At 27.7% G+C, this 57,671-nt stretch carries 43 protein-coding genes and 1 riboswitch (1 of these 44 running past the window's edge); of the genes, 25 read left to right on the forward strand and 18 right to left on the reverse strand.

Annotation, left to right across the window (positions count from 1 at the left end; genetic code table 11):
- Positions 1-117: 117 nt before the first annotated feature.
- The 3 genes from X274_RS07990 to X274_RS08000 are packed head-to-tail and all read right to left on the reverse strand — an operon-like array spanning position 118 to position 3,112.
- A complete protein-coding gene (locus X274_RS07990) occupies positions 118-1,248 on the reverse strand; it encodes a membrane protein (RefSeq protein ID WP_047266310.1) in 1,131 nt (376 codons plus the stop codon).
- A 9-nt stretch (positions 1,249-1,257) separates the two neighbouring features.
- Entirely contained in the window at positions 1,258-2,094 is an 837-nt protein-coding gene (locus X274_RS07995; protein ID WP_047266311.1) for a succinate--CoA ligase subunit alpha, read from the reverse strand.
- Positions 2,087-3,112 (reverse strand): ATP-grasp domain-containing protein, encoded by a 1,026-nt coding sequence (locus X274_RS08000; RefSeq protein ID WP_047266312.1) that lies wholly within the window; start codon positions 3,110-3,112, stop codon positions 2,087-2,089. Before X274_RS08000 ends, X274_RS07995 begins: the two co-directional genes overlap by 8 nt.
- A 54-nt stretch (positions 3,113-3,166) precedes the next feature.
- A riboswitch (cobalamin riboswitch) is annotated at positions 3,167-3,341 on the reverse strand.
- A gap of 256 nt (positions 3,342-3,597) precedes the next feature.
- Between X274_RS08000 and cobU the strand changes: the two genes are divergently transcribed.
- From cobU to lepA, 5 genes are all read left to right on the forward strand, one after another.
- Positions 3,598-4,158 (forward strand): bifunctional adenosylcobinamide kinase/adenosylcobinamide-phosphate guanylyltransferase, encoded by a 561-nt coding sequence (gene cobU, locus X274_RS08005; protein WP_047266313.1) that lies wholly within the window; start codon positions 3,598-3,600, stop codon positions 4,156-4,158.
- 11 nt (positions 4,159-4,169) lie between these two features.
- Positions 4,170-4,904, forward strand: a complete 735-nt coding sequence (cobS, locus tag X274_RS08010; protein WP_047266314.1) for an adenosylcobinamide-GDP ribazoletransferase — start codon at positions 4,170-4,172, stop codon at positions 4,902-4,904.
- The gene (gene cobC, locus X274_RS08015) at positions 4,901-5,479 is read left to right on the forward strand and encodes an alpha-ribazole phosphatase (protein ID WP_047266315.1); all 579 of its coding nucleotides are present in this window, start codon (positions 4,901-4,903) and stop codon (positions 5,477-5,479) included. Before cobS ends, cobC begins: the two co-directional genes overlap by 4 nt.
- 22 nt (positions 5,480-5,501) lie before the next feature.
- Complete coding sequence (locus X274_RS08020; protein ID WP_047266316.1) at positions 5,502-6,236, forward strand: AIR synthase related protein; 735 nt, start codon at positions 5,502-5,504, stop codon at positions 6,234-6,236.
- A gap of 95 nt (positions 6,237-6,331) precedes the next feature.
- Positions 6,332-8,152: a translation elongation factor 4 gene (gene lepA, locus X274_RS08025; RefSeq protein ID WP_047266317.1), complete on the forward strand. Its 1,821-nt coding sequence runs from the start codon at positions 6,332-6,334 to the stop codon at positions 8,150-8,152.
- Between the two features lie 35 nt (positions 8,153-8,187).
- Here the strand turns inward: lepA and X274_RS08030 are convergent, their stop codons facing one another.
- Entirely contained in the window at positions 8,188-8,445 is a 258-nt protein-coding gene (locus tag X274_RS08030) for a hypothetical protein (protein ID WP_047266318.1), read from the reverse strand.
- 4 nt (positions 8,446-8,449) lie between these two features.
- The gene (locus X274_RS08035; protein ID WP_047266319.1) at positions 8,450-10,093 is read right to left on the reverse strand and encodes a radical SAM protein; all 1,644 of its coding nucleotides are present in this window, start codon (positions 10,091-10,093) and stop codon (positions 8,450-8,452) included.
- A 69-nt stretch (positions 10,094-10,162) separates the two neighbouring features.
- On the opposite strand from X274_RS08035, the gene X274_RS08040 reads away from it, so the two are divergent.
- Complete coding sequence (locus X274_RS08040; protein ID WP_047266320.1) at positions 10,163-12,547, forward strand: hypothetical protein; 2,385 nt, start codon at positions 10,163-10,165, stop codon at positions 12,545-12,547.
- A 47-nt stretch (positions 12,548-12,594) separates the two neighbouring features.
- On the opposite strand, the gene X274_RS08045 is transcribed toward X274_RS08040, so the two are convergent.
- On the reverse strand, positions 12,595-13,980 hold the full coding sequence (locus tag X274_RS08045) for a pyruvate carboxylase subunit B (protein WP_047266321.1): 1,386 nt from the start codon (positions 13,978-13,980) through the stop codon (positions 12,595-12,597).
- Positions 13,981-14,326: 346 nt separating this feature from the next.
- On the opposite strand from X274_RS08045, the gene X274_RS08050 reads away from it, so the two are divergent.
- The 9 genes from X274_RS08050 to X274_RS08090 all read left to right on the forward strand — a co-directional run bounded on the left by X274_RS08050 (position 14,327) and on the right by X274_RS08090 (position 28,297).
- Positions 14,327-16,795, forward strand: coding sequence for an ATP-dependent Clp protease ATP-binding subunit (locus X274_RS08050; protein ID WP_047266322.1), 2,469 nt, complete (start codon positions 14,327-14,329; stop codon positions 16,793-16,795).
- A gap of 593 nt (positions 16,796-17,388) precedes the next feature.
- Positions 17,389-19,056: an AAA family ATPase gene (locus X274_RS08055; protein WP_047266323.1), complete on the forward strand. Its 1,668-nt coding sequence runs from the start codon at positions 17,389-17,391 to the stop codon at positions 19,054-19,056.
- 42 nt (positions 19,057-19,098) lie between these two features.
- Entirely contained in the window at positions 19,099-20,319 is a 1,221-nt protein-coding gene (locus tag X274_RS08060) for a M20 family metallo-hydrolase (RefSeq protein ID WP_047266324.1), read from the forward strand.
- Between the two features lie 12 nt (positions 20,320-20,331).
- Entirely contained in the window at positions 20,332-20,607 is a 276-nt protein-coding gene (locus X274_RS08065) for a hypothetical protein (RefSeq protein WP_047266325.1), read from the forward strand.
- Positions 20,601-22,259, forward strand: coding sequence for a LytS/YhcK type 5TM receptor domain-containing protein (locus tag X274_RS08070; protein ID WP_047266326.1), 1,659 nt, complete (start codon positions 20,601-20,603; stop codon positions 22,257-22,259). Before X274_RS08065 ends, X274_RS08070 begins: the two co-directional genes overlap by 7 nt.
- Entirely contained in the window at positions 22,256-22,936 is a 681-nt protein-coding gene (locus X274_RS08075) for a LytR/AlgR family response regulator transcription factor (RefSeq protein ID WP_047266327.1), read from the forward strand. The genes X274_RS08070 and X274_RS08075 overlap by 4 nt, the downstream gene beginning before the upstream one ends.
- Before the next feature lie 144 nt (positions 22,937-23,080).
- Positions 23,081-24,766 (forward strand): carbon starvation CstA family protein, encoded by a 1,686-nt coding sequence (locus tag X274_RS08080; RefSeq protein ID WP_047266328.1) that lies wholly within the window; start codon positions 23,081-23,083, stop codon positions 24,764-24,766.
- A gap of 133 nt (positions 24,767-24,899) precedes the next feature.
- On the forward strand, positions 24,900-27,404 hold the full coding sequence (locus X274_RS08085) for an adenosylcobalamin-dependent ribonucleoside-diphosphate reductase (RefSeq protein ID WP_197073341.1): 2,505 nt from the start codon (positions 24,900-24,902) through the stop codon (positions 27,402-27,404).
- 395 nt (positions 27,405-27,799) lie between these two features.
- Positions 27,800-28,297, forward strand: coding sequence for a hypothetical protein (locus X274_RS08090; RefSeq protein WP_047266329.1), 498 nt, complete (start codon positions 27,800-27,802; stop codon positions 28,295-28,297).
- Positions 28,298-28,352: 55 nt separating this feature from the next.
- On the opposite strand, the gene X274_RS08095 is transcribed toward X274_RS08090, so the two are convergent.
- The 8 genes from X274_RS08095 to X274_RS08130 form a co-directional block, all read right to left on the reverse strand.
- Positions 28,353-30,035 carry a Na+/H+ antiporter NhaC family protein gene (locus X274_RS08095; protein ID WP_047266330.1) on the reverse strand — a complete coding sequence of 561 codons (1,683 nt, stop codon included), beginning with the start codon at positions 30,033-30,035 and terminating at the stop codon, positions 28,353-28,355.
- A gap of 519 nt (positions 30,036-30,554) precedes the next feature.
- The gene (trxB, locus tag X274_RS08100) at positions 30,555-31,511 is read right to left on the reverse strand and encodes a thioredoxin-disulfide reductase (protein WP_047266331.1); all 957 of its coding nucleotides are present in this window, start codon (positions 31,509-31,511) and stop codon (positions 30,555-30,557) included.
- A 2-nt stretch (positions 31,512-31,513) separates the two neighbouring features.
- On the reverse strand, positions 31,514-32,191 hold the full coding sequence (gene pdo / locus X274_RS08105; protein WP_052913253.1) for a protein disulfide oxidoreductase: 678 nt from the start codon (positions 32,189-32,191) through the stop codon (positions 31,514-31,516).
- A gap of 16 nt (positions 32,192-32,207) precedes the next feature.
- Positions 32,208-32,567: a PadR family transcriptional regulator gene (locus tag X274_RS08110; protein WP_052913254.1), complete on the reverse strand. Its 360-nt coding sequence runs from the start codon at positions 32,565-32,567 to the stop codon at positions 32,208-32,210.
- Positions 32,568-32,707: 140 nt separating this feature from the next.
- Entirely contained in the window at positions 32,708-35,134 is a 2,427-nt protein-coding gene (locus X274_RS11645; protein WP_052913255.1) for an HD domain-containing phosphohydrolase, read from the reverse strand.
- Between the two features lie 92 nt (positions 35,135-35,226).
- Positions 35,227-36,885, reverse strand: coding sequence for a sensor domain-containing diguanylate cyclase (locus X274_RS08120; protein ID WP_047266332.1), 1,659 nt, complete (start codon positions 36,883-36,885; stop codon positions 35,227-35,229).
- 18 nt (positions 36,886-36,903) lie between these two features.
- Positions 36,904-37,926: an alpha/beta hydrolase gene (locus X274_RS08125; RefSeq protein WP_047266333.1), complete on the reverse strand. Its 1,023-nt coding sequence runs from the start codon at positions 37,924-37,926 to the stop codon at positions 36,904-36,906.
- On the reverse strand, positions 37,916-38,890 hold the full coding sequence (locus X274_RS08130; RefSeq protein WP_197073342.1) for an alpha/beta hydrolase family protein: 975 nt from the start codon (positions 38,888-38,890) through the stop codon (positions 37,916-37,918). The genes X274_RS08125 and X274_RS08130 overlap by 11 nt, the downstream gene beginning before the upstream one ends.
- Before the next feature lie 90 nt (positions 38,891-38,980).
- On the opposite strand from X274_RS08130, the gene X274_RS08135 reads away from it, so the two are divergent.
- From X274_RS08135 to X274_RS11835, 7 genes are all read left to right on the forward strand, one after another.
- Entirely contained in the window at positions 38,981-39,973 is a 993-nt protein-coding gene (locus X274_RS08135; protein WP_047266334.1) for a hypothetical protein, read from the forward strand.
- Positions 39,974-40,234: 261 nt separating this feature from the next.
- On the forward strand, positions 40,235-42,334 hold the full coding sequence (locus tag X274_RS08140; RefSeq protein WP_047266335.1) for a hypothetical protein: 2,100 nt from the start codon (positions 40,235-40,237) through the stop codon (positions 42,332-42,334).
- A 27-nt stretch (positions 42,335-42,361) separates the two neighbouring features.
- A complete protein-coding gene (locus X274_RS08145) occupies positions 42,362-45,016 on the forward strand; it encodes a hypothetical protein (protein WP_047266336.1) in 2,655 nt (884 codons plus the stop codon).
- Complete coding sequence (locus X274_RS08150; RefSeq protein ID WP_047266337.1) at positions 45,013-46,023, forward strand: mannose-1-phosphate guanylyltransferase; 1,011 nt, start codon at positions 45,013-45,015, stop codon at positions 46,021-46,023. Before X274_RS08145 ends, X274_RS08150 begins: the two co-directional genes overlap by 4 nt.
- A 122-nt stretch (positions 46,024-46,145) precedes the next feature.
- Positions 46,146-46,676, forward strand: a complete 531-nt coding sequence (locus tag X274_RS11650; protein WP_052913257.1) for a hypothetical protein — start codon at positions 46,146-46,148, stop codon at positions 46,674-46,676.
- 53 nt (positions 46,677-46,729) lie between these two features.
- Positions 46,730-47,809 carry a methyl-accepting chemotaxis protein gene (locus X274_RS08155; RefSeq protein ID WP_255350153.1) on the forward strand — a complete coding sequence of 360 codons (1,080 nt, stop codon included), beginning with the start codon at positions 46,730-46,732 and terminating at the stop codon, positions 47,807-47,809.
- Between the two features lie 417 nt (positions 47,810-48,226).
- Entirely contained in the window at positions 48,227-50,128 is a 1,902-nt protein-coding gene (locus X274_RS11835; RefSeq protein ID WP_197073343.1) for an HD domain-containing phosphohydrolase, read from the forward strand.
- Positions 50,129-50,156: 28 nt separating this feature from the next.
- Here the strand turns inward: X274_RS11835 and X274_RS08165 are convergent, their stop codons facing one another.
- Positions 50,157-51,524 carry an MATE family efflux transporter gene (locus X274_RS08165; RefSeq protein ID WP_047266338.1) on the reverse strand — a complete coding sequence of 456 codons (1,368 nt, stop codon included), beginning with the start codon at positions 51,522-51,524 and terminating at the stop codon, positions 50,157-50,159.
- Positions 51,525-51,572: 48 nt separating this feature from the next.
- Positions 51,573-52,403, reverse strand: coding sequence for a peptidoglycan editing factor PgeF (pgeF, locus tag X274_RS08170; RefSeq protein ID WP_047266339.1), 831 nt, complete (start codon positions 52,401-52,403; stop codon positions 51,573-51,575).
- Positions 52,404-52,537: 134 nt separating this feature from the next.
- On the opposite strand from pgeF, the gene X274_RS08175 reads away from it, so the two are divergent.
- Positions 52,538-53,722 carry an MFS transporter gene (locus X274_RS08175; protein ID WP_047266340.1) on the forward strand — a complete coding sequence of 395 codons (1,185 nt, stop codon included), beginning with the start codon at positions 52,538-52,540 and terminating at the stop codon, positions 53,720-53,722.
- A 2-nt stretch (positions 53,723-53,724) separates the two neighbouring features.
- Here the strand turns inward: X274_RS08175 and X274_RS11655 are convergent, their stop codons facing one another.
- Positions 53,725-55,071 (reverse strand): HD-GYP domain-containing protein, encoded by a 1,347-nt coding sequence (locus X274_RS11655; RefSeq protein WP_052913259.1) that lies wholly within the window; start codon positions 55,069-55,071, stop codon positions 53,725-53,727.
- A gap of 49 nt (positions 55,072-55,120) precedes the next feature.
- Positions 55,121-55,276 carry a hypothetical protein gene (locus tag X274_RS12030; RefSeq protein WP_156166177.1) on the reverse strand — a complete coding sequence of 52 codons (156 nt, stop codon included), beginning with the start codon at positions 55,274-55,276 and terminating at the stop codon, positions 55,121-55,123.
- 204 nt (positions 55,277-55,480) lie between these two features.
- Between X274_RS12030 and X274_RS08185 the strand changes: the two genes are divergently transcribed.
- Entirely contained in the window at positions 55,481-57,052 is a 1,572-nt protein-coding gene (locus X274_RS08185; RefSeq protein ID WP_047266341.1) for a helix-turn-helix domain-containing protein, read from the forward strand.
- Between the two features lie 118 nt (positions 57,053-57,170).
- Positions 57,171-57,671, forward strand: partial view of a type I phosphomannose isomerase catalytic subunit gene (locus tag X274_RS08190; protein WP_047266342.1) — the 5' portion only. It continues 306 nt past the right edge of the window; the window shows 501 of its 807 coding nt (coding positions 1-501); its start codon is at positions 57,171-57,173; its stop codon lies off the right edge, out of view.

Here is a 57,671-nt window from a genome sequence, read left to right on the forward strand (position 1 = left end):
TATAATTGTTTTTGTTGGTAAAAAAGCGAAATATATTGAGGAAGTAAAATGATTTAGGAAAATTAAAAGAGAAAAGACTTTTGTTATAAAAACATAATAATAAAGTGAGGAGTATCCTCACTTTATTATTATCAATATTTTATTAAAAATGACCATGCAAATAAGAGCAAAGGGGTATGTAGCGCCATAGCCTACTGCAACCTCTTCAGAATCATTGGCGTCTATTGCTGCTCCAAGCCCCGGAGTACTAGTCATTCCACCGCATATTGCTCCTGATAATATTATCCAGTTAATTTTCAATATATATTTTCCCACTATTACTCCTACAATTATAGCAATTGAAGCTATGATAGAGGAAAATAACATTAAATATAGCGTTTCAATATTTAAATTGCTTAAGGTTTTATAGCCAGACCTTAATCCTACAGAAGAAAGAAACATTAATAAACCAAATTCCTGTAAATTTTTCAAAATCATTTTATTCATTTTAAAGTTAAATATCCATATTTTCCCTATTGTTCCTAATATAAGAGAAGATAATAATATTCCACCTGTCATTCCCAATTTAAAAGAAATTACACCAAGATTAATATTAATGTTTCCAAATAATATTCCAATAATTATTACCAGCGAGTAACTTAAAAAATCAAAATTTTTTGCATCTTCTTTTTTTATATTGATTTCTCCAAGTAATTTTTTCTTTTCATCGTTGATATTTATTTTTAATATATAAGGTAATAAATACATAGAAAATATTACAGCCAGCACTCCGGGAATATATCCAAAAGAATATCCGGATATTATATCTTTTTCAAAATTAGGTGCTGTTTCTAACGCTGTTGCCAAACCAGGAGAACTTGTTAATGCACCAGAAAATAGTCCTATAAATGTGTATTTATTATTTGAAGATAAAATAAGTGTTGTTAAGAATCCAGATAAAGTTATAACAAATGCCATAATAATAAATTTAAAGCCATATTTTTTTATTATATGTTTTAAATCTTTAGACGCAATCAATCCAACAGATGATATAAATAAAATTAAAGAGAAAAGGAAAAATTGTTTAAAATCCTTGTTCATGGTGTTTATTATTTCTGGATTATTAGAAAACTGGCTGGTGGTATACCAGCCAATTAATAATCCACTAAACAAGGTTCCAGAACTACCCAATTTAAAGTTTTTTATTCGTATTTTCCCAATGAAAATTCCAGATAATATAGTTAAAAAAAGTAATATATATGTATTCATACATCCTCCTCATACTAATTCCGGTATATTTTTAATTACTTTTACCCCTAATTCTTTTAATTTTTTTTCTTTATATTCAATACTACCTTCATAACCATCTAAAATAGCTCCAGCATGTCCCATTCTCTTTCCTTTTGGTGCTGTTCTGCCTGCAAAAAATACTTTTATATCACCATTATAACCTTTTTTTAATGCATATTCAACACCATTTACTTCCTCATTTCCTCCAATTTCACCAATTACTATAACCTTTTTAATATTTTTATTCATTATATATTCCATTGCCTCAGCTACTGATGTACCTATTATTGGATCACCACCTAAACCTATACCAATTTTAATACCCGTTGAATATTTAGAAAGATAATTTGAAATTTCATACATTAAAGTTCCACTTCTTGATATCACTGCGATATCTCCAGGTTTAAACGCTTTCTCTGGCATTATTCCAATTTTTGAAATTCCAGGTAATATTACACCAGGACAATTAGGCCCTATTATTCTAACATTATTGTCTTTAGCAATATGATATACATCAAGCATATCCTGTTGAGGTATGTGCTCTGTAATAATAATTATTTTCTTTATTCCTGCATTTATTGCTTCAAAAATCGCATTTTTCGCATATAGTGCAGGAACAAATACTACAGAAGTATCTACACGATATTTATTCACTGCATCATACATATTGTTTAAAACTTCCACTCCATGCAATTTTTTTATTATATAATTTTTTGACACTCCACAAACAATATTAGCTCCATAATTTAACATTTTTTCTGTATGTAATCTGCCATATTTTCCTGTTATTCCCTGGACACATATTTTTTCTTTTCCATTAATCATGAATTCTCACCATCCTTACTGCATCTAAAATCATAGAATACATGTCTTCATAATAGCTTAATTCATTTTCTTTCAGTATTTTTTTTGCATTTTCCTCATTTGTTCCAGTTAATCGTATAAACAAATTAATTTCTGGATTTTGTTTTTTAAATTCTACTAAACCATTTGCAATTTCATCACACTTTGTTATACCGCCAAAAATATTTAATATAATTCTTTTTATTCCATTATCCTTTAATAAATTTAAAGCCTGTATTGTAATTTCTTTTTCTGCTCCTCCTCCAAGATCCAGAAAATCTGCTGGTTCTCCACCAGCTAATTTTACAGCATCCATCGTAGCCATAACTATTCCTGCACCACAACCAATTATGCCTATATCTCCATTTAATTTGACAAAATGAAAAGGATATTTTTCTTCTAAAAATTCCTTTACCCATTCTTGTCTAAATATAGCATTATCATCAAGATGCATTACGATATCAAGAGCATATATTACCCCTTCATTATCTTCAACCATTGGATTGATTTCTAATAAAGTTAAATCTTTTTCTCTAAATAATTTTCTTAGATTTGGTATAATTTTTTGTATTTTTTCTGGTAAAAACTCTTCGTAATTTTCAAAATTTAATTTTTTTATGCTATCTTTATTTTCTTCAATATCAATACCGCCATTTTCAGAATATAATATAATAATATCTTTTTTTTCTCTATCTAATACAAGAGAAATATAATATTCTTTTTCAAAAGGTATCATTTCTTCGATGAGAACACCATACGGTTTTTCACCTTTAATTTCCTTTTTTAACAGGACATTTGCTTTAGATATAAATTCATTTTTGTCTTTGGCAAATAATACACCACCAGCCTTCATACGACCTCCAACTAACACCTGTGACTTTAAAACTGCTGGTAAGAACTGAATCCTAATGTCGTTTTCTGATCTTATCAGATATGACGCTGGTACTTTAATTCCATATTCCTTTAGAAATTTTTTTCCTAAAAATTCCTGAATTTTCATACTGCCACCTCCTATAAAAATAAAAATTCTATCCCAATTGCCCTCGCAAATGGGATTGCTCTGGAATTAAAGGCAGGTCTCCCGACTTCTGGATCTTTCTACTTCCAGCGCCTTCCCGGTTTATACCAGTGGCTTTTGCTGGTTTCGTCCCCAGTTACGGTGGCGGGGCCGTGACGGATTTTCACCGTCTTCCCTATTAAGATTACTCACCTTTAATTCCGGAGGTATTTACTTTTCATTGTTATTGTATCATAGATGTACTACATTTTCAATTGTCAAAAATCCAGTATTTTTCATTATAAATTCGTAAATTCTGATGTGAGAATTAAAAGGCTTTCTTAAACTTTTAAATTCTAAAAATTTTAATACATTATAGACAGCCAAAAATTAAAATAAATAAACTATGTACTATTTGTGGTAAAATGAATACGTATTATTTAACAGGAATATTTCCTGTGGTGAATGGAAATTATAGGAGGTGTAATATGGCTAAAATTATTATGGTTACAGGTGGTGCAAGGAGTGGAAAAAGCACGTTTGCGCAAAAAATAGCAAAGAAATTTGGAAATAATATTTTATATATAGCAACAGCAATACCATTTGATGATGGAATGAGGGACAGAATAAAAAAACATAAAAATGCCAGACCAAAAGATTGGAAAACACTAGAACAGTTTAAAAATTTTGATAATTTATTAAATAATGAAGAATTTTTAATTTCAGACACAATTATTTTTGAGTGCATGACGTTAATGGTTTCAAATTTACTTTTGAAACACAATGTTGATTTTGATAAAATTGATTATAATAAAATAGATGAAATTGAAAAAGAGATTTTTGTTGAAGTAGAAAAGTTGATTAAAATTATAAAAATAAAAGAAAAAAATATGATTATAGTTACAAATGAAGTTGGAATGGGGATAGTTCCTTCATATAAATTAGGAAATATATTCAGAGATATTGCAGGAAGAATAAATCAATATTTAGCTAAGAATTCTGATGAAGTATATATAACAATATCTGGAATACCTTTAAAATTAAAGTAGTGGGGTGGATTATGAAAAGTATTATTTTAATAATAACTTTTTTTACAAGAATACCTATAAAATATAATTTTGAATTTAATGAAAAAGATTTTGCAAAAGGTATATTATTTTTACCACTATTAGGTCTCTTTATTGGTTTTTTTATGTATGTATTTTCAATATTTGAACCATATTTAGATAAGTCAATAATAATTTTAATGATATGGATATTTTATATATGGATAACAGGCGGTTTGCATATTGATGGTGTTGCAGATTCATTTGATGGAATTTTTAGTAACCGAAGTAAAGAACGAATTCTTGAAATTATGAGAGATAGTAGGATAGGAACATTTGGTGTGTTAGGGCTTTTTATGGTATTTGCCCCAGCTCTTTTGCTGAGTTATTATCTTGATTATAAATTTTTGATATTAACGCCTGCAATTGGTAGGATCTCTGCTATATTAGCAGCTTCTTTTAGTGAATATGCAAGAAAAGAACAGGGTATAGGTAATGTATTTATAGATAATTGTGGATTAAAAGAAGCGTTATTTTCGATGATTTTAATTTTAATAATATCAATTGTAATATTTAATAAATATATATTAATACCGATAATTTTGAGTTTTTTGATGGTTATATTAATAACGAAATATATAAAAAGCAAAATTGGCGGAATGACTGGTGATACAATAGGACTAATAATAGAATCCTCACAAAGTATATTTTTATTTTTATTATATATATTTAGAGGTGTTTTATCTTGAATTTAATATTGATAAGGCATGGTGAAACGGAAGCTAATGTAAAGAAAATATATAGTGGGTGGAGTGATTTTCCGTTAACAAAAAAAGGGAAGATACAAATAGAAATTATAAAAGAGAAAATAAGGGATAAGAAAATTGATAAAATATATTCCAGTCCTTTAAAAAGGTCATATTATACAGCTTTGGAAGTAGCAAAAATTTTTAATATTAAGGTTGAAAAAAGAGAAGAATTAAAAGAAATAAATTTTGGATATTTTGAAGGTAAAAACATAGAAACTATACAAAGAGAATACGAAAATGAGTATATTAAATGGATACGAGATTACAAGAATTTTATATTTCCAGGTGGAGAAAGTTTTATAGAATTTTATAATAGAGTTGTTAATTTTATTGAGAAAAAAAAGAATGAAAATAAAACATATTTAATAGTTTCACATTGTGGAGTAATTCGAATTATTATTGTTTATTTGCTTAGATTGGACATCGATAAAATGTGGAATTTTAGTTGTGATTTTGGCAGTCTAATAGAAATAGAATATAAAAACAATTTTGGAATTTTAAAAAAGATATGTTAAAGGTAAAGAAAAAGGTGGGTGTATGAAAATTAAAAAGTTTAGAGATTTGAGCATTATAGAACTGGATAAGAAAAAAGAAATAGTAATTGCCTGTGATTCTTCTGGAGCAATTGGAAATAAAGAAAAGGATATAGTTAAAGTTCCGCCTGAAATAGTTGGTTATTTTGGAGCTCATGTTGCACTATCTGAAATTATTGCGTATGGAGCACATCCTATTGCAATAGTAAACACTCTTTCAGTTGAAATGAATAATACAGGAAAAAAAATTTTAGAAGGTATAAAAAAAGCTGTAAAACCGTTAAAACTTGATATGGATAAAATAATCACGGGCAGTACAGAAGAAAACTTTCCTGTAATTCAAACAGGAATGGGAATAACAGTAATTGGTATAAAAAAAAGAAACATAAATTTTTTAACAGTTTCGGGAGATATAGCTTTAGTAATTGGAATTCCAAAGGTTGGTAAAGAAGTTGTTGGAAATAAAGATATTTTAACCATTTCTGAATTATTAAAGTTGAGGAATCTTAATTTCATACATGAAATTTTACCAGTTGGCTCAAAAGGATTATTGTATGAAGCGAATGAAATAGCAAAAACAGAAAATTTGAATTTTATTTTATCTAAAAATATTGTTTTAGATGTATATAAAAGTGCAGGACCTGCAACATGTGCAATTGTTACTTTGGAAAGAAATAATTATGAAAAAATAAAAGAGATCATTGATATACCTGTTAATTTAATTGGTGAATACATATAAATTTTTAATATATTAAAAGCTTAAAGCTATTCATTCGTCATATTTTTTAAAGAAAATTTTGATATAATAAGTAAAAAGTGTTTGGAGGTGTTTTTGTGTATAATCCGGAGCTGATTAGAAATATAAGCATAATTGCTCATATAGATCACGGAAAAACCACTCTTGTTGATAGAATACTGGAACTTACAAAAAGCGTTGAAAAAAGAAAGATGCATGACCAATATCTTGATATGATGGATATTGAACAGGAACGAGGTATAACCATAAAATCTCAACCTGTTAAAATTATGTATGATGCTAAAGATGGCAATACTTATGAAATAAATATAATAGATACTCCCGGTCATGTTGACTTTACATATGAAGTTTCAAGAAGTCTTGCGGCTTGTGAAGGAGCTGTATTGCTTGTTGATGCGTCACAAGGCGTAGAGGCTCAAACTGTTGCTAACACGTATCTCGCAATAGAAAACGATTTAGAAATAATTCCTGCAGTAAATAAAATAGATTTACCAAACGCCAACATTGAGGAAACATTAGCAGAAATTGAGGATTTAATAGGAATTTCAGGAGAAGAAGCGTTAAAAATTTCAGGGAAAACAGGAGAAGGTGTTGAAAACTTATTAGAAGAAATTATAAAAAGAATTCCTGCACCAACAACCAAAGGAACACATAATGATAAATTAAAGGCTTTGATATTTGATGCGAAATATGACAAATATAGAGGGGTTATTATTTATACAAGAATATTCAGTGGAACCGTAAAACCAGGAGATAAAATAATGACAATGTCAAATAAAGAAAAATATGAAGTTGTTGAAGTTGGTATATTTCACCCTGAAATGCAAAAAACAGATTCTCTGTCTGCTGGTGAGGTTGGATATATAATAGCTGGTATTAAAGATGTTGAATTAGCTCGTGTTGGAGATACTGTTACAAGTGCCAGTGACCCTGTAGATGAACCTCTTCCGGGGTATAAAGAAGTAAAGCCCATGGTATATGCAGGAATTTATCCCGGAGTACCGGATTACTATGAAGAATTACGAAAAGCTCTTGAAAAACTCAAATTAAATGATGCAGCTTTAACTTTTGTGCCAGAACATTCACCAGCATTGGGTTTTGGATTCAGATGTGGTTTTTTAGGACTTTTACATATGGATGTTGTAAGGGAAAGAATAGAAAGGGAATTTGAGCTGGCTATAATATTAACAGCACCTAATGTTGTGTATAAAGTTAAAACTAAAAATGGTGAAGAAATGGAAATCCATGACCCAACACAATTTCCGGATCAGGATTTGTTAGAAGAAGTCTATGAACCTTATGTAAAATTAGATATAATAACTCCAACAGAATATATGGGAGGATTAATGGGAGTAGTACAGAATGAAAAAAGAGGAGAATTTATCTCTGTGTCAAATGCTGGTAAAGATAGAGTTGTTATGCACTTCGAAGTTCCGCTTGGTGAGATAATATTTGACTTTTTTGATAGAATGAAAGCTATTAGTCGTGGTTATGCATCTATGGATTACGAATTAATTGGATATAGAAAATCTGATTTAATAAAAGTAACAATCTTAGTAAATAGAGAACCAGTTGAAGCATTATCTTTTATTGTACACAAAAGTAAAATGTATGAAGTTTCTAAAAAAATGGTGGAAAAATTAAAAGATTTAATACCAAAACATCAATTTGAAATACCAATTCAAGCAAAAGGCGATGGAAGGATAATCGCAAGATCAACCATAAAGGCTTACAGAAAAGATGTACTTGCTAAATGTTATGGTGGCGATATTACAAGAAAAATGAAATTGCTTGAAAAACAAAAAGAAGGAAAAAAGAGAATGAGACAAATTGGTAGGGTAACAATACCTCAAAATGCTTTTCTGGCAATATTAAAAATCAATGAAGAAGACAAATAAGCATTAAAAAAGCAACCCATCAGGGTTGCTTTTTTTCAATATTCAAAATCCATTCTTTGAACTTTTATCCCTTCAATTTTTGACAATTTCTCTTCTAAATCTCCCCATAAACTTTCATTCCCTGCTAATTCTAAAAGTATCAAACCTCTGTCGCTGCAATCATCATCAAATGCATCATGTAAGCCTAATCTTGTTTTTATAATACAACCAAACCCAGTGAGAAGCCTTTGAACTTCACCGGCTTCTTTTTTTCGATCGTGAATAAAAATACCAAGTACCCTAATCTTACCCATAAAATCACCCCCTGTTGATGAAATTGAGTTTATTTAAAATAGGTTTTATATTATTGTTCAGATTTTTTAGATCATTTAAATTCTTTATTGGTCTCATCAAAATAATATTTTCTGCTGTTTTTTTCCCTATACCATTAATTGCTGATAACTCTTCAATAGTAGCTGTATTAATATCAAAAGGTAATTTTAAAGCCGTAATTGATCTTGAGCCGTGATCTATTACAACACCATTCAATTTTTGGAAAATATCATATTTCCCTATTACTCCTGTTTTTATAGGATATGTTCCCAGCTGCCTTCCAAATGAAACTTTTCCCTGTATATCTTCTATTATTAAATTTTTTAATATACTGCCCACCGGGAAAACTTTTTTAAGCATTTCATTATTATACTCTTCCATATATTTTTTAAATTTTATAAAATCTTTTTTATGTTGTTTTGGTTTAATATTATATAATAATGTTCCTGGAAATGCCATTACCTGGCGAATATTAATTCTTCTAACTAGCAAATCTTCTTGCATAATTTTTTCCATATATTTTCTATTTATCTCAAAAGTATTTTTCGTTTCACCTATCAATCCAAATAATAGGTTTATACCGGGCAATAATTTTGGGATTCCATTTTCATCTCGTACTTTTCCAATTTCATTTACTATTCTTATAGCTTCTATAGCTTCCTCAGGCATAATATCAATTTTATTTTTTAATATAACCTCTTTATCAAATGATTCTATACCAAAAGAGAGAATATCTCCTGCAGTATTATACTTAACTATAATTTCCAGTATTTTTTTAATGTTGTTTTTATGTTTGATAATATATGCAGGGTTTGCATTGTCAGTATGAATAATATCCGCAATTTTTGACATTTCACTATATAATTCGTCAAATAGATATATATTTGGTTCTCCATTATTTAATAACGAACCATAAGCAAGAAAGTCCGCAGCTCTTCCAAATCTAAAATTCTTAACTCCTATCTTTGAAATAGATATTGCCTCATCCAATAGATTTTTTAAAGATCGTTCCCTATATTTTCCATTTATTAACGGTTCTGTACAGAAAGAACAAAAACCATTGGTTCTTTCGCATCCTCGTGACACATCCATTTCAACTATAATATCTGGATACCTTGGATGTTTTTTTAATATTTCAGCACCAAGAGGCGCTATTTTTGAAATTAAATCATAGTCAGATTTGTCCTTTAAATTGAAGTCATCAGAAATGGGATATTTAAACAGGAATTTTTCAATGTCTCCTTCTACTATATAATCTATATTATCTGATGCTATTTTTACTGCTCTTCTTCCGCCTGTTAATGTGTAGCCTTTTACAATTGGTCCGCCTAATACTCTTAATGGCTCTTTGTTTAAAGAGAATAATCTATTTATTTCACTTAAAGAAATTGGGGTTCCGCCAAGATAATGTCCAGGTACCGTAACACCAGCAATGATTATTAAATATTCGTAATTATTAAATGATTGCCACATTGTGCCTTTTCTAACTTGATCTATGGTATAATAATCAACGTCAATACCATGATAATACAATGCACCAGCAGCATATCTTATATATGGGGAAACATAGGGTGGAACACCTAAAATTGCCGGTTCATCAACATAACCATCAATAATAACAGCTTTCATAGTATTGCTCCTTTAGATAAATATATTTAGCATATTTTTATTATAGCATATTTTATTGGAGGTGTAAATGTGAAAAAATTTTTAGTAGTATTTTTTATGTTTCTAATAGCTTTAATATCTTATGGAGAAATGATTTACAACTTCTCTCAGAAAGCTTATGAAAAGGAAACAAAATATTTTAAATTTGTATTTGAAAAGGATTTATATCTATATTATGATGAATTAAAAAATGTTTCCGATAAATTATATGAAGATTATTCGGGATTTTATGATACAAACCCCGGTAGTATTACAGTTTTTATTTTTGATGATGTTGATTTTGTAAACGCTTTTGCCGTTCCTCAGGTTAATATTATCAGATTATATATAAATCCCCCTCAAGCAAAAATGGGATTGAGCACAAATGTTGAAAATTGGATTCCTTTTGTATTTTCTCATGAGTTAAACCATATATTTTATGGAAATATGACAAATAAATATATATCGTGGATTCCAGATAATATAATAAAAAAAATATTGATATCTTCATGGGAACCCAGCTATTTACATGAAGGTTTATCCATATATATGGAGAGTAAATATTTTAAAGGAAGATTTCAAAATGATTTGTTTAACATGTATTTAAAAGCCGAAGTATTATCCAAGGAATACCCTCGATATAGTCTTGGAAGTGGAGCATCAAAAGATATCTGGAGTCCTGCGGGTTTTAATTATATGTATGGAGCTATTTTCACAAAAGAAATTTCTGAAAAATATGGTGAAGATAAATTAAGAGAAATAATAAAAGATATAAATTCACATTTATTTTTCAGTACAATAAGCACATCGTTTGAAAGAGTTACAGATGAAAAATGGAACGACTTTTTATTATATATAAAAGTAAAATATAAAAACGAATATCTAGAGCTATTAAACAAAGGATATGATAGCGATTATAAAGCTTTAGATGATTCATACCATTATACTTCGAACCTTAAAACAGATGGCAATTACTTATATTATTACAAGCAATCTCCAGGAAAAAGAAGTGGTGTATATAAAGGAAATAAATTAATATTACCTGATATAAGAAATTTTGATATTTCAGATGATGGGAAAATCACATATATCACTCAGATCGAAAACATGAATTTATTATATTTAAAATGCGGCTGCCCTATATCAGATACTTTAATTGATAAAAGAGTTAAAACATTTAAATTTATTGATAATAATCGTATAGTATATACAAAAATAAATAATGGTTTAACCGCAATATTTATATGGGATTTAAGAGATTCAAAAATACGAAAAGTATTAGACTGGGGAAAATATATAGTAAATGACTTTTATTACTCAAATAATAAAATATATTTTTCCGGGAATATAAACAATCAAAATGATATTTATTATATTGATTTAAATAATTATGATTTAATACAAGTTACAAACGACAAATATACAGAAATGAATATATTCATAAAAAACAACAAATTATATTATACCGCAAATTATGAAGACAATATTTTTAATATTTATTCGCTGAATTTAAAAACAAAAAAATTGACGAAATTAACAAACCACATATATGGAGCCTTTTACCCGGTTGTTCTGAATGAAAATTTATATTTTTTATATTATAATGAAGAGGGATATCATTTATCCAGAATTAAAAATTCTGATTTAGCAAAAGAATCTAAAATTTTTATTTATAAACCGAAAAAAAAAGAACTGGATAATTATAATAAAAATTTTGAAATAAATAATGTTAATAAATACAAGGAGGGATTAAAATATGGAATCTTATTTCCATATATTGAAAATGATGACGTAGGGGTTATTTATGCCGCTATTAGCGAAGGTGTTAATTATGGAATAGGTGGAGGAATATTAACAGATTTTAATGAGATCATACCTGTTGTAGGAGTTTATCTTGACTATTATACTCAGAATTTCGCAAAATTCAAATATCAAAATAATAATATATATTCTGAAATAAATATATCAAAAAATTTCGAATTTTATTTGAAAAAGAAGAATTATTTAAATATTAATACTTTTTTCCAACTTGAAAACTCTAAATTTTTATCAAAAGATATTCAAATTAGTTTGACAAAAAAACCATATACAATAAATAATCAGAATTACTATGAGAATAACATATTATTTGGATATAGAGATAATAATTATTATATACAAACATCGACAGCATTTGATATAAAAACTCTAAAAATTGAACCTTATGTATATTATGATACAATAGGCAATATGATTTTAGGGACAAATATATCAAAAAAATTATGGAATCAATATTTTTCAATATTAGACGGGAAATATGGCTTTGATGGAATTAAAGTTTCTGGTGGTTATAGTTATAATTTAAGCAGTAAAAAATCTCTATGGAAACTCTCTATAATTACGGACTTTACAGCATTATATTGGTTGAATATACCTGTTCCTATATTTAATAAATAAATACATAAATTTATGTATAAAAAGAGGCTGCTAATAGCAGCCTCTTTTTATACAGGATATACACTTTCATCTTCTGAAAATTCTTCATTCTCTTCAACGAGGTCAAAATCAACCTGAATTTCTTTCTCGTATTTTTTCTTTAGATAATTTTTTCCAACTTCGCCAAATAAAATATAGGTTAATAAATCTTCATCATTCTCGGCTAATGCGCATATTTCTTCACGAGCTTTATTAATTTCAGGTTCCAGTAAATCTGCAGGTCGGCAGGTAATAGGTGTTTCGTTACCTAAAGCTTTTTTTAATAAATCTTCATTAACTGGGGCAGGTGGTTTTCCATACATTCCTTTTAAATAATTTTTTACTTCTTTTGTTATGGACTTATATCGTTCTTTATACATAACATTTAAAACAGCCTGAACGCCAACTATCTGACTTGTTGGGGTTACAAGAGGTGGATAACCAAGATCCTTTCTAACTCTTGGCACTTCCTTCAAAACATCATCTAATAAATGTATCATTTTTTGTGATTTTAATTGCGAAACGAGATTTGAGAACATCCCTCCAGGAATTTGTGCTTTTAATATTCTCGAATCTATAGAAACCATTCTCATATCGTTTTCAACATGATTATCTCTAACATTCCAGAAATGATGAGCTAAATCATATAATAAATCTGAATTCAAAGGTTCTCCAAGAGCAAAATTAAAAGGCTCCACCGCTGGTTGAGAACTCGCATTTGCAAACGGACTTAAAGCGGTATCAATGAAATCAACACCAGCGTCAATAGCTGCCTGATATGCAATTGATGCCATTCCGGCGGTGTTATGAGAATGCAATTCAATAGGTACATTAAACTTCTTTTTTAATTCTGAAATCAATTGATAGGACATTTTTGGAGTTAAGAGACCTGCCATGTCTTTGATAACAATTGAATCTACGCCTTTGTCTATCAATTCTTTAGCAAAACTCAAATAAAATTTCAGATTATGAACGGGACTTATTGTATAGGAAATAGCTCCCTGAACATGTATTTTTCTTTTTTTTGCAATTTCAATACTTTTTTCCAAATTCCTTATATCATTTAATGCATCGAATACCCTTATTATATCCATTCCGTAATCTGCAACTTTATTTATAAATAATTCCACCACATCATCAGCATAATTTCTATACCCAACAATATTCTGACCCCTTAAAAGCATTTGTATTCGTGTATTTTTTAACTTTTCTCTAATGATTTTCAATCTATTCCATGGATCTTCGTCTAAATATCTGATACAGGAATCGTAAGTAGCTCCACCCCATACCTCCATTGAATGAAATCCGATTTCGTCGAATTTATTTAAAACTGGCTCAAATTCATCTGTTCTCATTCTTGTGGCAATAATAGATTGTTGTCCGTCCCTTAAAGTGGTATCTACAAATTTTGTCATTTTTCCACCTCCAGAATAATTAAAACATTATTATTTTAAAAAACAGTTAAGAGTTGATTTTTAAAATATGTTAATTATGCTAATTAAAAAAACATTACCATTTCTAATTGTTATTATTTATCACTGTTTTTTATTTTTGTTAATATACACGAAACATTTAAGATGTAAAATTATCTTAGCAAATATATGTTAAGATTGCTTAAAAATATCTCGTGTTTGAACTTTTTTAAAAAATTCAAGTCTAAAAAAGCGGAGTTTGCGGAAAATTATTTTTTTAAAAAGTCTTTAGCAAATATAAGTTACGATTGCTAAAAATAAAATTTAAAAATATATGGAGGTGAATGAAATGATGAATCCAAAAAATTTCACAGAAAAGGCACTGGAAATAATAGAAAACGCCAGAACTCTTGCAAATGGTTATGGCACAAACATAGTAACTCCGGAACATATAACTCTTTCTATACTCGATAGCGATGATGAATATGTAAAAAGAATATTTGAGACTATAAACGTTGAAGCTATTCGGGAGAATATTGAAAATGAATTAGAGGAAAATGTTCAATATTCATATGGGGGAATGAGAGATAACAGAGTATATATTTCTCCAACATTGGAAAGAATATTTGAAATAGCCAAAAGCGAATCAAGAAAAACAAAACACAAATTAATAACAACATTGCATTTATTACTGGCTATTATGCTTGAAGGAACATCTTATTCTGCAAAATTATTTTCAAAATATGGATTAACAACAAATGAAATATATGAAGAACTCAAGAATATAAAAGTCACAAAAGAGGGAACGGAAGAGAATGTAGCTGATGTTTTAGCTCAATTTACAATTGATTTGACAAAAATGGCTGAAGAAAAAAAATTAATGCCTGTAATTGGTAGAGATCTTGAAATTCAAAGAACTATAGAAATATTAAGCAGAAAAACAAAAAACAATCCTGTTTTAGTTGGTGATCCGGGTGTTGGTAAAACAGCCATTGTAGAAGGTTTGGCGCAAAGAATTATAAAAGGAGCTGTTCCTGATGCGTTAATAGAAAAAAGAATATTACAACTTGATATGGGAAGATTATTAGCAGGTGCAAAATTTAGAGGAGAATTTGAAGAAAGATTAAAAAATGTTATAGATGAAGTTAAAAAACAGGGAGATAAAATTATCCTTTTTATAGATGAATTACATACAATAATTGGAGCGGGAAAAGCTGAAGGTAATTCGATGGATGCAGCAAATATGTTAAAACCAGATTTAGCTCGTGGTGAATTACGTGTTATAGGAGCTACAACGCTTGATGAATATAGGCAATATATAGAAAAAGATAAGGCATTAGCCAGAAGGTTTCAACCAGTACAGGTAGATGAGCCAAATGAGGAAGATGCTATTGCAATTTTAAGAGGATTAAAGGAAACTTTTGAAAAACATCATAATGTTGTTATAGATGATAGCGCAGTAGTTGCGGCGGTAAAATTATCTCATAGATATATAACAGATAGATTCTTGCCAGACAAAGCTATAGATTTGATAGATGAAGCATCTGCTAAAGCAAGATTAGAAAAAAGTTCAAAGTTATCTAACATAAAAAAATTAGAATATGAAATTAAAGAATTAGAAGAAGAAATTAATGAATTAACTGTTAAAGGTGAGTACGAAAAGGCAGCATTAAAAAAGAAGGATTTATTCGAATTAGAAAAACAGATAGAAGAGTTGAAAAAACAATATGAAACTGAAAAAGATAAAGAAGATGAAGAGGTTATTGTTGATGAGGATAGAATAGCAGAAGTTATAGAAAAATGGACAGGTATTCCTGCAAAAAAGATGCTCGAAGAAGAAAGAGAAAAACTTCTAAATCTCGAAAAAGAATTACACAAACGGGTTGTAGGTCAAGAAGAAGCTATTATCAAAGTTTCACAACATGTAAGAAAAGCAAGAGCTGGATTAAAAGACCCAACAAGACCTATAGGCTCTTTCTTATTTCTTGGACCAACAGGTGTTGGTAAAACAGAACTTGCCAAATCTTTAGCAGAAGTATTATTTGATACAGAGGAAGCATTAATTAGAATTGATATGTCTGAATATATGGAAAAACATGCTGTTTCAAGACTAATAGGCTCACCTCCGGGATATGTAGGATATGAACAGGGAGGTCAATTAACAGAAGCAGTAAGAAGAAAACCATATTCTGTAATTCTCATTGATGAAATAGAAAAAGCTCATCCTGATGTTTTCAATATTCTATTACAAGTACTTGATGACGGAAGGCTAACAGATGGAAAAGGTAATACAGTAGATTTTAGAAATACCATTATTATTATGACAAGTAATATTGGTTCAGAAAATATATTAAATAAATTAGAAAATAGAGGGAAGTTAGGATTCGTAAATGAGGAAGAAAGGTTAAACGAAGAAAAGGATATGGAAAAAATTGTCAGAGAAGAATTAAAGAAATATTTTAGACCAGAATTCTTAAACAGATTAGATGAAATAGTTGTATTTAAACCTCTATCTGTTGATGAAGTTAAAGAAATTGTTGGTATAATGATGAGAAGATTGGAAGAAAGACTGAAAGAAAAGGATTTAGAATTAATGATAACAGAAAATGCAAAAGAGTATATTGCCAGAAAAGGTTATGATAGAATATTTGGAGCAAGACCTTTGAGAAGGGTAATCGAAAGGGAAATCGAAATGGAATTAGCGAATATGATTATTGCAGGAAAGATTCCTCCAAAGAGTAAAGTGATAATAGATCTGGACAAAGATAAATTAAATATAAGAGTTGGAAAAGGTGAAATAAAAACCAAAAAAGATTAAGGGATGCGCAAGCACCCCTTAATTTTTTTTGTAGCCATTTTTAAGCATAGATAATTGTTTAAAATGATATCAGATTAAATGTTAAAATTATAAACTTCCTATCATATTTAGATATTCTAGGCTGTCTAAAAAGTCTCAAATGAAACGAAGACTCGAAGATTGCCCTTACACGCTTACAGCGGGTAATTGGAAAAATAATTTTTATTATATAATTATAAATTATTATATAATTATAAATCCTTTTCCCTTAGATTTTTTATACCTAAAAAATCTAAGCGTAAATGAAAGCCGTCAAAATTACATGGAAGTAATTTTGAGCGAAACAATACACGATGTATTGTTTGAGCGACGGCTGAGAATGAATAATTTTAAGGATTAGCAATCAAGCTGTCTGAGTGAATTTGACTTTTTAGACAATCTATTTAGATATTCTAATTATATTAATTTTTTAGAAGTGTTTTAGGGATAGCCTAAGTGGGTGTATTAGCGTTCCTTTTTTTATGGTATAATGTTTTTGAAGAAAAAATATAATAAAGACACTAATACTTTATATAAGAATCGGATAAATAATTACAAAGTATGGAGGTGAAATGATGAAATTGAAACGCTTACCAATAGGAGACAGTGATTTTAAAACAGTAATAGAAGATAATGCATACTATATAGATAAAAGCATGTTAATAAAAGAAATAATAACAGGAGGCAGAGTAATACTAATAACCAGACCAAGGAGATTTGGAAAAACATTAAATATGAGCATGTTGGAGTATTTTTTTAAAAATGATGAAGATAATAAACATCTATTTGAAAACTTAAAAATATATGAAGAAAAAGAGATAATAGAAAAGTATTTAAATAAATATCCTGTAATTTATTTAACATTTAAGGATTTAAAAGAAAAAAATTATACAGAGATGATAAGTACATTAAGAAAAAAAATAAGTGATTTATACAGAGAATACGTATATTTAATAGAAAGTGAAAGACTGAATAAATGGGAAAAAGAAGATATAAAAGAGATATTAGGGAGAAAAGGAGAAAACACATTATATGAAAACAGCATATTGGATCTATCAAAATATCTCTACAAACATCACGGCAAAAAAGCGATATTATTAATAGACGAATATGACACACCAATACAACAATCATATTTAAGAGGATACTATGGAAAATTCATAACGTTTATAGGTAATATATTGGGTAATGCATTAAAAGACAATAAATATCTTGAAAAAGCGGTATTAACAGGAATAACAAGAGTAGCAAAAGAAAGTATATTCACAGGAGTAAATAATCTTGACATATCAACAGTAGTAAATGAACTATACAATGACAAATTTGGAGTAACAAAAGAAGAATTAGAAGAAATATTAAAATATTATGGAATAGAATATGAAGAAGAAAAAATAATAGAATGGTATAACGGCTTTAACTTTGGAGGAAAAGAAGTATATAATCCATACTCAATAATAAACTATGTAAGATCAAAAGAAATAAGAAATTACTGGATAAACAGCAGTGGAAACACATTAATAAAAGAATTAATAAGAAAAGGGACAGAATCAATAAAAATAAAAATAGGGGAATTAATAGAAGGAAAAACAATAGAAAGCACAATAAATGAAAACTTAGTATATGGAGACTTAAATGAAAATCTTGAAGAAAGTGTATGGACATTATTTCTATTCACCGGATATCTAACATGGAAAGACAAAAAAGGAGAAGGAAATAGTGCGATATACAGATTGAAAATACCAAACAAAGAAGCAAAAGAATTCTATGAAATGACAGTAGTGAATATACTAAAAGAAAGCAGTATAGAATACAACAAAATAATAAGATTACTAATAAATGGAGAAAAAATAGAATTCACAAAAGAGTTTAAAGAAATAGTAGAAAATACACTGAGTTATTTTGACGTAACAGAAAAAGAACCAGAAAGATTCTATCATGGATTAATATTAGGAATGAGTGTAGGATTAGAAAAGGATTATATAATAAAAAGTAACAGAGAGGTGGGATACGGAAGAGCAGATTTAATATTAATCCCTAAAAACAAAACAAAACCAGGAATAATATTTGAATTCAAAAAATACAGCAGAGATTTTGATAAAAATCTAAAAGACAGCGCAGAAAGAGGAATAAAACAGATAGAAGAAAAAGGATATGAAAAAGAAATAAAAAGTTACGGAATAGAAAAAGTAATAAAAGTTGCTATTGCCTTTGATAAAAAAGATGTTGAAATAATTGTAAAATAAAAAATGAAAAGCTTATAGTAAATTTTTTACGGGGGTGTAAAAATGGATATTATTAATCATGTAGAAAATCTTAAAGAAGATATAATCGAAGGATTAAAAAAATTTATTTCTATTAATTCTGTAAATCCAAGAGGTGGAGGGCCTGGAGAAAAAGAGGTTGCAGAATATCTTGAATCATATATGAAAACTATGAAATTCGATGAAATAAAACGTTACGATGCTCCAGATGATGCTGTAAAATATGGTTTTAGACCTAATATTGTTGCGTTATATAAAGGAAAAAAACCAAAAAGAACCATCTGGTTCATTACTCATATGGATAAAGTTCCAGCGGGAGATCTCTCTTTATGGGAAACAGACCCTTTTACACCAGTAGTAAAAGATGGTAAAATTTTTGGAAGAGGAGCAGAAGACAATGGAAGTTCTTTAATAGCAACACTTTTTGGTTTAAAAACTATTATGGACTTAAATATAAGACCAGAAAATAATATTGGTTTAGTATTTGTATCTGATGAAGAAACTGGAAGTGATTATGGAATAAAATATCTGTTAAAACAAGGGATTTTCAATAAAAATGACTGGTATTACGTGCCTGACTCTGGAAACGATGAAGGTTCATTTATTGAAATAGCAGAGAAATCCATATTATGGTTAAAAATCATAACTGAAGGAAAGCAGGCTCATGCTGCTACGCCAAATGTAGCCAGAAATGCTCATAGAGCTGCGATATATTTTGCGAAGGAGTTGGATGAATTTTTACATGAAAAATATAATGCTATAGATAAAATGTTTGGGAGAGTTCCTATTTCAACCTTTGAACCAACAAAAAAAGAATATAATGTTGATAATATAAATACAATTCCAGGAACAGATATACTCTATTTTGATTGCAGAATACTCCCCCAATATGATTTAAGTGAAATACTCGATGATATCAATAAAATCAAAGAAAAATATGAAATTAAATTCGATGTTAAAATAAATATTGAAACGCCTCAAATTGAAAAAGCCCCTGCACCCACACAACCAGATCATCCAATGGTTATAAAATTAAAAGAAAGTTTAAAAGAATTAAGAAATATTGATGCATTTGTCGGAGGGATTGGTGGTGGTACATGCGCTGCAATATTAAGACACGAAAACCTTCCAGCTGTTGTATGGGGAACAATGGATCACACAGCGCATCAACCAAATGAATATATAAAAATAGCGCATTTAATTTCAGACACAAAAGTTTATGCGCATTTGATGAGAAATTTATAGGAGGTAATAGAGATGAAAACACTTATTTTATATGGATTTGGTCTTGGAGTTGTTGACATTAGAAGTATAAAAAAAGTGATTCACAATTATGACAAAATAATTGTATACATATCAAAATCTCCTCAGGGAAAAGCTATTGAAATGCTTAAAGATTTAGAAAATATAGAAATAAACGAAACCTTGAATTTTTATAAAGAAGCAAAAAAGAAACGTAAAGAAATTAAAGATTCTGAATTAAAAGACCTCGGAGATTTTGGAGATAGGGCGATGATGAGAGACCCATGTTAGAAAATATCAGTCTCATATTACTTGAAAGAGTATCCTTAATACTGGTAATTACATATATAATCTTTCAAACATATTTTATAAAAAATATATTTGGCAAAACATTAGTTGCCAAAAATAAGATTATGCTTGGTATTATAGGTGGACTATTGGGAATTTTAGGAACAATATTTGGCATTGAATACAATGGTGCGATAGTTAATTACAGAGATATTGGTGTAATTCTGGCAGGTATGACAGGCGGGATCACATCCGGCTTAATCGCCGCAGGAATCTCATCAATATTCAGGCTATCCATTGGAGGAATAACTGCATTCCCGTGTTTTTTGGGAACCGTAACAGCTGGAGTATTAAGTGGACTTATATCCCAGCATTTTGGAAGAAAACATTTTACTTTTTTTAATACATTATTTTATACGACAATTATTGAAATAATACATCTGACCTATGTATTAATTATGGTAAAACCTTTTAGTCTTGCGTATGATATAACTTTCAATATATTATTTCCTATGGTTGTAACAAATGCTCTGGGGGTTTCTTTTTTGAATTTTATGATAAAAAATCTGGAAGAAAACCTTGAACTTACAGCTGAGAGTGCTATGACTTCAATATTTATTATTATGGAAAATAGTTTAAATACAATAGAACTTGGTTTTAACGAAAAAAGCGCAAATATTATAGCCAAGACCATTTTGGAGAATAGTACCTTTGATGCTGTAGCATTAACGGATAAAAGAAAAATATTATCTCATGTTGGTATAGGAAGCGATCATCATGTTTCTGGATTAAAAATAAAGACTGGAGCAACAAAAAAAGTTATAAAAAGCGAAAAAGGTTTAAAGATTATTGGAAAAAGTGGAATAAGCTGTGAAAAAAAAGATTGCCCATTACACTCGGCAATAATATTGCCATTAAAAGATTTAAATAATAACTTAATAGGTACCTTAAAACTATATTATTCAAAAAATAAAACCATAAAAAATACAGATATTGTTTTTGGAAAAAAGTTATCTCAAACGTTATCTTTGATAATATCTATATCAAAAATGAATGAAGCTTTAAAACTTGCTACAGAAGAAAAATTAAGAGAATTAATGGCAAATTTGAGCCCGCATTTTTTATTCAATACTTTAAATGCCATCAAATATATATCAAAAAAAGAACCTGATAATGTAAACAAATTTATAGATAATCTCTCTAATTTACTACGGTATACATTATATGAAAATGCAAAACTTGTTACTATAAAAGAAGAAATAGATTTTACAAAAAATTATTTAGAATTAATGAAATTAAGATTCAAAGACAAGCTGGATTATGAAATAAAATGCAACAAAAATACAGAAAGTAAAGAAATTCCTCCATTTATTCTCCAACCACTTATAGAAAATTCCATAAAACATGGTATGAAAGACAGTAAACTTCTCATAAGTTTAACAATAAAAGAAAATAATGATTCCATTTCTATTGTGGTAGAAGATAATGGAAAAGGTTTTTTAGGAAATAAACCTAAAGGAAAAGGTCTGGAATTGATAAAAAACAGATTAAATGCAATATATAATGAAAATTATGAATTAAACATAAAGTCTGGAATATTTGGCGGAGCAATTGTTGAAATAAAAATAAAAAATAGAGTTGGTGAATTAGTATGATAAAGGTTGTAATTATAGATGACGAATATTACGCAAGAGAAAGTCTGAAAGAATTAATAAAAGAAATGAGTTCTTTTGAAATATTAGGTTGTTTTGAAAGTGTTGAAAATTTTCTGAAAAGCAAAATAAAAAATGATACTGATGTAATCTTTCTTGATATAGAATTACCAAAAATAACGGGAATAAAAGCTTCAAAATATTTAGAAAAATATAAAATTGTTTTTGTTACCGCTTATTCTGAATATGCAGTGGATGCTTTTGAAGTACATGCATTGGACTATTTGACAAAACCAGTCTCGGAAATAAGATTTATAGAAACAATTAATAGAATAGAAAAAGAATTCAAAAATACAAAACTCAACAAATTAGCTGTAGAAAATAATAAAGAAATAATATTTTTAGATTTTGAGGAAATATATTATTTTGAATATTTCAACAAAAAAATACTGGCAATTACAAAAAATGGTGAATATACACTCAAACACTTTAAAAATTTAAATAAATTTGAAAAAGAAATTCCTTACACTTTTTTAAGAGTACATAAATCCTATATAATAAATCTCGAATATGTTGATAAATTTATCAAAGATCCCAATTCACTTGAAATGAAAAATGGGAAAATTATTCCTATAGGAAAAACTCATATAAAAAACATTAGAAATATTTTGAATATTTAATTTATTTTTGTCAAGAAAATTTAATATCGTTTATTCTAAAAAAATGACCGTTCAGGTCATTTTTTTTCATGTTTAAGTATTAAGGAATAATTCTTATGATATAGTAAAAATTGCATATTAAAATTCTGAAAGGGGGAACTTTTGATGAACTCATTGCTTTTAGCAATATTAACATTTGTTGGATATTGGATAGCCTATAACACTTATGGTAAATGGATATCAAAAAAGATTTTTAAACTGGATGATAAAAATCCTGTACCTTCAAAAGAATTTGAAGACGGTGTTGACTATGTTCCTACTAAAAAACATATATTATTTGGTCATCATTTTACAACCATAGCTGGTACCGGACCTATAGTTGGTCCTGCGATTGGTGTAATATGGGGTTGGGTTCCTGCATTTATATGGGTATTTTTAGGATCTATATTCATGGGAGCAGTTCATGATTTTACATCTCTCATAGTATCTGCAAGAAATCAGGGGAAGACTATAGGTGAATTAACAGGAAATTTAATAAATGAAAGAACAGCTAAAATATTCCTTGTATTAATACAATTCCTATTATGGATAGTATTAGCTGTATTTGGATTAATTGTTGCCTTATTATTTAACATGTATCCACAATCTGTATTTCCTGTATGGATGGAAATACCAATAGCAATGTGGCTAAGTTATATGATATATAATAAAGGAAAAAATGATACAGTATATTCTATTATAGCTGTTATATTAATGTATGTAACAATAGCAATAGGAGTAATCTTCCCAATAAAAGGTATTTCTGTTGTTACATGGATTTATATATTAATGGCATATGTATTTTTTGCCTCAACATTGCCTGTTCACAAGTTACTACAACCAAGAGATTATATAAATTCACATGAATTATTGATAGCCATTGCATTATTAGTATTGGGTATTATAGTTGGTCACCCTAAAATAGTTGCTCCAGCATTTCAAACAGTACCTGATGCACCACCAATATTCCCTATATTATTTATAACAATAGCCTGTGGCGCTATTTCTGGATTCCATAGTTTGGCTGCTTCTGGAACAACTGTTAAACAACTTGAAAAGGAAACAGATGCACATGCAATAGGTTACGGCGGAATGATAATGGAAGGTGTTTTGGCAACAATAGTAATAATTGCAGTTACTGCTGGTTTAGGGATGAATGGAGGAGGAGTTGAAGCATTTACATCACATTATGCATCATGGGCAGCAGCAAGTGGTTTGGGAGCAAAATTATCTGCTGTAATTAATGGTTCAGCGAACTTAATGAATTCATATGGTATCCCTCTTGATCTTGCAAAAACAATAATGGCTGTATTCATTGTTTCATTTGCTGGAACAACTATGGATTCATCAGCAAGAATTCAAAGATTCGCATTACAGGAATTATTTACAAATAAAGAAAAAGAAATAGTTATAAAGCCTTTAAAAAATAGATTTATTTCTACAGCAGTAGTTATATTGGCAGCAATGGCATTAGCATTATCAGCTGATGGAGGTAAGGGAGCATTAATTTTATGGCCTGTATTTGGTGCATTAAACCAGCTTTTAGCAGGTTTGGCATTATTAATAGGAACAGTATATCTTGCTAAAAAGAAAAAACCTATATGGATTACAGGATTACCCATGTTATTTATGATGATTATAACATTATATGCAACAACTTTGAACTTAAAGAAATTCATTGCAGCAAATAATGGTCTTCTTATCTTTGTAACTGTGGTTACCCTTATAATAGCTTTCTGGATTTTAATAGAAGGATTTATTGCAATAGCAAAAGCAAACAAAGAACCTGAAGTAGTAGAAGAGGAAATTTAATAATAAAAAATAGCAGAGCTGCTATTTTTTATTATTAAATCAAAATTAACATATATGTTGTGTAACAAAATCAAAAACACACAATATATTGTGGTATAATAACATCTGGAGAAAGAATATGGGGGTGATATATATGATAAAACTTGAAGAATTTCTGGATATTTATAGCGATATAAAACCATCAGAGAATGCTGAAAGAATATTACGAGACAGATATCTATTAAAAGATGGTGAAGGGAATTACATAGAACACACATGGAAAGATATAGCAAAAAGGGTATCGAGATACATAGCAAGTGTTGAAACATTATATACTAATGATCTGGAATCCATAAAAAATACTGAAATAAAATTTTTTAAATTACTAAATAGCAGAGTTTTTTTGCCAAATAGTCCAACATTATTCAATGCAGGAAAAACTTTGCCAAATAATTTATTTTCAAAAAAAATAGATGAAATGATATTTGAAGATTATAAAAAAATATATAATTCAAGAACAAGACATAATATGTTATCAGCATGTTTTGTAATTCCGCTTGAAGACTCGATGGATGGCATTTTTGAAGCTGTAAAAAATGCTGCTTTAATTCAAAAATATGGTGGAGGTGTGGGTTATGATTTTTCAGTATTAAGGCCAAAAGACAGTTCGATTGCAGGTACAGGTGGAAAATCATCGGGTCCCATAAGTTTTATGCATGTATTTAACACTACAGCCTCAACTATAGAACAGGGAGGCGCAAGGCGTGGCGCTCAGATGGCAGTAATGCGTTATGATCATCCGGATATTATTGATTTTATAAACTCGAAAAAAAATAATGATGGAAAGTCTGTATTAAATTATTTTAATATCTCGGTTAATTTTGATGATCCTGAAGAATTTTTAAAAAAATTAGAAAATGATGAAGAAATAGAATTATCTCATCCTAATTCAAATATTAAAAAAACAATTAAAGCAAGAGAATTATTTGATTTAATTGCTAATAATGCGTGGAAATCTGGAGATCCTGGAATGCTATTTTTAGGGCGGCATAATAAATATTATGCTTTAGAGGATGTTACACCTGTAAGCGCTACTAATCCCTGTGGAGAAGAACCTTTACCGCCATATGGGAGCTGTAATTTGGGTTCTATCGATATATCAAAGGTTGTAGATTATGTAGAAACTGGCAATCCTGATGGTGATAATAAAGAATTATTTAAAGAATTAATATACTGGACTGTAAGGTTTCTGGATAATGTTATCGATATAAATGTATATCCTCTAAAACAAATAGATAAAGTATCAAAAGAACAGAGATTTATAGGACTTGGAATAATGGGACTTGCTGATGCTATGTACAAAAAAGAACTGCCATATAATTCTGATGAAGGTAGAAAATTTATGGCGGAAACCTTAGCACAATTTGCATATTATTCTCATCTTGCAAGTGCAGAATTAGCCAGAGAAAGAGGGAATTTTCCATTATTTGAAAAATCAAAATATAAAAATGGATTTATACCATTTCCTATGTTACCAGATAAATACTCTGAAAATATCAGAACCTGGAATTCACTTATAAAAGAACATTTTTATGGAGAATCAAAAAAATATAAAAGAAATGTTCAGGTAAATACAATAGCTCCAACTGGATCAATTTCTAACTTAGCCGATACATCAAGTGGAATAGAGCCGAATTTTATGCTCGCTTACATTAGATATATGACTGATAAAGAAGGAAATAGAGTTCCATTATCCTACATGAATAAAATATTGAGAAAAAGGTTAGATGGGGTATTAACAGAAGAATTAGAAGCCGAAATAATAGAAAAAGGATCTATTCAAAATATAGAAAATATACCATCAAGTATCAAAAAAATATTTGTAACTGCAATGGATATAACAGGTATGGATCATTTGCTGGCTCAAAATGTTATACAGAGTTATTTAGATGCATCATGTTCAAAAACAATAAATTTACCCAAAGAAGCCAGTGTTGAAGATATAAAAAAGATTTATAAAAGAGCCATGGAATTAAATTTAAAAGGAATTACAATATACAGAGATGGCTCATTGGAAACACAGGTTTTAACCAGAACAAAAAAAGAAGATAAAAAAGTAACATTTTTTGTACTTGATGAAAAACACAAATTACGCGCAAGACCAAGGAAAGAAACATTAAAAAGTGTAACAAGAAAATACAAAACAAAGTCTGGAACGGTTTATATTACCGTATCTTTTGATGATAATAATGAAGCCATAGAAATTTTCTTATCTGATGGAACAGAAACAGCAGAAATAATAGGAAGATTATCTTCAATAGCATTAAGGTCAGGTGTTTCTGTAGATGAAATATTGGAACAACTTTCAAAAGTAAAAGGGACATATTGTAAAGGAATTTCAAAAGAAATAAGACTTGCGCTTAAAGATTTTGAAGAACTTTGGAAAGACAATGAAATTGAAATTTTTCATATTGGCAAACCTTTGAGTAGAGAAGAAGTTGAGAAATTTGTTCATGTAAATAAACTTGAATATACAAAAGGCTATTATATAGATAATGAGGGAAATACTTACTGTCCAACATGCTTGAGTAAAAATTCATTATTAATGGCAGAAGGATGTATTTCATGTAAAACATGTGGATGGTCAAAATGTTCATAAAAAGATATTTTTATTTTAAATTTACGATGTCCAAAAAGTAAAGTCGCTCAAACCTTGATTGTTAATCCTCAAAAATAGCTCATTCTTGCCGGTCGTATTAGACTCATATCCGTGTTCGGCTTCACTCAATTTTGCATCCGTGCAAAATTGACCGGCTTCATTCGCTATTTTTTCGGACAATCTGCGAGTTTTCGCTCGCTTTACTAATTGGACACCCTAATTTTAAATTTAAAGTATATAATTATTTATAGATACTTTAAAAAGTTTTAATAAAATTTATAAAACTATAACTTGCCGTAGGCGTGTAACACCATAGGCGAGCGATAGCTCAATAATGTAAAATATTATTGTCCGATAGCCCACCGCAGGAGAGCCAAGATTGAGAGGTGAAATAAATGGCAAAATGTAAAAATTATCATGAAGCAGCTATAGAAGGAGCAAATGATGGAATATTTCATGGTGATCATATTCATCCAACAGTTATGATATGGGCTTCATTAAATGGCGAAAAAATAAAAAAATTAGTAGAAAAAGTGGCAGAATATGATGCAGATTATGCAGATGATTTAAAAGAAATGCTTGAAGAATATGATACTGATGTAGAGGATATTCCTATTCCCTTTCCTTTTTCATTTGCAACAGAGAAAGAGTTTGAAGATGCTGAAGTATTGTTAAAAGATGTAGTGACAATAACAGAAGCAAAAGCATATTCTTTCATTGTTGAAGCAATGAGTGTAGAAGATGAAGAAGATACCGTACCTTCAGTATTTACAGAATGCAGAGAAGGGAAAATATATTTAACTTTATTTAATTGGGAATATAACAAACTCGATGAAGAAGAATATGAAAATACAGATGAAGATATTCAAAGTTTTAGATTAAAAATATTATAAATAAAAAACCGGGGGAATCCCGGTTTTTTGTTTTTTTTTAAATTTATGTTATTATTTAGGCTTTTAAATCCTCTAATTTTGTAGATTTTCCGTAGAATTTTAAAACAGCCCAGAGAGAAACTACACCTAAAATCAAAGAAATCCATACAGGCATTCCCAGACCAACAGGAATATACCCAACTATTGCAGCAATAAGTGCGGCTGTTAAAGCATAAGGCAACTGCGTTTTTACGTGATCAATATGATCAGCAGATGATGCCATTGATGACATAATAGTTGTGTCTGAAATTGGAGAACAATGGTCTCCAAATGTTGCTCCTGTTAATACAGCTCCTAATGTTGCATAGATTAATGGAGTCAATTCATTGCCAGTATAATGTGCTGCTAAAGGAATTGCTATTGGTAACATTATAGCCATAGTTCCCCATGAGGTACCTGTTGCAAATGCAACTATTGAAGATAAAACAAATACTAAAACAGGAATTGTCCAACCTGGTAATGAATTCGAAACAATCTGAACCAGATAATCAGCTGTTCCTAAATCTGTTGCTATAGAACCAATTGACCATGCGAGTATTAATATAATTGTAGTAATTATTAGGGATTTGGCTCCTTCAACCCAAGCTTCTATTGCTTTTTTCAATGTCATAATTCCCTGTGACACTGCCATAACAATAGCAACAATACTTGCCAAGGCTGAAGCCCATATTAATGCTGCTGAAGCATCGGCATCACCAAAAGCGTCTCTGATACCATCCCATGTAAAAGGTTTATCAAGTCCACCACCAGAATACCATAATCCAACAAAAGCAAAAATAATCAAAGTAAGAATTGGGACCAATGCATTTGAAACTCTTAAAGGTATATTATCTTTTTCAAGATCTTTTTCAAAATCTGTTGATAACATAGGTTCTGCACCATCTGCTAAAACCTTTCCAGTTAATCTTGCCCTTTTTTCTGCTTCATACATTGGACCAAAATCTCTCATCATAAAACCAACCATAAACACCATAACTAAGGCAAATAATCCATACATTCTATAAGGTATTGATTGGAAAAATACAGAATATGGATTAACATCTACATTTATTGATTTAAATGCGTCGCCAATTAAACCAAGTTCATATCCTATCCATGTGGAAATAGCTGCCATAGTTGCAACAGGTGCGGCTGTAGAATCAACAATATAAGATAACTTTTCCCTTGAAACCTTTAATTTATCTGTTAATGGTCTCATTGTAGGTCCAACAATTAAAGTATTGGCATAGTCATCAAAAAAGACGACAACACCCATTAAAGCTGTAGCTAATTGTGCGCTTTTCGCTGTTCTAGCCTTTTTAGCAAGAGCATTTGCTATTGCTCTCGTTCCTCCCATTTTAGCTATAACACCAACCATACCTCCAATGGTTAATGTAAAGATAATAATTCCAGCATGCCATCCATCAGCTAAAGCATTTACAGGATATTCAAATGTTTTAGTATAACTTTCCACTAATTTCATAAAAAATCCTGAACTAGAATTAGCAAAAACACTAATCAATGCTCCTGAAAAAACACCTAACAATAATGACAATATAACCTCTTTAGTAATAAAAGCCAAAACAATAGCTAATAGAGGTGGAATTAACGACCAGAATCCATAAACTACTTCTGCCGCTTCTCCGCCATCAGCAAAAGCCAGGGTCGCCATTAAGATGACCACCGCCATAATGAAAAAAACAATAAGTTTTTTCTTCATAGACTCCCTCCTTTAATAGATTTTTAATTATTATATCATATTCAAGCCTATTTTGTCAAAGAATATTAACATATTGCTATTTATAATAATGTCAACGTGTTTGAGAGTTACACTAAATTTAAAAATATGTCAAAAAAATGAAATAATTAAAAATTTGAAATTCATCAATGCTCACTTACGGTGATACACGCTGCCGCGAGCATCGGTTAAAAACTTTTTGTATGAATGTAAAATCTGTACGTTTTTTATCAAGCGATACGTTGTCCAAAAAGTAAAGCCGCTCAAACCTTAATTGCTAATTTTCAAAAATAGCATATTTTCGCCGGTCGTATCAGACTCACATCCATGTTCGGCTTCACTCAATTTTGCATCCGTGCAAAATTGTCCGGCTTCATATGCTATTTTTTCAGGCAATTTTCGAGTTTTCGCTTACTTTACTAATTGGACACCCTAATCAAGCGAGATAAAAAAATAAAAAGGGGTTTTAACCCCTTTTTAGTTTTTTGAATTTATCAAATTTTAATTAAAATATTCTCTTACTGCAAACGATGCTGCGATTGCTCCATCAGCAGCTGCAGTTATGATTTGTCTTAATTCTTTTTGTATAACATCTCCTGCAGCAAAAACACCTTTTACATTTGTTTCTCTATGTTCGTCTACTATTATATATCCATAATCATCCAATTTTATTTTATCTTTAAATAATTGAGTTACAGGCAATAAACCCACAAACACAAATACACCATCAACATCAAAATTTGTTACTTCACCATTTTCTCTGTTTTCAAGTACTAATTGATTTACCTTTTTATCCCCTTTAATTTCTTTAACAACAGAATTCCATATGAATTTGATGTTTGCTGTATTGAAAGCCTTATCCTGGTAGATTTTATCAGCTCTTAATTTATCTCTTCTATGAATAATATAAACTTCTTTGGCTATTTTTGAAAGATATAGGGCTTCTTCTACTGCGGTATTTCCTCCACCAATTACAGCAACTTTCTGATTTTTGAAAAAATGTCCATCACAAGTTGCACAGTAAGAAACTCCACGACCTGCAAATTCTTTCTCACCTGGTACGTTTAATTTTCTTGGTGTTGCGCCAGTAGCAATAACTACTGTTTTTGTTTTTACAATATTCCCATCATCAAGAGAAATTATTTTTTCCTCTTTCTCAAAATTTACATTAATAACTTCACCATAATGAAATTCAACACCAAACTTTTTAGCATGTTCTCCCATTTTTTCTGCTAATTCTTCACCGGTAATTGATGAAAAACCAGGATAATTTTCAACATATTCGGTTAAATTAATCTGACCACCATCTAAATCCTTTTCTATTATCAACGGTTTAATTCCACCCTGAACAGCGTATATGCCAGCTGCAACACCGGCAGGGCCTCCACCTATAATAATCATATCATAATATTCTTTTAGATTACTTTTACTTTTAGAGGTTCCCAAGTCAAAAAACATGTTTACCCCTCCACAGCTTTTAATACTTCTTCAACAAAGTTTGGTTCAGGATATGCACCTATAAATTCACCTTTTACTACCCATTCACCATCTTCAAACACTTCTATAACAGTATGTGGGACAGAACTTACATTATGTTTTGATGATATTTCGAAAAATTCATTTGCTTCAACCATTTCACCATTGATGTTTTCATTTATCATTGCAGCCTGTTGTGCTGATAATACCGCTCTTGGGCAGTATGGACATGTTGGAGTAACAAAAACTCTTAATCTCATTTTTTTATTTATATTTTTTAATTTTGCTACAGCATCTTCAGATAATTCTACTTCACCATTTTTGGATAATAATATCAAATCCTGTAATAATGTGCTGAATTCGTGTCCGGATGGTATACCATAAAATCTTACACCTAAATCTGAACCATTTGAGGCTAATATAACTGTAGCTGGAGCTAAAGTTTTATCTATTTCATATTCTTCAGCAATAGGTGAATTTATATCATAAATATCCAAATCTACGTTTTCCACACCTTCTTTTAATTCTGTGTATAACTGTTTTGTTACATCACAATATTCGCAATTTTCCTTTTCAAATAATATTATTTTTACTCTACCTTTCATTTCTGATAATAATTCCCTAACTTGTTCTAATGTCTTTTCATCTAACAATTTTTCCACAAAAAACACCTCCGCGTTATATATTTTCTTTTGCTTTTTTAATAAAATTCTTCAATACTACAATTTGCTCTTCCATCTCTATGATGAAATTATTTATTCTTTCTTTTCCTTTTTTAGTGATCTTATATATTTTTCTTGGTGGACTTGAAGTAGTATCCCAATCAAATTCTATTTCTTTTCTTTTTTCTAATTCAGATAATGCTCTGTATACCCTTCCTTTTTGACCAATTCCTTCTGGTATGGTTATTCCCATCTCGCATAGTCTGTTCGATAATTCATAACCATAACTTGCTTTCTCTGCTATTAGTATCAACAAAAGATCACATATTAATTTTCCACTTTTATTAAAGACCTTACATTTACTCATAGATTCCATTTCTTCCCTCCAAATATAACAAAAAAAGTCTGATATCATCAATCATATTATATACAAAATGTATATATTTGTCAACAAAAAAAGATAACAATACTGTATTTGTTATATTTAAAAAGAGTTACAAAATTAATTTAGTATTATTAATCCGAAAATGAATTATATATCTCCTTAATTTCATTGGAATATTTTCTGAAAATATTTAAAATTTCTGGATTAAAATCTTCAGGAGAAGTTCTATCATCACCTTCTAATATAATATTCATAGCAGATTCATGCGATAATGCTTCTTTATATGGTCTTTTTGAACGAAGTGCGTCATAAACATCTACTATTGAAACTATCTGTGCCTCTATCGGTATTTTTTCGCTTTTTAAATTAAAAGGATAACCCCCGCCATTATATTTTTCATGATGATATATAGCTATTCTTAAGGCGGTATCAAAATAAGGATCGTCACCCAATAGTCGCTCAGCATAAATTGTATGTTTCTTCATAATCTCATATTCTTCATCTGTTAGTCTGCTTTTTTTATTTAATATTTCAAGTGGAATAAAAATTTTTCCTATATCATGCAACGGAGCAAATTCCCGCATTTCAAGAATTCTTTCAGCAGGCAAATTTAATTTTTTTGCAATGAAAGATGCTAATTCTCCTACTCTATATATATGCTGTCCAGTTATATCATCATGTGCCTCCGCTATTAATGCCAATTTGCTTGCAAAATTAAGATATGCATTTTTTACCTGATCTATATTTAATTTGGAAGATAGTGCAGTCTTTGCAATATTAATAAATGCTTGAAATATCATTTTATCAGTATCATTAAAGGATTTTTTGCTATTTTTTGTTGTTTCCAGAGAAAAACTCAACGTTTTATCCTTACTAATATTTATAGTAGCAATCATTATTTCATTAATTGGTTTAGCAGTTTTTAAAAATTCCTGTCTTATTTTTTTATTATCAAACACTTTTTTATTATATTGCTCTAAATCTTTGCCTTTCATTACTTTTAGTTTTTCGCCTGTTTTTATCATATATTTACTTTTAAGTGGTAAATTTCTTAATTTTTCAATATCATAACCTACAGCAGAAATAAATTTCCAGTGTTCTCCATCAGAAATGGAAATACTACCATAATCTGCTGTTTCAGAAAGTTCTATAGCAAATTTTAATAAATAATCGAAGTAACTACGAAGATCAATTTCCTTATTACCGAGATATTGTATTAAATCTATTATTTTAAATAATTTTTGATTTAACAATTGTAATTCTGCATTTGTAATTTCTAGATTTTTTTGATGATTAATATTTTCTGTTATATCAACCCATAAAACCAAAAGACCATTTTCTTTGTTTGGTAAAGTGATTGCTGTTTTATAATCTTTAAAGTAAAGCTTTTTATTATTTATATTCAACATAAAAATATCAATAAACCCTTTTCTTTTTGAAGATAGAATATCAATGTCTTCTATTATTGATTCTTCTAAAAGGCTTTTGTTTGTACTGTTAAATAAATCCAATAACGATTTACCTATAATATTTTCTTTTTTTAGTCCCAGTAAATTTGCAAAAGCATTATTTACAAATACAATTTCCTGTTCTATGTTTTTGATGTATATTGGATTAGGAGATAAATTTACAATTTCTTCTATAAGCTTTTTTGAACTATTCAATTCTATAACCTTATTTTCTAATTCTAAAAGTGTTTTTTTCAATGCAGTGGTTCTATTTTCTACTCTTTTTTTTAATATTTTTGAATGCATATAAAATATTGCGATTATCAATATTGCGATTGTTAAACCAAAAAGAATCATGTATTTTAACCAGTCTGGTATTTTTTCTCTAATAATCGGTTCAAAGTATTTATCAAAAATTCTATAATAAAATGAATTATTATCCTCTTTTAATTTTTTTAATTGTTTATCAATCAAATCAAAAATATTTTTTAAATTACTATCCTTATACATAATATATCCGCCAATTGGCTTAAATATTATAGAAGTCTTCTTTACATTATATTTCTTTTCCTGATCAAGGCCAAAAAATCTTGGAACAACACCAGCATCAATTTTTTTTCTATCCAACATTTTAAATATATCTTCATATGTATCAAATTCAACAAATTTAGCCTTAATATTAAAACCTTTTAATAAATCTTTTATTCCATCCTTGCCTTCATAGAAGATATCTGTTTTCATTACACCAATTTTTTTATTTTTTAAATCAAGAATAGATGAAAGATTAAGATTTTTTCTTGTATAAATAACAGCCCATTCAAAAAATACAGCCTCTTGATTAAAATGAAAAAATTGAGACCTTTCTGGCGTAAAAGCCAATGGTGCAACACCATCGATTTTGCCACTTTTAAGTTTTTCTATCAAATTTTGTTGTGAGTCAATAATTATGTTCAATTCTATGCTATTATTATCTGCAATAAATTCAAGAATATCATTTAAAAAACCATTATTTTCATCAATAACAACAGGTGGAGCTTTATACAAACCTATTGTTATTGAAAAGGAAAAAATGTTTATTATTATAATAATTATAAAAAATATTTTTTTCATATTAAAATCACCTTACTATTGTATTATGGTATATTCTATAATATCATTTTAAAGTAAATTTTCAGGTTGTCAAGAGGTTAAAAATTTTAACATTAACATATTATCTTATTTTTTCCTTTGTTTTTAGCCCTATAAGCTTTTTTATCAGCTGCTTTTATCAGTTTTAAAATAGAAGTTTTTTTGTTATCTTCAATTCCAACACTAAATTTCACATGAACTTTTAAAAGCTTTTTTCTTATTCTTTTTAGAATATTACGAGCGGTAAATTTGTCTACATCTTCAAAAATAATTACAAATTCATCTCCACCATACCTATAAGCTTTATCCTTCTCTCTGATAGAAACTTTTATAATATCGGAAATCTCTTTTAAAATCATATCTCCTTTTAGATGCCCATATTTATCATTAATATATTTAAAATTATCTAAATCTATAAAGGCTAAAGCTATTAATTTTTCTCTTTTTTCATATATTTCTAAATCTTTTCTTAATTTAGATGAATTATATAACCCGGTTAAATGATCTATTTCGCTTAATTTCTTTATTTCAGTAAAATAATTTCCATGAATAAGTATCATAGATACTATTTTTGCCAATACAGATAATGTTTGCATATCTTCTGTTGTTGGTCTTAAACCATCTTCCGGAGTGTCGCATGAGATATATCCAATTATTTCATCATTCTTATTTCTCAGTGTAAGTGCCAGCAAATCTTTTTCATTCCATAAATAATCTTTATCATAAATATTTGCTGTTATATTTTGCTCAAAAATAAAATAGTTATTTTCGTTTATATTTTCTGCAAAATTAGGTATAAAATATACCTCACCATATCTATACTCATTTTTAAATACATTCTCAATAATTTCTGACGCTCTTACTTTTCTTTTTCTTAATTTTTCAAAGTCTTCTTTTGAAAAACCTGCATATACAACTCTTTTAATTTCATCGTTTTGATAATCGATCTCTGAAATTAGTACATATTTGTATTGAAATTTCTCATTAAGAAGTTTTGCAACTTCTCTTAATATGACTTCTTTTGGCGCTTTAATAGAATATGCATGTAATAAATTAGAGAATTCCAGCATAATTTCATTAAATTTTTTTAATCTTTTATTTTTAACCCGTTCTTCTTCTTTTTCATAAAGATATTTGGTTATGAAAAAATATATACCTAAAAATAACAAATTTTGAAGTAAAAAATAATGTCTTACTAAAAGATTTCTGGATATCAAATATAAATATATACTTGGTAATGTGGCAATAAAAAATATATATTCTATAAAAAACATATTCAATTTAAAGTTTTTGATATCAACAAAAATAGTATTTAATATTTTAGCAATAGTAACAAACAAAAATAATTCGAAATAAATGTTTAAATTAAATTCAAGCTTTTCAACAATTATATACGAACCATAATACATTATAAAATATACAAAGAATTTTCTAATTCTCTGTATAAGACTAACTTTATTATCTATTCTTAATATAGTAATTGCAGCAGAATATAGTATATATTGTGGTCCTAATAAAAATGCAATTAAAAATCCTGGAATATTTGATACAAGACGCTTCTCATTTCTCCATTTCACATTGATATTATCTGATATAAATGTTATTAATAAAACACCAAAAAGTTTGTGTAAATCAAAGTTAAAATCAAAAGGAAAATAAATTAAAAGAAAAAAACTAAATATTCCTTCAAAAATTATTTTTTTCGTATACCCCCAATTAATCTTTTTATTCATCATGTCCCCCCACTGTTTTTATTTTTTTAATATTTCATCATCGAGAACTTCATCGATTTCATCGAATCCATAAAGTCTGGCTTTTATTCTCAAATCATCGATGTTTAGCAAGTTCATGATATTTTTAGCCAGTAAAAATTCAAAGGGCAACCACGTTACATGTCCCGTTGGGATTATATAATATCTTGCCTCTTTAAATTCGCCTGCTAACATCCTTCTGCTTTTTTTTGAAAGTGTTTTATCAAAAATTGCTTCAACAAACGTAACCTTTTTAGAATCAATTAAGTGCGCATACGACAGCGGATCAACCTTAAATAAAGGGTGAATATTATCTGATTCAATTAATTCTTTTAAAGACATTTTTCTTACAAATCCAAACTGTTTTTTATAAATTTCAAAAATTTTTTCAGGATTATGCAGATCACAATCTTCTCTAAAACCCTTTTCTATCAATCTTTTTACAAATTTTGTTGCAGGAGAATTATATAATATCTCCGGTAAATTTCCCCCTGTTGTCATAAGTAAAAGATGTTTTAATTGAGGATTTAAAGCTTCAACAATAGTTCCAACCATTCCACCAAGACAATATCCTATAAGAATATTTTCTTTTTTCCATACACCTTCCTGTTTTAAAAAATCAATTGTAGATAATGCATCGACAACACCATGTTCCCAAAATTGATACATTATTTTTATATTCGGCCACAAATAATTTCTTCCACTGACAGAATTTTTATCTACTCTTGTATAATTTCCCGGCAAAATTAAAATAGATGTATTTATCCCCACACTTGCAAGTCTTCTTGCCATCCATAACATATATTTAACATTTGCACTACCGAGTCCATGTAAAATTAAAGCAGATGCATATGTTTTGTCTTTTGGCATAAAATTATATATTTCAACAATTTCTGTGCCTTTAGCTGGATTTTTATAAAGTGTATTGAATCTGATATAATTGCATCTATAGTGCTTTCCTTTAAAAATAAAACCGGAAATATAATCAATTTTTTTCTTTTCATATGAAAAATCAATCTTCATTTTTCATCAATCCCCTTATAAACTTTACCGTTTCATTTAATATCTTTATAGTCTGAATATCATTATTTTCAAATTCAAAGGCGTGATCTCCATTTTTATGGACCAATATTTTAGTCTGTATACCTTTTTCTCTTAATTTCTTTAACAGCTCAATTGAAGATGAAAATGGGACGGTTTTATCCTCTTTTCCATGAACAAGCAACACAGGTTTCATATTTTCATTAATCCAGAAAATTGGTGAATAATATAAATATTCCCCTTCTTTAGATGGAGTTGGAAGTCCTTTTAATGTAGTTACTGTTGCAACCTTTGCAAAAATAGATTTTACTTCTTTATCGAATAAATGTTTTAAATTAGCAGGAGTATAATACAGAATAACCCCTTTTATACCTTCAACATGTTGTATATTCTTTACAAATGTATTGTATGCGTAGTATAATAATGTAAGATGGCCTCCAGCAGACAACCCCATTAAGAGAATATTATTTTTATCTAAATATAAATTCTTTGAGTTATTTTTTATATAATTCAGAGCATCTGTATAATCAGATAATATTTCATTCATAGTATGTGAAATACCAAGCCTATAATCAATAGAAACAACGGCAAATCCTCTGGATGCTAAAAATTTACACCATGATACATTGTTTTTTTGATTTCTAAAACCGGAAACCCATCCTCCACCATGTGCAAAAAAGATTATCGGATACATTTCTTTTTTCTCTTCTGGATAATATATATCCAGCTTCAATTCTTTATTTTTAATCTTTTTATATACATAAGTTTTCACAATACCAGAGTATTTTGTATCTATAGGTAGTTTCCTAAACAACAAATTTGAAATATATATAATAGACCATAAAACAAATCCATATATTAAGACAATTCCTCCCCATGAGCATGAGAGAATTATAATAAATATTGTGTATACCTTTTTTAGTTTTTCTTTATTCAAAATAATCACCTGTAATCATTTAAATCTTAATAGATTTCTTATTTTTTAACATCCTGATAATCTAATTATACAATAAAAAATCAAAAGGAGCAAATAGATATGAGTTTTGGTAAGATATTAAAAATAATAGAAGAAAAAGATTTTTCTATTCATAATCAAAACACAAGAAGAGAAATATCAAAGATAAACAAATGGTTATTAAAGCCACGAGAATTAACACATAGAAAATTACTATCCATACTTAAATTTTTAAGCAAAAATGCTGAAAGGAAAATATTGAACAAACATTTAAATGATTTGCAATTTTTACTGATTCATATAGTAGAAAAACCAAAAGAAAACAGAATAAACGATTTGAAAAAATATTACAATCTATTAGAAGAAGATATTGAAACAATAAAATTTCTGATGTATCCAGAAAAATTTCCGCCGGGAGGTTATGAAAAAAAATTAAAAAAATATGGTATAGAATTATATTCTCCAAAAGTAATCTTTAAAAAATTACCTTTTAAAGATTATATTGATTTATATGCCTTGATGACATATGTGCCTCTCGATGAAAAAAATCCATTCATTCAAAATCTGCTTGATGAAATCCTGAATCTTGACTTTCTTGAGGATAAAAAAGCATATTTTAAAAAACTTATGGATATTTATAAAAGTCTTAATGATTTTGAACAACATATTTTAAATATACAATTAAAAAATTTTTCTTATTATCATTATAAATTATTCAATACAAATTCCGTAAAAGGTATTGTTATTGATGGAAGCAATGTAATTAGACATGAAAACAAAAATTCAATTCAACAATTAATAGAAATACTTGACAACATGTTTCTTGGAAAAATTGTATTTTTCCCGGTTCATATAGTTTTTGATAATAATATAGAATATTTTCTAAATGAAGAGGATAGGAAAACTTTAAAAAGATTAGCTGAAAAGAAAAGAGTATATTTTAATTCGCCTGCCGATGAAATGATAATATATATCTCCAGAAAATTTGACTATTATATACTTTCCAATGATAGATTTAAAGAATATAAAGTTGATGAAAATAAATTATTGAAAATAGAAAAATTTAAACTTTAATATTAACTATATTTATAGTGTCATCAATAATGTGTGCACATTATATGGACTAAAAGAAGGTTGTTTATCAGGTGAAGAATAATATAAGAGTTAATAGGGGAAATATATTATTTTCGCACCTTTTAATGTTAAAGTTTAGTTAAAAGAGGTCGAATATAAATAAAGAATATATCAAAATACAGATATCTATGATAAAATTATAGAGAATATTATTTATTATATGATGTCCAAAAATAAAATTTTATACTCGGGGGTGTTATTGTGAAAAAGTTTGGGATTTCACTATTTTTGCTATTTTCTTTATTGGTATTTTCAGTAAATTCTCCAAAGCAACCTATATTGTTTTTTAATGTTGATGATTCAGTTAAAGGATTACCGACAAATTTGCAGAATCTAATAAATATTGCTTTATATGAAAATCTTGACTCTGAAACAAATTTTCCAGTATTTGACTCAAGATTTTCATATAATTTTTATCCACAGGATAATGTATATACAGTAGAAGTTGCTGTTTCTGCAGCTAGAATTCTGGGATTAGAAAATCAAATATTAAAAAAGTATCCACTTTCTTCACCAACATTTGAAGATATAAAATCCGATTTAGAAAAAATTTATATTCAAAACGGTTATGATTTTTCAAGAAACTTTGGATATATGGAATATATTAATGAATACTTTAAAAACAAACTTGGAGTACCTCTTTTTGATTCTTTTATTCCATTAAAAAAAATAGATAAATCTGATGCAATAAAATATATTTTAAAAATATTTACACTATATGCTTTGGAAAACAACTGGAATTTTGGCTATTATATTCCAATGACAAATACGAAAAACATGGTTACCTATGCAGAAGAATTAAATTATAGACTCGGTGCAGGGATAAGTTCTCCTGATGATATTGGTTATATTTCAGTATTTGAAAAATACTTTTTTATAAAATATGATGGTAAGATTATACCTGTTATAAAACTGCCTTATTTTCAGGAAAATAACACATTTAAAGGTGACAGTTTGATCAATAGAGCGCAGTTTTATTCTTTAATTAGTGTAATTTTTGGAAATATTCCAAAGCAGATAGATAAAGATGAATTAATTCCTGTAAGAACTTTAAATAATATGATATCTTATTTACCAAAAACAACTTTAACAGGAGAACCTATATTGTTTGAAATCAAATCAACTTCCAGTTCTATAGTAAAATATATAGAACCATATAAATTTTCCAATGACGTTGTAAAATTCAAGACCAAAGATGGCGAATTGATAACACTCGATAATTCTAAAATTACAGTAAAAACAAATTATTATATTGAAAATATTGTAGAAAATACATCACACACAAAAACATTAAAAAGGCAAAAAGAAGATTATTATAATGGTAAATCCTTTGCTATGAATTATAAATATCTTGATGAAAAAGATGAAAATACAGCTAAATTCGAATTTTTAAGTTCAGGTACAATAAAAAGAGATGAAAATGGAATCTGGATAGTAAACACAACACACGATTATAACAGGAAAATAAAAATACCGAATAATTTAGTTTTATCCAAAAAATTTAAAATAGATGGAAATAATATAAAAATAAAATGGTATTCTGTTGATGTTGAAACACTATCTGAAATGAAAAAGATTGCTACAAAGAGAATTCCCGGTATTCCGGAAAAATACATAAAATTGCACAGAGAAGTGAAAGCTGAAGATATACCAGATAATATAGGAATACTTTTTAAAACAGAAGTAAAATATAATTATAGAAAGAAAATCATAAAATCAGACTATCAAAATTCAACTGTAAATTATTTCAAAGTAAAAGATAGGCTAAATGCAAAAAGAGAATATGCAACTTTAAGTTCTTTAAACGAATTTTTGAGTTATTATAATAATTTTGAAAAAATAGATTCTGAAGAAAATTATTCATTTGTAAATTACTGGAAAGATATTTCAAAAAAATTAAATGAGTTAAAAACTGCTGAAAAAGCTCGTTTTGTTCCTGAAATGAAAATAAATATAGATTTAGTTGAAGAAACGTTCTACCAAAAACCTAAAGATATGGCAATATATTTCTGGACATTTTATGGTGGGAAACTTGTATCCTTTGAACCTGCAACATATAGACTATTCACGCAAAAATTTGTAGCTCCACTAAAATACAATCCTAATGCATATTTATATGTAAAATATAAGGATGGAACAACAAAAAGTGGAAAAATAAGAGAAATTGGTAAGAAATTGCTATATAATGATACACAAGAATATTTAAGAGATATGCTTCTGTGGTTTCAGGTTGCTTTAAAAGTTGATAAATATGGAAACAGATACCTCGAAATAGTATATATTATTGCAGAAGAAATTTAATAAAGGTGGCTCTCTCTGGAGGTAAATATGAAAAAAAAATACATATTCTTTATTGTTATACCGTTAATATTATTGGTTTTAATATTTAAACCAATAAAAGTGGTTTTAAACTTAAATACACCATTTGAAAATATGACTTACACATTAAAAATCGATAATAAAACATATGATATATCGAAAGATATATGGATGTTTCCAGGAAAGCACAAAATTGAAATTAACTTAAGTAAAAATATATTAAAAAAAGAAATTAAAGTACCTTATTTTTCTTTTTCAAAGCAGTATTATAACATAGTTTTAAAAGAACCTATTATAAATGTCTCTTATGAAAGAAAAGACTATAATAAAATATTACTTTATCTTAATTCAAAAAACTATATTCTGGATTATTGGAAAATTTCATACAATGATAGAGAATACCAAACAACATTATCAACATATAATATCTTTATATCTCCATATGTAAACACTTCCTTAAAAGTAAAAGGCTATATTCAAAACAAAAAGATATATGAAAAAATATTTGACATAAAGGCTCCTCTATCTGAAATTATAGATTATAATATAAAGATAGATAATTATATAAATCTATCATTTGAATTAAATAATAAGATGATAAATCCTATTAAATATGACATTTATAAAAATGGTGAATTTATTGAAACTATAAAAAATAATAGTTATAAAGACAAATTCACATATGACGTAGTAAAATATGAAATTATTCCAATTTATCCTTCAGGGTATAGAGGAAAAAAATATAAAATTATAAAACCAGCTTTACCAGAAATACCGGATGAAATTAGTAAAAAAGAATTGAATCTGAATTACGACGAAATAACCCTAAACGGTAAAAAATATTCAAAAGAAAACTTTGTGGAAGGTAAAAACGCATTAATAATTAAGATAAATAAAAATATAACGTGGTATAAAACAATTACACTTGATACAACTCCACCAAAAATAGAAAAAGTAACATTAAAATACAATGGTAAATATAAAATCAGTATTATCTCTGATGAAAGGGCAAAATTTGAATTAATCACAAAAGAAAATACATATACATTTGAAAGCGACGAATTTGAATTTAAATCAACTGGGAAAGATGCAACTTTACTGGCATATGACGAATTAAGCAATAGGACAAAACCTTTTATTATTAATTTAAATCCGTTTCCGGAATATAGAATAAATGTTCAGAACAACTTGATTTCTTTTAAATTTAAAAAAAATAATATTTCTGAATACTGTGAATTAAAGATTCTTGATGAAGAAAATAATTTAATCACTAGAATAGACATAAAAAAATTAAATGACTTTACATTTTCAAATTTATCTCCAGGAAAAGAGTATAAATTCATCTTGTATATTGATAATACTTTTAAAAAAACAATATATACAAAAATCACAAAACCACCAGGATTACAAATAAAGAAGTTTGAGAATATAAAAATAGGAACATTTTATATTGAGCTTTTAAATGATTATAAATATAATTATTATTCAATTGAACTTGAAGATTATTCCAAAACAGGCAATTTTTCTGGAAACTTTTTCAATTTAGAAATTCCACTTGAAAAATTAACCAGCGAAGGTACTTTAACTTTATGGAGAGAATTTAAAAATTTAAAAACAAAAAAAATTAAATTAAAATTAAAAGATAATTTTTTATACAAAAAAAAGATATATAAAAAACTTCCAGATATTTTAAAGGAAGAAGATGCTCCATATATTGTCTCTGAAGATCAAAATTTTAAAAACATAAAAATAAAAGGAAGAGTAGAAATATTAATGTTTCCAGATAAAAAAATCGTAGTAAATGGAATAGTTTTTAATGATAAAAGTTCCAAATTAATAATAAAACCTATTAAAGAGAGTTTTAAAGGTATTGAATTAAATTCTGGAATATTAAAAAATACAGAAATATACAATGCTTATACTGGCATCACTATAAATAAAAAGTTTGATTTATATAACCTTATTATAAAAAATTGTAAAACGGGCATTTATGGAAAAGATGCAACTGGTACAGCGTATAATATATTATTATACGATAATAATATAGGTGTTAATCTTATTAAAAGTTCTGTTGAAATAAAAAATTCCTTGTTTTTTGACAATGCAACTGCTTTTAGTTTTTATGATTCAGATATATATCTATACAATCTCTCTATTGCGGATTCAAAACTTGATATTGATTTATATAGCTCCAATTTAAAAATTAAAAGTTCGGATTTTTTAAACAGCATCAACTCAATCAAGAGTAATCTCAGCAATATATATATAATTTCATCTACATTTAGAAATAATAATAAAACTATTAAATCACTTAAAGATGAAAAATTGAAAATAGAAAAATCTAGATTTATAAACAATAATATTTCTCTGGATATATTTGAAACTCCTTTTAATATATACCTTTCAAGTTTTTTAAATAATGAAGTGGCTGTCAAAGTTTTCAATCCAAACAGTAATAAAAAGATAAATATAGAAAAATTTACAATAGAAAATTCTACATTTAAAAATAATAAAATGGATATATATATTGCTGGAAGCAATAATATATATTTAAAAAATACTTACATAAAAAATTATCTGGATGGAACTATATCACCAACATGGGTGGACGAAAGAGGAAAAATTCTAAACAGAGGAATTATAATTAGTGGAGGTGCGAAGTGAAAGCGATAATATTAGCCGGTGGTTCAGGAGAAAGGTTCTGGCCATTGAGCACATCAAAAAAACCAAAACAATTTTTAAAAATTTTTTCCAACAAATCATTAATTCGAGAGACCTTTGAACGATTAAATTACAGATTGCATTCAGAAGATATATACATAGTTACTGCTGAAAAATATAAAAATGAAACATTAAAAGAATTGCCTGAATTAGATGAAAAAAATATATTGCTGGAACCCGTTGCGAGAAATACTGCTCCGGCTTGTTTTCTTGGAACATTGGTTGCGGATGATAATGAAGTTGTATTTATACTACCAGCAGACCATTATATACCAGATAAAGAAAGGTTTTGGGAAACTGTAGAAAAGGGTGTATATGCTGCTGAGAAATATAATGGATTAATTACAATGGGGATATCCCCTACAAGGCCAGAAACTGGTTATGGATATATAGAGGTTGAAAAAGAAATAGAAAAAAAAATATTAAAAGTTTCCAGTTTTAAGGAAAAACCAGATTTAGAAACAGCATTAAAATATTTAAAAGATGGGAATTATTATTGGAATAGCGGTATGTTTTTTTGGAAAAAATCAATATTTTTAGAGGAAATGAAGAAATACAATGAAGATATATATAACTCATTAATAAAATTAAATCCTTTTAATATAGACCAATTGAATCAAGTATACCCAGATTTAAGGAAAATTAGTATAGATTATGCATTAATGGAAAAATCAAGTATAGTATATACAGTAAAAGCTGAATACGAATGGTCAGACGTAGGAAATTGGGTATCAGTAAGGGATATGGAAGGATTTTCTGATGAAAAAGATAATGTATATCTCATAGACAGTAAAAATGTATTTGTAAAATCTGAAAAAAATGTTGGTATTATAGGTCTTGACAATATCATAGTAATAGATACAAAAAATGGGATTTTAGTTGTAAAAGATAATAGAATAAATGAGATACGCGAAATAGTAAGCAGGTTAAAAGAAAAAGGTGAGTTTTAAAACTCACCTTTTTTATATATTCAAAAAATATTTAAGTTTCTTAACTTTTCTTTTTAGCATATTTAAAAAATAAGTGCTATATGATAAAATAAAGAAGATATATAAAAGTGGGAGGTGTTAAAATGAGTATAAAATGGAAAATATGGAGTTTGGTTTTATTATTGTTACTATTACAATTTGTTTTATTTATTATATCTAACAATGCTTTTTTAAACATTTACAACAATGAAAAGTTATTAGATGAAAAGTATATATTTAATATGAAAAATATAGGGTTTTATTCAACAAAATTTATGGAAGCCAGAAAAAATGTAGCAGAATATTTGGCCTTTAATGATGAAAGTTTAAAAATATCAGCTGAAAATAAAATGCAGGAAGTAATAGATAATATTTTAAAATTAAATTTAGATGAAGATTTAAGGTCTTTGAAATTAAAAGCTATTGATGATATTTCAAATTACTTAAATTTATTAAAAAATTATAAATCTATAGATGCTATAAAAAATGATGCAGATAATTTTAGAACTATAGGTTCAAAAGCTATACAGTCATTTAATGAACTTCAAAAGGCTATTGAAGATAGTGAAGAAAAAATAATGAAAGAAAACCTTGATTTAATAAATAAATCGCGAAATTTTGGTGTTATAAAATAATAATAGCTTCTCTTATATTCAGCATTATTATATCTATAATAATTATAAAAGTTATTTTAAAAACATTAAATATCTTAATGAATTATGCTAAACATTTATCTGAAAAAGATTATTCCGTAAATATTCCAGAAATAAAAACTAAAGATGAATTTGGGAGATTGATACAAGTATTTAAAAACATGCATTTACAACTGATAAATGATATGGCGAAAATAAAGGAAGAAAGTTTGACATTAACAACATCTATGGAAGAAATCACACAGGCTATGAATGAATCTGCCGTATCCCTTGAAAAAGTTTCGGATTCTGTTAATTCCATATCTTCCGAAGTAGAAAATATAACAGCAGCCGTCCAGCAAACAACAGCCTCTGTTCAAGAAATTTCATCTGCAACAAAGTTAATTGCAGATAACGCAACAGAAGCTGCTGAATTCGGACATCTTTCAACAGAGGATGCTGAGAAAGCTGGACATACAGTAAAAAAATCTATTGATAAAATGAAAGAAATTAAAGAAATAACCATTGATATAGAAAAAGTTGTAAAAAGCTTTAATGAAAGTTCTATTAAAATAAGTGATTTTGTTGATACAGTTGCAAATATAGCAGAACAAACCAATTTACTGGCTTTAAATGCTGCAATAGAAGCAGCAAGAGCAGGAGAGGCGGGAAAAGGTTTTGCTGTTGTTGCTGATGAAATTAGGGTTTTAGCTGAAGAAAGCAGAAAAGCTGCAGATGAAATCAGAGAAGTAGTTGAGGGTATACAAACAGTTTCAAATGAAGCTATAAATGTTTCTAATATAATTAACGAAAAAGTAAAAGAGGGCTCTATGCTTTCATCTGAAGCTGGGGAAAACCTCGAGAAAATATTAAAAGCAATAAAAGATATTACAGCAAGATTGGAAAGTATTGCTGCAAGTGTTGAAGAACAAACAGCTGCTGTTGATGAAATAGCTACTGCTATGACCGAATTATCTCAGAATACTATGAGTATAAATGAATTTATTCAGGAAATAAACGCATCAACTGAAGAACAAACTGCAAATGTAGAGAACGTTACTGCTGAAGTCAACAGTATGTTAGATCTTGCTAAGAGATTAAAAAATATTGTAAATCAATTTAAATTAAAGGATTGAATTGTATAACATTTATAAATTAAATTTTCTTATACGGTGTCCAAAAAGTCAAATTCACTCAGGCAGCTTGATTGCTTATCCTTAAAATTATTCATTCTCAGCCGTCGCTCAGATTTTTCATCCATGAAAAAGCTTCACTCAAAAAAACGTCCTGTTTTTTTGACGGCTTTCATTTACGCTTAGATTTTTTAAGTATAAAAAATCTAAGGGAAAAGGATTTATAATTATATAATAAAAATTATTTTTTCCAATTACCCACTGTAAGAGAGCGATAGCTCAAAAGTTTTTTTATTAAAATCCAATTTTTTAATCCAATAACCCACCGTAGGTGTGTTAAGGGCAATCTTCGAGCCTTCGTTTCATTTGAGACTTTTTAGACAGCCTATTTTCTTAGACAAAATGATTGGTGGTGGAATTTTGAAAAGAATTACAACAATTATTGTTATATTATTCGCAGTAATTGTTTTTCCAATAAAAATAGGTTTATATTATAATCCACCTAAAATAATAGACGAAAAAAATGGAATTTTTCCTGAACTTTTAAATTATATTTTCGAAAAAGAAAATATTAAACCAGATTATATTTTTGATACATTTCCAGATTTGATAAAAAAATTGGAAAGTGGAGAAATAGATGCACTTGCATGTGTAGGATATTCAAAAGAGCGGGCGGAAAAGTTTGAATTTAATAAAGAGTTTATTTTATCAGACTGGGCTGTTGTATATATAAATCATAAATCAAATATAGTTAATATCTTTGACCTTGAAAATAAAAGAATAGGTGTTTTAAAAGACGATATATACTATACAGATGAATATAAAGGGATAAAAAAAATATTGGAAAATTTCGATATTAAAGTGCGTTTTTATGAATTTAATTCATATGAAGATATATTTAAAGCTTTATCAAAAAATAAAATTGATGCAGCTGTTGTTAACAGGACATTTGGTTTGGCTAATTCAGATGAATATAATTTAATACCAACAGATATAGTTTTTTCTCCATTAAAAATATACATTGCTTTTAATAAAAATTATCCAGAAAAAAATAAGATAATAAAAATATTAGACGAAAACATACGTTTATTAAAACATGATTATAATTCAATATATTATGAAATATTAAATAAATACCTTTATGTTCAAAAAGAAAATATTATACCTAAATGGGTTAAGTTATTTGTTTTCATTTCTTTTTTTCTTATTATAACCTTAATTATTAACCATTATGTTTTGGTAAAATTAGTTGAAAAAAGAACAAAACAGTTAAGAAAACTGAATATGGAATTAAGGAAAAAGAATGAAGAATTAGAATCATTTAATGAAGAAATAACCTCGCAAAATGAAGAATTAGAAACATTATATATTCATAATGAAAAATTACAAAATTCATTGAAAATACTTATTAAAACAATATCAAACATAGAAAAAGAAAAATATCTATCAGAAGATCTTTATTTAATTGAATTGTTTGATGCGGTTACTTTTATTTTAGAAGGAATTGAATATGCTGAATTAATCAAATATGAAAACTCAAAGAAGATATTTTTAAAAAGATTTGGAAAGAAAGCTTTAAGAGAAAATTTAAAAGACAGACATATTATTTTATCAATGGATAATACAATAAAATATTCTGCGTTTTTCAAATTTGCTGAATCACTAAACAATCTCGAAATAACCAATGAAACATTAGAATCTTTTAAAACCCTGGCATATGCATTCTTAAAAATAAAAGAAGAAGCAAAGTTAGAAGAAAAATTTAGAGAAGATATTATCAAATCATTAATATCTTTTCTTGAACAACATGACGAATATACAAAAAACCATTCTAAAATGGTAGCAGAATGTTCCAGGAAAATAGCTCAAAAGTTGAATTTGAGCGAGGAATTACAAAGGAAAATATTTTGGTCTGCATTACTGCATGATATTGGAAAAATACTTATACCCAATAATATTCTGAATAAAAATGGTGGGTTAACAGAAGAGGAATACAATCAAATAAAAATGCATCCAGTTTATGCATATAATGCTTTGATTAATTCAGAAGGATTAAAAGAAATTGCAATTGGAGTCAGACATCATCACGAAAGATGGGATGGTAAAGGCTATCCTGATGGGTTAAAAGGAAAAGAAATTCCTTTGATTTCACAAATAATAGGAGTAGCTGATGCATGGGATGCTATGACATCAAGCAGAGCATATAGAAAAGCAATGGATAAAGAAAAATCTATCGAAGAAATAGAAAAAAATTCTGGAAAACAATTTTCTCCAGAAATTGTAGAAGTTTTTTTGGCAATTATTAGAGATGAAAATAATTGAAGTTTATTATATTAGATTGTCTAATTTATTATATAATAGCTTTTTTCCAATTTCCAAAATGAACAAAAAGCCAGGCTATAATCATAGCAAGGATATTGCTTATAATCATTGCATAAAAAATACCTAAAAATCCCCATGTATTAGCCATAATAGCGATTAAAGGTATTCTTATACCCCATAATCTTGTAACATTTATAATCATAGACTGTCCAGTTCTTCCAGCACCTACCAGAGTATTTACAAATACACTCATAGATGAGAAAAATGGCAATGAAAAAGACACATACTTAAAGAAAATTTTTCCTATTTCTATTACTTCTGGTTCATTAATAAAAAAACGTGTTAGATGCGCACCGAAGAAAAAAGTCAATGTGCTTAAAAAGGCTATGATTGTAAAATTAGTTATAAAAGCAATTTTAACAGTTTTTATGGCGTTTTTTATATCATTTGCACCTAAAAACTGTCCAATCATTGTTGTTACCGCAGCACCAATACCAAAAGATATCATTGTAATAAGATTAATTATTCTATTTCCGATTCCGTATGCACTAACAACAGCAGGGCCAAAACTTGATACAAATTTCATTATCACAACAAACCCAAAAGATGTAAAAGTATAACTCATAGATCCCGGAAACCCAATTGAAAGAATCTTTTTTACTATATATGAATAGAATTTCAAATCTGATAAATTAACCTTAAATCCTCTTTCGCCCTTAAAAACAAGATATGAAGATATTAATCCTGTAAATATTCTTGCAGTTGTAGTTGCCCATGCAGCACCAGCTACCCCTAATGCTGGAAAAGGTCCAAAGCCAAAAATTAACAGAGGATCAAGAAGTATATTTATGACAGTGGAATAAAACATCATATGCATGGAAAATTTCGAATCTCCCCATCCTCTTAAAATAGCTCCAGAAATATTAAATAAAAAAGCAAATGGCATACCAATCATTATAATATTAAAATATTTAATTGCATAAGGAGCTACCTCCTTGCTGTTTTCTCCCGTGATAAGGTTAATTACCGGATTAGATACTAAAACACCTATAAACGCCAGGGTTATTCCTAAAATTATAGCAATAATATAAGCCTGTCCAGCAGTTTTTTGTGACATTTTTTTATTATTCGCACCAGTATATTGAGATACAAGAGAAACTGTAGCATTTGAAAAACCTATTGTAAATGAAATAAAAACAAAAATAACCGGCCACGTTACTGTAGTGGCTGAAAATTCAATCTTACCCAATTTCCCTAAAAAATATGCATCCACTATATTATACATAGTTTGCATTAAATTCGAAATTATTATAGGCCAGCTTAGCAAAAATAGCGACATGATAATGGAATTATTAAAAATATCTACTTTAGTATTTTTTAAAACTTTCTGTGACATAATCTCCTCCTAAAATTCGCTTTGCTAACTATTATAACATATAATAGATTAATTGTCAATAATTGCCATGATTGCAGCCATTCTTCCTGTATTTTTTTCTTTTCTATATGAAAACAACAAATCTGTATTTTTATATGTATCAATATTTGAATTTAAGATATATTCTTTCCTTATACCGGTATTAATAAGCGTATATTCTATTGTCTTCCATATATCTATTAAATATTTTTCATTTTTACCTGGTTTTATAATCTCATTTGAAAAACTAAAATTTTTTTCATTAAAAATTTTTTCAAAAATATTTTTCACATCTTCTTTGACCTCAAAACTTTCCGGTCCTATAGATGGTCCCAGTGCAACTAAAATATCCTTTGGGTTACAACCAAATTCTTTAATCATTTTTAATACAGTTTTTTCACCAATTTTTTTAACCGTTCCTTTCCAGCCTGAATGTGCCAGAGCAATAACCTCCTTTACTGGATCAAAGAAATAAATAGGTGTACAATCTGCATATAATGTCACTAAAAATAGATTCTTCTTGTTTGTAATTAAACCATCCGCATTTTTAACCTTCCTTTTAAAAAGAAAATTATTTGATTTGAATGATTCATCTATAATTAAAATATTATCTTTATGTACCTGATCAGAAAGTATTATACTATCTTGTTTTATATTAAAAGTTTCGCATAATTTTAAATAATTCATATAAACATCATTTAAAGCTGTTTGTGTATTAACTCCCAGGTCCAGTTCTTTACCATTATATCCAGTTTTTCTTGTAGTAAATATATGAAATAAATTCCCATAATTCTCAAATATGGGAATAGTAAAATAATAAATATCATCTTTTTTCTTTAAAGTGAAATTACCAATTTTCATATTATCCTCCTTTAGATTTTCTAATAATCAATATATTATATCATTTAAATATAATATTTTTAACTTTTATTAACATAACGAACCTTTTTTTGATGTATAATATAGTTTGTAAAACTAACAATTGGAGTGATTAGATGAAAAAATTATTATATTACACCTTTTTAAGCAGTCTTGCACAATCTATATATAGAATAGTCTTTAACTTGTTTTTAAGGGATTTAGGTTTTAATAATACGTTTATAAGTCATATAACATCACTTGAAATGATAGGTTCCGCTTTTTTAGGATTATTAATTGGAATAATGGGGGATAAATTTGGAAAAAAAATAATGTTAATATTTTCATCGGTAACATTTGCTGCCATTACATTTTTAAGAATTTCAATACCCTCAGAAACAATGTTAATATATACAGCTTTAATTAATGGTGGAGTGTTAACTTCAAGGATGATTTTGCTTAATTCATTAATTGTGGATATTACAACACATGAAAATAGAGGGAAATATTTTGGATACAATTTTGGATTATTCATGGGAAGTGGTTTAATAGGTAACTTAATAGGTGGGTCAATTGGAGAAGTCTTTGGCTTTAGTGCGGCGCTATTGATTACAGGAATTACACATTTATTTTCCAATTTTTTCTTACTACTGGTACATGAAGACAAAAAACACCATTCGGAAGTTTCTATAAAAGAAATCTTCAGTCTAAAAGATTTTGATGAATTGCAGAGTCATATTGTAAAAATACATTTAATAAGAACATTTTTAATAGGTTTTGGTGCAGGATTATTTGTTAATTTTGGAAATGTCATATTCAAAGATTTGTTTAATATGCAACCAACTATTATAGGCGTGGCCCTTGCTTTTGCGCAACTTGGAGCTTCGTTGGGTTCTATATTTTCATCCAAACTTTCAAAAAAGTTTGGAGCATATCAATTTACACTTTTCTTAAATATACTTGTTATACCTTTAATAATATCCTTTGCCTATATACGAGACCCATATTTATTTACTGTATTGTATGCTTTGAGATTTTCGTTTATGAATATGACTAATCCCGTATCTACAACAATTATTATGAGTTATATACCTCAAAATAAGATAACAACAATAAGCAGTTTCAGAAATTTTTTAAATTTTATATCTCGTTCTCTTGCAGCTTTAATATTTGGATATATAACATCTTTTACAAATGGATATACATATCTATTTTTAATTAGTGCATTATTTTATTTTATTTCTTTAATATTATTAAAATTTCTGTTTAAACCCATTCTGAACGATAAAATATTTATGAGCTTATATAAAAAGAATATATAATACTATTTTTTCTCGTTTTTAAGAATTTCAATAAATGAAATAACAACCTTTTCATCAAATTGACTACCAGCTAATCTTTTTAATTCATCTATTGCCTGTTCTTTTGTTAAAGGTTTTTTATATGGTCTTTCACTAATCATTGCATCAAAACTATCAACAACTGTTAAAATTCTTGATTCCAGCGGAATATTTTCTCCTGAAAGATTATCTGGATATCCTTTTCCATCCCATCTTTCATGATGATGTCTTATTATTTTAGATATATCTTTCATATCTTCGACTTTGCGTATTAATTCTTCACCTTTTATAGGGTGAAGTTTTATTTTTTCATATTCTTCTGATGTTAATTTATTGGCTTTATTTAATATAGACTGAGGAACAAAAATTTTACCAATATCGTGTAGAATACCAGCCCAATATATTCTCTCTATTCTTTGTTTGTCAATATTCATTTTTTCAGCAATTAATGAAGCCCATGTTGCTACCCTTTCTGAATGACCTCTGGTGTAATCATCATAATATTCCAGGGCTTTTACAAGCGTTAAAGCTATATCTTTATGGAATTTTCCTTCTTGTTTTATAAAGTTTAGCATCTTTAAAAAACCGGCAAATGTCTTACCAAAATAATTCATTATTTTTGTATGATAATTTTCAAATGTATTTATATGATCATTTTTTAAAATGTCAAGTGTAATAAGGCCAAAAATCTCATTATTAAACATTATTGGTGTAATAAGCGTTTCTTTTAAATCTCCTCCCAATTTTTTAAACTCTTTGTATTTTCGTTTTGACATCTGTTTTTTATTGCTTTCATGAATGTCTTTTATTATTGTTGCATTTTCTGGAATTATTAAATCATCTTTTTTTAATTTAAGAGCATTAATTTTTTCATAATTATAACCCTTTGCAAATACCATTTTCGCATTATTATCATCAAATAAAAAAATTGAGCCATATTTTGCCGGTTCAATTATTTCAAGAGCCAGCTCTAAAACCTTTTTTTCAAAATCCTTTTCCATTAATTTTGGAGCTGCAAAAAAAGAAGATAATTCTAATGTTTTTATTACAGAATTATTTAATTTTTCTATTTTTTTATATGATGCCTCTAACTCTTTGTTAGTTTCTTCTAGTTCCATATTCAGTTTTTTTAATTCTTTAGTTTTATTATCATATTTTTTCTGCAATATCTTTCTGTCTATAATAAGAATGATAATTGATGTTATAATAATAAATGCTATAATAACAAAAAACACAGCACTATGAAATACAATGCCGTTATTAGAAATATTATTTCCAAATATCATTACGCTTGAAAATATTAGTAAAACCCAGAGCATGAACTTTTTCATTAATTCACCAACCTTTATAAAACTTTATAAAAAAGGGGAGAAAATCCCCTTATTGATTGATAGTACTATTTAGTGTAAAAGATGTTGAACTTTGTGTAATGTTTAAAGGATCTGTTCCGTCTAAAGGATCAGCAAATGTAATAGAAGAGAATAATATAACAAATAAGAAAGTTAAAATAATGATTATTTTTGTAATTTTTTTCATAGTTTCACACTCCTTATTTTTTATTTTCAACTATATTATACACTATATCATATGACTGTCAAATTATGCTATATTCAGAAGTTTGATTACTACCCGATTTACATATAAAAAATATATGCTATATTGTAACATTAATATTTTTGACATTATAACTTCCCATATGTTATTAAATATTATATAATAGTAAAAAAGTGAGGTTAAACGGTGAGAAGAAAAAATCAGGAGATTTTTAATATTTTATCAAATTATGGTTCGTTTGCAAAACCATTTCTAAACTTTATGATAATAAAAACAAAACACGATGGATGGAAACATTTATTTAAAAGTTTAGAATACGATTGGTTAGGAAGTAGATATAAAGCGTTAGAAGAAATTGAAAAGGGGTTAAAGCATAAAAATTCGAAAACATTGTACTATATATTACTGGCAAAAAAATTATCTTATCTTTTTTTAATACGCGATTATACAGAGTCCAGAAAATTATATATATTTTTAAGGGAAAATTATTCAAAAATGCCCAAAAAAGCAAGAAAAATCGTTTCATCTATCTTGATAAATATAGAAAATATTATGAACTGGAATAAAAATACTCGTTTATGGGGTAAATTATATGAAATGGATCCTTCAACAGAAGCTTTTATTAATCTGGGAAAAGCGAGAAGAAATATAAAAGAAAAAAAATTTAAAACTGCCTGGAAATTTTTAAAAAAAACATTTGAATTATCAAAATTAATTCCTCATAGGGTTGGTATAATTAATTCATTAAATGACTGGTCATGGTATTTAAAAGATTTTGATTTAAAAAAATCAATATCACTTTCAAAAGAATTGATGTATTATGCAGGATATTATTTTGAAGATAATGAAAAGCATTTCGGAATCTTCGACACATTTTTTGAAATAAATAAAGAAAATATAGATACATTGTATTTATATTCAAACATAATTAGTTTCTATTGGAATAGATTACCAGAAAAGGGAAAAAGAAATTCGAAAGAGAATTATGCAAATATGTTTAATTATTTAAATAAATTCGTTATAGAGGATAGGTCCATTTATAAAAATACCAAAAATTTAAGGATATATTTAAAAAAATATGTGTCAAATATTTCTGAAGTCTCTAAAAAAACAGGAATTTCAAGAAAAAGTTTATCATCGATATTAAATGGGAAGGTTAAAGAAATAAAAGGAGATACTATTAAAAAACTAATTTCAGGATTAAACATTATTCCTGATATATATTCGCCCAAAGCTATTATAAACGAATACGGCAAATTATATATAGAAGGATTATATAGAGAAAGTTTCAGCAAATTAAAATCAATGCCACCTGAACAACAAAAAAGACTATTTTTTATTACATATATTTCATGTGTAAAAAAATTTGATTTTAATAATAAAGAAAATATATTTTTCGAAAACGACTTTCATAAAAAATGGTTTATAATAGAAATGTTATACGGTAATGAATATATAAATTCAAGGAAAATTTTGGCAAAGCATTTTTTTGAAAGAATGAAAAAATCACGTTTTGAAGAATTTGTATCCAAATACTTTAAATTAAGTAAAAAGGAAAAAGAAATTCTTGATGTGTTTATTAGAAACTATTCAAGATACGATATTAAATGGAATGTCAGAATAGAATTGCCGGAATTTTTGAATAAATTTGCAGACAAATATTCTTTAAAAAAAATGCCATTATCATTAGCTTATTGGTATTATGAAAATGGTGCAGATAGGAGAAAATTAGTAAATATCTTAGATTTTTTTGACTAATACTATTTAGATTTCAATTGATGTTTAACAGACATTATGAATCTACTGGAAAATAGAAAAATGAAAATTCATTATAGAAAAATATATTCTCAATTTATAATAAAAGTGAGGTGTGAAAATGGATGAAGTTTTGATATCAAAACCCCTATTTATAGAAAAAATATGGGGAAACAGAAGATTAAATGACCTTTTCAACAAAAAAAATATGGGTAAAATAGGGGAAGTGTGGTTATTTTCAGGTGTTGAAAATTATGAAACATCGCTTATAGGTATTGATAGCGGTAAAAATTATGGAACGCCATCAAAATTGATAAAAGAATTGATAGGACTTGATTTTGAAAGATTTCCTTTACTTTTAAAATTAATATCTGCAACACAATGGCTTTCTATTCAGGTTCATCCTGATGACAAATTTGCAAAAGAAATAGAGAATGAACCATGGGGAAAAACAGAAGCATGGTATTTCTTAAACGAAAAAAATGAAGTTTTCATTTCTAATGATATTGAAGAAAATAAAAAAGCTATATTAGAACAAAATTGGGATGGAATATTCAAACCAAAGATTTTAAATAAAAATGATTTGTTATTTATACCAGCCGGAGTTGTTCACACCCTTGGA

The sequence above is a fragment of the Marinitoga sp. 1155 genome, from assembly GCF_001021175.1.
Classification (GTDB): Bacteria; Thermotogota; Thermotogae; order Petrotogales; family Petrotogaceae; genus Marinitoga.

What these genes read in the sequence shown, in the direction of transcription:
- X274_RS08075 (WP_047266327.1), top strand. Translation starts at nt 22,256, where the DNA reads ATGATAAAGGTTGTAATTATAGATGACGAATATTACGCAAGAGAAAGT.
- X274_RS08080 (WP_047266328.1), top strand. Translation starts at nt 23,081, where the DNA reads ATGAACTCATTGCTTTTAGCAATATTAACATTTGTTGGATATTGGATA.
- X274_RS08035 (WP_047266319.1), bottom strand. Translation starts at nt 10,093, where the DNA reads ATGAAAGCTGTTATTATTGATGGTTATGTTGATGAACCGGCAATTTTA.
- X274_RS07990 (WP_047266310.1), bottom strand. Translation starts at nt 1,248, where the DNA reads ATGAATACATATATATTACTTTTTTTAACTATATTATCTGGAATTTTC.
- X274_RS08070 (WP_047266326.1), top strand. Translation starts at nt 20,601, where the DNA reads ATGTTAGAAAATATCAGTCTCATATTACTTGAAAGAGTATCCTTAATA.
- X274_RS08135 (WP_047266334.1), top strand. Translation starts at nt 38,981, where the DNA reads ATGAGTTTTGGTAAGATATTAAAAATAATAGAAGAAAAAGATTTTTCT.
- X274_RS08055 (WP_047266323.1), top strand. Translation starts at nt 17,389, where the DNA reads ATGAAATTGAAACGCTTACCAATAGGAGACAGTGATTTTAAAACAGTA.
- X274_RS08065 (WP_047266325.1), top strand. Translation starts at nt 20,332, where the DNA reads ATGAAAACACTTATTTTATATGGATTTGGTCTTGGAGTTGTTGACATT.
- X274_RS08095 (WP_047266330.1), bottom strand. Translation starts at nt 30,035, where the DNA reads ATGAAGAAAAAACTTATTGTTTTTTTCATTATGGCGGTGGTCATCTTA.
- X274_RS07995 (WP_047266311.1), bottom strand. Translation starts at nt 2,094, where the DNA reads ATGATTAATGGAAAAGAAAAAATATGTGTCCAGGGAATAACAGGAAAA.
- trxB (WP_047266331.1), bottom strand. Translation starts at nt 31,511, where the DNA reads ATGTTTTTTGACTTGGGAACCTCTAAAAGTAAAAGTAATCTAAAAGAA.
- X274_RS08045 (WP_047266321.1), bottom strand. Translation starts at nt 13,980, where the DNA reads ATGACAAAATTTGTAGATACCACTTTAAGGGACGGACAACAATCTATT.
- X274_RS08085 (WP_197073341.1), top strand. Translation starts at nt 24,900, where the DNA reads ATGATAAAACTTGAAGAATTTCTGGATATTTATAGCGATATAAAACCA.
- X274_RS08125 (WP_047266333.1), bottom strand. Translation starts at nt 37,926, where the DNA reads ATGAAGATTGATTTTTCATATGAAAAGAAAAAAATTGATTATATTTCC.
- X274_RS08020 (WP_047266316.1), top strand. Translation starts at nt 5,502, where the DNA reads ATGAAAATTAAAAAGTTTAGAGATTTGAGCATTATAGAACTGGATAAG.
- X274_RS08110 (WP_052913254.1), bottom strand. Translation starts at nt 32,567, where the DNA reads ATGGAATCTATGAGTAAATGTAAGGTCTTTAATAAAAGTGGAAAATTA.
- X274_RS11645 (WP_052913255.1), bottom strand. Translation starts at nt 35,134, where the DNA reads ATGAAAAAAATATTTTTTATAATTATTATAATAATAAACATTTTTTCC.
- X274_RS08175 (WP_047266340.1), top strand. Translation starts at nt 52,538, where the DNA reads ATGAAAAAATTATTATATTACACCTTTTTAAGCAGTCTTGCACAATCT.
- X274_RS12030 (WP_156166177.1), bottom strand. Translation starts at nt 55,276, where the DNA reads ATGAAAAAAATTACAAAAATAATCATTATTTTAACTTTCTTATTTGTT.
- X274_RS11655 (WP_052913259.1), bottom strand. Translation starts at nt 55,071, where the DNA reads ATGAAAAAGTTCATGCTCTGGGTTTTACTAATATTTTCAAGCGTAATG.
- X274_RS08050 (WP_047266322.1), top strand. Translation starts at nt 14,327, where the DNA reads ATGATGAATCCAAAAAATTTCACAGAAAAGGCACTGGAAATAATAGAA.
- pgeF (WP_047266339.1), bottom strand. Translation starts at nt 52,403, where the DNA reads ATGAAAATTGGTAATTTCACTTTAAAGAAAAAAGATGATATTTATTAT.
- X274_RS08060 (WP_047266324.1), top strand. Translation starts at nt 19,099, where the DNA reads ATGGATATTATTAATCATGTAGAAAATCTTAAAGAAGATATAATCGAA.
- X274_RS11650 (WP_052913257.1), top strand. Translation starts at nt 46,146, where the DNA reads ATGAGTATAAAATGGAAAATATGGAGTTTGGTTTTATTATTGTTACTA.
- X274_RS08030 (WP_047266318.1), bottom strand. Translation starts at nt 8,445, where the DNA reads ATGGGTAAGATTAGGGTACTTGGTATTTTTATTCACGATCGAAAAAAA.
- X274_RS08090 (WP_047266329.1), top strand. Translation starts at nt 27,800, where the DNA reads ATGGCAAAATGTAAAAATTATCATGAAGCAGCTATAGAAGGAGCAAAT.
- cobS (WP_047266314.1), top strand. Translation starts at nt 4,170, where the DNA reads ATGAAAAGTATTATTTTAATAATAACTTTTTTTACAAGAATACCTATA.
- cobU (WP_047266313.1), top strand. Translation starts at nt 3,598, where the DNA reads ATGGCTAAAATTATTATGGTTACAGGTGGTGCAAGGAGTGGAAAAAGC.
- X274_RS08120 (WP_047266332.1), bottom strand. Translation starts at nt 36,885, where the DNA reads ATGAATAAAAAGATTAATTGGGGGTATACGAAAAAAATAATTTTTGAA.
- X274_RS08145 (WP_047266336.1), top strand. Translation starts at nt 42,362, where the DNA reads ATGAAAAAAAAATACATATTCTTTATTGTTATACCGTTAATATTATTG.
- X274_RS08000 (WP_047266312.1), bottom strand. Translation starts at nt 3,112, where the DNA reads ATGAAAATTCAGGAATTTTTAGGAAAAAAATTTCTAAAGGAATATGGA.
- X274_RS08165 (WP_047266338.1), bottom strand. Translation starts at nt 51,524, where the DNA reads ATGTCACAGAAAGTTTTAAAAAATACTAAAGTAGATATTTTTAATAAT.